64 protein-coding genes and 1 riboswitch (2 of these 65 cut by a window edge) are annotated in these 56,142 nt (G+C 70.2%); of the genes, 54 read left to right on the forward strand and 10 right to left on the reverse strand.

Annotated elements, in window-relative coordinates:
• The 38 genes from fusA to glmS form a co-directional block, all read left to right on the forward strand.
• A protein-coding gene (gene fusA, locus ALLO2_RS03190; protein WP_035729560.1) for an elongation factor G crosses the window boundary here: on the forward strand, nt 1–68 show its 3' portion. The gene continues 2,029 nt to the left of window position 1, outside the view; only the last 68 of its 2,097 coding nucleotides appear in the window; its start codon lies beyond the left edge, outside the window; it ends in the stop codon at nt 66–68.
• Nucleotides 69–141: 73 nt separating this feature from the next.
• Entirely contained in the window at nt 142–1,335 is a 1,194-nt protein-coding gene (gene tuf, locus ALLO2_RS03195; RefSeq protein WP_011435038.1) for an elongation factor Tu, read from the forward strand.
• Nucleotides 1,336–1,633: 298 nt separating this feature from the next.
• Nucleotides 1,634–1,942, forward strand: coding sequence for a 30S ribosomal protein S10 (gene rpsJ, locus ALLO2_RS03200; protein ID WP_007514815.1), 309 nt, complete (start codon nt 1,634–1,636; stop codon nt 1,940–1,942).
• 17 nt (nt 1,943–1,959) lie between these two features.
• Nucleotides 1,960–2,667, forward strand: a complete 708-nt coding sequence (rplC, locus tag ALLO2_RS03205; protein WP_011435039.1) for a 50S ribosomal protein L3 — start codon at nt 1,960–1,962, stop codon at nt 2,665–2,667.
• Nucleotides 2,664–3,401, forward strand: coding sequence for a 50S ribosomal protein L4 (gene rplD, locus ALLO2_RS03210; RefSeq protein WP_011435040.1), 738 nt, complete (start codon nt 2,664–2,666; stop codon nt 3,399–3,401). The genes rplC and rplD overlap by 4 nt, the downstream gene beginning before the upstream one ends.
• Nucleotides 3,398–3,694, forward strand: a complete 297-nt coding sequence (rplW, locus tag ALLO2_RS03215; protein ID WP_011435041.1) for a 50S ribosomal protein L23 — start codon at nt 3,398–3,400, stop codon at nt 3,692–3,694. Before rplD ends, rplW begins: the two co-directional genes overlap by 4 nt.
• A 46-nt stretch (nt 3,695–3,740) precedes the next feature.
• Nucleotides 3,741–4,574, forward strand: a complete 834-nt coding sequence (rplB, locus tag ALLO2_RS03220; RefSeq protein WP_035729564.1) for a 50S ribosomal protein L2 — start codon at nt 3,741–3,743, stop codon at nt 4,572–4,574.
• 93 nt (nt 4,575–4,667) lie between these two features.
• On the forward strand, nt 4,668–4,949 hold the full coding sequence (rpsS, locus tag ALLO2_RS03225) for a 30S ribosomal protein S19 (protein WP_011435043.1): 282 nt from the start codon (nt 4,668–4,670) through the stop codon (nt 4,947–4,949).
• Nucleotides 4,942–5,367 (forward strand): 50S ribosomal protein L22, encoded by a 426-nt coding sequence (gene rplV, locus ALLO2_RS03230; RefSeq protein WP_011435044.1) that lies wholly within the window; start codon nt 4,942–4,944, stop codon nt 5,365–5,367. The genes rpsS and rplV overlap by 8 nt, the downstream gene beginning before the upstream one ends.
• Complete coding sequence (gene rpsC / locus ALLO2_RS03235) at nt 5,367–6,314, forward strand: 30S ribosomal protein S3 (protein ID WP_011435045.1); 948 nt, start codon at nt 5,367–5,369, stop codon at nt 6,312–6,314. The genes rplV and rpsC overlap by 1 nt, the downstream gene beginning before the upstream one ends.
• 2 nt (nt 6,315–6,316) lie before the next feature.
• Entirely contained in the window at nt 6,317–6,733 is a 417-nt protein-coding gene (rplP, locus tag ALLO2_RS03240) for a 50S ribosomal protein L16 (RefSeq protein ID WP_009740521.1), read from the forward strand.
• The gene (gene rpmC, locus ALLO2_RS03245; RefSeq protein WP_011435046.1) at nt 6,733–6,999 is read left to right on the forward strand and encodes a 50S ribosomal protein L29; all 267 of its coding nucleotides are present in this window, start codon (nt 6,733–6,735) and stop codon (nt 6,997–6,999) included. Before rplP ends, rpmC begins: the two co-directional genes overlap by 1 nt.
• A gap of 5 nt (nt 7,000–7,004) precedes the next feature.
• Nucleotides 7,005–7,313 carry a 30S ribosomal protein S17 gene (gene rpsQ, locus ALLO2_RS03250; protein WP_011435047.1) on the forward strand — a complete coding sequence of 103 codons (309 nt, stop codon included), beginning with the start codon at nt 7,005–7,007 and terminating at the stop codon, nt 7,311–7,313.
• Nucleotides 7,314–7,389: 76 nt separating this feature from the next.
• Nucleotides 7,390–7,758, forward strand: a complete 369-nt coding sequence (rplN, locus tag ALLO2_RS03255) for a 50S ribosomal protein L14 (RefSeq protein WP_009740518.1) — start codon at nt 7,390–7,392, stop codon at nt 7,756–7,758.
• Between the two features lie 2 nt (nt 7,759–7,760).
• Entirely contained in the window at nt 7,761–8,087 is a 327-nt protein-coding gene (rplX, locus tag ALLO2_RS03260) for a 50S ribosomal protein L24 (RefSeq protein WP_011435048.1), read from the forward strand.
• Between the two features lie 41 nt (nt 8,088–8,128).
• A complete protein-coding gene (gene rplE, locus ALLO2_RS03265) occupies nt 8,129–8,728 on the forward strand; it encodes a 50S ribosomal protein L5 (protein WP_011435049.1) in 600 nt (199 codons plus the stop codon).
• Nucleotides 8,729–8,732: 4 nt separating this feature from the next.
• Nucleotides 8,733–8,918, forward strand: a complete 186-nt coding sequence (locus ALLO2_RS03270) for a type Z 30S ribosomal protein S14 (protein ID WP_035729567.1) — start codon at nt 8,733–8,735, stop codon at nt 8,916–8,918.
• A gap of 153 nt (nt 8,919–9,071) precedes the next feature.
• Nucleotides 9,072–9,482 carry a 30S ribosomal protein S8 gene (gene rpsH / locus ALLO2_RS03275; RefSeq protein ID WP_035729570.1) on the forward strand — a complete coding sequence of 137 codons (411 nt, stop codon included), beginning with the start codon at nt 9,072–9,074 and terminating at the stop codon, nt 9,480–9,482.
• A 12-nt stretch (nt 9,483–9,494) separates the two neighbouring features.
• On the forward strand, nt 9,495–10,031 hold the full coding sequence (rplF, locus tag ALLO2_RS03280; RefSeq protein WP_011435052.1) for a 50S ribosomal protein L6: 537 nt from the start codon (nt 9,495–9,497) through the stop codon (nt 10,029–10,031).
• 10 nt (nt 10,032–10,041) lie between these two features.
• Nucleotides 10,042–10,416 carry a 50S ribosomal protein L18 gene (gene rplR / locus ALLO2_RS03285; protein WP_035729573.1) on the forward strand — a complete coding sequence of 125 codons (375 nt, stop codon included), beginning with the start codon at nt 10,042–10,044 and terminating at the stop codon, nt 10,414–10,416.
• Between the two features lie 71 nt (nt 10,417–10,487).
• Nucleotides 10,488–11,096, forward strand: coding sequence for a 30S ribosomal protein S5 (gene rpsE, locus ALLO2_RS03290; RefSeq protein WP_035729576.1), 609 nt, complete (start codon nt 10,488–10,490; stop codon nt 11,094–11,096).
• Entirely contained in the window at nt 11,096–11,281 is a 186-nt protein-coding gene (gene rpmD / locus ALLO2_RS03295) for a 50S ribosomal protein L30 (RefSeq protein ID WP_011435055.1), read from the forward strand. The genes rpsE and rpmD overlap by 1 nt, the downstream gene beginning before the upstream one ends.
• 2 nt (nt 11,282–11,283) lie before the next feature.
• Nucleotides 11,284–11,814: a 50S ribosomal protein L15 gene (rplO, locus tag ALLO2_RS03300; protein WP_232234852.1), complete on the forward strand. Its 531-nt coding sequence runs from the start codon at nt 11,284–11,286 to the stop codon at nt 11,812–11,814.
• Between the two features lie 261 nt (nt 11,815–12,075).
• Complete coding sequence (secY, locus tag ALLO2_RS03305; RefSeq protein ID WP_035729579.1) at nt 12,076–13,368, forward strand: preprotein translocase subunit SecY; 1,293 nt, start codon at nt 12,076–12,078, stop codon at nt 13,366–13,368.
• Nucleotides 13,368–14,021: an adenylate kinase gene (locus ALLO2_RS03310; RefSeq protein ID WP_011435058.1), complete on the forward strand. Its 654-nt coding sequence runs from the start codon at nt 13,368–13,370 to the stop codon at nt 14,019–14,021. Before secY ends, ALLO2_RS03310 begins: the two co-directional genes overlap by 1 nt.
• 141 nt (nt 14,022–14,162) lie before the next feature.
• On the forward strand, nt 14,163–14,999 hold the full coding sequence (gene map / locus ALLO2_RS03315) for a type I methionyl aminopeptidase (protein ID WP_011435059.1): 837 nt from the start codon (nt 14,163–14,165) through the stop codon (nt 14,997–14,999).
• 300 nt (nt 15,000–15,299) lie between these two features.
• The gene (gene infA / locus ALLO2_RS03320) at nt 15,300–15,521 is read left to right on the forward strand and encodes a translation initiation factor IF-1 (protein ID WP_006541558.1); all 222 of its coding nucleotides are present in this window, start codon (nt 15,300–15,302) and stop codon (nt 15,519–15,521) included.
• A 79-nt stretch (nt 15,522–15,600) separates the two neighbouring features.
• Nucleotides 15,601–15,714, forward strand: coding sequence for a 50S ribosomal protein L36 (gene rpmJ, locus ALLO2_RS23895; protein WP_003956441.1), 114 nt, complete (start codon nt 15,601–15,603; stop codon nt 15,712–15,714).
• Between the two features lie 200 nt (nt 15,715–15,914).
• On the forward strand, nt 15,915–16,295 hold the full coding sequence (gene rpsM, locus ALLO2_RS03325; protein WP_011435060.1) for a 30S ribosomal protein S13: 381 nt from the start codon (nt 15,915–15,917) through the stop codon (nt 16,293–16,295).
• A 78-nt stretch (nt 16,296–16,373) separates the two neighbouring features.
• Nucleotides 16,374–16,778, forward strand: coding sequence for a 30S ribosomal protein S11 (rpsK, locus tag ALLO2_RS03330; RefSeq protein ID WP_035729585.1), 405 nt, complete (start codon nt 16,374–16,376; stop codon nt 16,776–16,778).
• Between the two features lie 95 nt (nt 16,779–16,873).
• On the forward strand, nt 16,874–17,503 hold the full coding sequence (gene rpsD / locus ALLO2_RS03335; protein ID WP_011435062.1) for a 30S ribosomal protein S4: 630 nt from the start codon (nt 16,874–16,876) through the stop codon (nt 17,501–17,503).
• A gap of 175 nt (nt 17,504–17,678) precedes the next feature.
• Nucleotides 17,679–18,728, forward strand: coding sequence for a DNA-directed RNA polymerase subunit alpha (locus ALLO2_RS03340; RefSeq protein ID WP_011435063.1), 1,050 nt, complete (start codon nt 17,679–17,681; stop codon nt 18,726–18,728).
• 132 nt (nt 18,729–18,860) lie between these two features.
• Nucleotides 18,861–19,481 carry a 50S ribosomal protein L17 gene (gene rplQ, locus ALLO2_RS03345; protein ID WP_011435064.1) on the forward strand — a complete coding sequence of 207 codons (621 nt, stop codon included), beginning with the start codon at nt 18,861–18,863 and terminating at the stop codon, nt 19,479–19,481.
• Between the two features lie 214 nt (nt 19,482–19,695).
• Nucleotides 19,696–20,520 carry a tRNA pseudouridine(38-40) synthase TruA gene (gene truA, locus ALLO2_RS03350; protein WP_198030935.1) on the forward strand — a complete coding sequence of 275 codons (825 nt, stop codon included), beginning with the start codon at nt 19,696–19,698 and terminating at the stop codon, nt 20,518–20,520.
• A gap of 1,830 nt (nt 20,521–22,350) precedes the next feature.
• Nucleotides 22,351–22,794 (forward strand): 50S ribosomal protein L13, encoded by a 444-nt coding sequence (rplM, locus tag ALLO2_RS03360; RefSeq protein WP_011435067.1) that lies wholly within the window; start codon nt 22,351–22,353, stop codon nt 22,792–22,794.
• 93 nt (nt 22,795–22,887) lie between these two features.
• A complete protein-coding gene (gene rpsI / locus ALLO2_RS03365) occupies nt 22,888–23,295 on the forward strand; it encodes a 30S ribosomal protein S9 (RefSeq protein ID WP_011435068.1) in 408 nt (135 codons plus the stop codon).
• 109 nt (nt 23,296–23,404) lie between these two features.
• Nucleotides 23,405–24,772: a phosphoglucosamine mutase gene (gene glmM, locus ALLO2_RS03370; protein WP_011435069.1), complete on the forward strand. Its 1,368-nt coding sequence runs from the start codon at nt 23,405–23,407 to the stop codon at nt 24,770–24,772.
• Between the two features lie 137 nt (nt 24,773–24,909).
• On the forward strand, nt 24,910–26,832 hold the full coding sequence (gene glmS / locus ALLO2_RS03375) for a glutamine--fructose-6-phosphate transaminase (isomerizing) (RefSeq protein ID WP_035729591.1): 1,923 nt from the start codon (nt 24,910–24,912) through the stop codon (nt 26,830–26,832).
• Between the two features lie 214 nt (nt 26,833–27,046).
• Here glmS and ALLO2_RS03380 read toward each other — a convergent pair whose 3' ends face one another.
• Nucleotides 27,047–27,607, reverse strand: a complete 561-nt coding sequence (locus tag ALLO2_RS03380; RefSeq protein WP_011435071.1) for an SWIM zinc finger domain-containing protein — start codon at nt 27,605–27,607, stop codon at nt 27,047–27,049.
• 142 nt (nt 27,608–27,749) lie between these two features.
• Between ALLO2_RS03380 and ALLO2_RS03385 the strand changes: the two genes are divergently transcribed.
• From ALLO2_RS03385 to alr, 4 genes are all read left to right on the forward strand, one after another.
• Nucleotides 27,750–28,661: a PadR family transcriptional regulator gene (locus ALLO2_RS03385; protein ID WP_023839785.1), complete on the forward strand. Its 912-nt coding sequence runs from the start codon at nt 27,750–27,752 to the stop codon at nt 28,659–28,661.
• 177 nt (nt 28,662–28,838) lie between these two features.
• The gene (locus tag ALLO2_RS03390; RefSeq protein ID WP_011435073.1) at nt 28,839–29,195 is read left to right on the forward strand and encodes a holo-ACP synthase; all 357 of its coding nucleotides are present in this window, start codon (nt 28,839–28,841) and stop codon (nt 29,193–29,195) included.
• Between the two features lie 81 nt (nt 29,196–29,276).
• Entirely contained in the window at nt 29,277–30,881 is a 1,605-nt protein-coding gene (locus tag ALLO2_RS03395) for an NAD(P)H-hydrate dehydratase (protein WP_011435074.1), read from the forward strand.
• A 4-nt stretch (nt 30,882–30,885) separates the two neighbouring features.
• On the forward strand, nt 30,886–32,040 hold the full coding sequence (gene alr, locus ALLO2_RS03400) for an alanine racemase (protein WP_035729594.1): 1,155 nt from the start codon (nt 30,886–30,888) through the stop codon (nt 32,038–32,040).
• Between the two features lie 61 nt (nt 32,041–32,101).
• Here alr and ALLO2_RS03405 read toward each other — a convergent pair whose 3' ends face one another.
• Entirely contained in the window at nt 32,102–32,425 is a 324-nt protein-coding gene (locus ALLO2_RS03405) for a hypothetical protein (RefSeq protein WP_035729718.1), read from the reverse strand.
• A 278-nt stretch (nt 32,426–32,703) separates the two neighbouring features.
• Nucleotides 32,704–32,790, forward strand: a riboswitch (ZMP/ZTP riboswitch).
• Nucleotides 32,791–32,817: 27 nt separating this feature from the next.
• Here ALLO2_RS03405 and glyA point away from each other — a divergent pair.
• The 5 genes from glyA (at nt 32,818) to rimI (ending at nt 37,443) form a co-directional block, all read left to right on the forward strand.
• On the forward strand, nt 32,818–34,080 hold the full coding sequence (glyA, locus tag ALLO2_RS03410; RefSeq protein ID WP_011435077.1) for a serine hydroxymethyltransferase: 1,263 nt from the start codon (nt 32,818–32,820) through the stop codon (nt 34,078–34,080).
• A gap of 160 nt (nt 34,081–34,240) precedes the next feature.
• The gene (locus tag ALLO2_RS03415) at nt 34,241–35,512 is read left to right on the forward strand and encodes an alpha/beta fold hydrolase (RefSeq protein WP_011435078.1); all 1,272 of its coding nucleotides are present in this window, start codon (nt 34,241–34,243) and stop codon (nt 35,510–35,512) included.
• On the forward strand, nt 35,509–35,982 hold the full coding sequence (tsaE, locus tag ALLO2_RS03420; protein ID WP_011435079.1) for a tRNA (adenosine(37)-N6)-threonylcarbamoyltransferase complex ATPase subunit type 1 TsaE: 474 nt from the start codon (nt 35,509–35,511) through the stop codon (nt 35,980–35,982). The genes ALLO2_RS03415 and tsaE overlap by 4 nt, the downstream gene beginning before the upstream one ends.
• A gap of 112 nt (nt 35,983–36,094) precedes the next feature.
• The gene (gene tsaB, locus ALLO2_RS03425; RefSeq protein WP_011435080.1) at nt 36,095–36,859 is read left to right on the forward strand and encodes a tRNA (adenosine(37)-N6)-threonylcarbamoyltransferase complex dimerization subunit type 1 TsaB; all 765 of its coding nucleotides are present in this window, start codon (nt 36,095–36,097) and stop codon (nt 36,857–36,859) included.
• Entirely contained in the window at nt 36,856–37,443 is a 588-nt protein-coding gene (gene rimI / locus ALLO2_RS03430; RefSeq protein ID WP_035729599.1) for a ribosomal protein S18-alanine N-acetyltransferase, read from the forward strand. The genes tsaB and rimI overlap by 4 nt, the downstream gene beginning before the upstream one ends.
• 117 nt (nt 37,444–37,560) lie before the next feature.
• Here the strand turns inward: rimI and ALLO2_RS03435 are convergent, their stop codons facing one another.
• Entirely contained in the window at nt 37,561–38,196 is a 636-nt protein-coding gene (locus ALLO2_RS03435; protein WP_011435082.1) for an FMN-dependent NADH-azoreductase, read from the reverse strand.
• A 151-nt stretch (nt 38,197–38,347) separates the two neighbouring features.
• Between ALLO2_RS03435 and ALLO2_RS03440 the strand changes: the two genes are divergently transcribed.
• Complete coding sequence (locus ALLO2_RS03440; RefSeq protein WP_035729602.1) at nt 38,348–38,947, forward strand: MarR family winged helix-turn-helix transcriptional regulator; 600 nt, start codon at nt 38,348–38,350, stop codon at nt 38,945–38,947.
• A gap of 110 nt (nt 38,948–39,057) precedes the next feature.
• On the opposite strand, the gene ALLO2_RS03445 is transcribed toward ALLO2_RS03440, so the two are convergent.
• Nucleotides 39,058–39,333, reverse strand: a complete 276-nt coding sequence (locus ALLO2_RS03445; RefSeq protein ID WP_011435084.1) for a hypothetical protein — start codon at nt 39,331–39,333, stop codon at nt 39,058–39,060.
• A gap of 307 nt (nt 39,334–39,640) precedes the next feature.
• Here ALLO2_RS03445 and groES point away from each other — a divergent pair, with 307 nt between their 5' ends.
• Nucleotides 39,641–39,949, forward strand: a complete 309-nt coding sequence (gene groES, locus ALLO2_RS03450; RefSeq protein ID WP_035729604.1) for a co-chaperone GroES — start codon at nt 39,641–39,643, stop codon at nt 39,947–39,949.
• A gap of 124 nt (nt 39,950–40,073) precedes the next feature.
• Nucleotides 40,074–41,714, forward strand: coding sequence for a chaperonin GroEL (gene groL / locus ALLO2_RS03455; protein ID WP_011435086.1), 1,641 nt, complete (start codon nt 40,074–40,076; stop codon nt 41,712–41,714).
• 216 nt (nt 41,715–41,930) lie between these two features.
• On the opposite strand, the gene ALLO2_RS03460 is transcribed toward groL, so the two are convergent.
• Nucleotides 41,931–42,263 (reverse strand): WhiB family transcriptional regulator, encoded by a 333-nt coding sequence (locus ALLO2_RS03460; RefSeq protein ID WP_011435087.1) that lies wholly within the window; start codon nt 42,261–42,263, stop codon nt 41,931–41,933.
• Nucleotides 42,264–42,705: 442 nt separating this feature from the next.
• A complete protein-coding gene (locus ALLO2_RS03465) occupies nt 42,706–43,122 on the reverse strand; it encodes a DUF5319 domain-containing protein (protein WP_023839779.1) in 417 nt (138 codons plus the stop codon).
• Nucleotides 43,123–43,516: 394 nt separating this feature from the next.
• On the opposite strand from ALLO2_RS03465, the gene guaB reads away from it, so the two are divergent.
• From guaB to ALLO2_RS03495, 4 genes are all read left to right on the forward strand, one after another.
• Entirely contained in the window at nt 43,517–45,118 is a 1,602-nt protein-coding gene (gene guaB / locus ALLO2_RS03470; protein ID WP_023839778.1) for an IMP dehydrogenase, read from the forward strand.
• A gap of 212 nt (nt 45,119–45,330) precedes the next feature.
• The gene (locus ALLO2_RS03475; RefSeq protein WP_011435090.1) at nt 45,331–46,461 is read left to right on the forward strand and encodes a GuaB3 family IMP dehydrogenase-related protein; all 1,131 of its coding nucleotides are present in this window, start codon (nt 45,331–45,333) and stop codon (nt 46,459–46,461) included.
• Between the two features lie 193 nt (nt 46,462–46,654).
• On the forward strand, nt 46,655–47,872 hold the full coding sequence (locus ALLO2_RS03480) for a hypothetical protein (protein WP_023839777.1): 1,218 nt from the start codon (nt 46,655–46,657) through the stop codon (nt 47,870–47,872).
• Between the two features lie 3,478 nt (nt 47,873–51,350).
• Entirely contained in the window at nt 51,351–52,772 is a 1,422-nt protein-coding gene (locus tag ALLO2_RS03495) for an ABC transporter substrate-binding protein (protein ID WP_035729610.1), read from the forward strand.
• Nucleotides 52,773–52,831: 59 nt separating this feature from the next.
• On the opposite strand, the gene ALLO2_RS03500 is transcribed toward ALLO2_RS03495, so the two are convergent.
• The 4 genes from ALLO2_RS03500 to ALLO2_RS03515 all read right to left on the reverse strand — a co-directional run.
• Nucleotides 52,832–53,428 carry an ATP/GTP-binding protein gene (locus ALLO2_RS03500; RefSeq protein ID WP_011435094.1) on the reverse strand — a complete coding sequence of 199 codons (597 nt, stop codon included), beginning with the start codon at nt 53,426–53,428 and terminating at the stop codon, nt 52,832–52,834.
• Nucleotides 53,409–53,768, reverse strand: a complete 360-nt coding sequence (locus ALLO2_RS03505; RefSeq protein WP_011435095.1) for a DUF742 domain-containing protein — start codon at nt 53,766–53,768, stop codon at nt 53,409–53,411. Before ALLO2_RS03505 ends, ALLO2_RS03500 begins: the two co-directional genes overlap by 20 nt.
• A 25-nt stretch (nt 53,769–53,793) precedes the next feature.
• Entirely contained in the window at nt 53,794–54,216 is a 423-nt protein-coding gene (locus tag ALLO2_RS03510) for a roadblock/LC7 domain-containing protein (RefSeq protein WP_084588336.1), read from the reverse strand.
• Nucleotides 54,213–56,142: the final stretch of a sensor histidine kinase gene (locus ALLO2_RS03515; RefSeq protein WP_232234854.1), read on the reverse strand. It continues 1,937 nt past the right edge of the window; 1,930 of the gene's 3,867 nt are visible here — the last part of the coding sequence; the start codon falls outside the window, past its right edge; the stop codon is at nt 54,213–54,215. The genes ALLO2_RS03510 and ALLO2_RS03515 overlap by 4 nt, the downstream gene beginning before the upstream one ends.

The raw sequence follows: 56,142 nt of genomic DNA on the forward strand, positions 1-56,142 counted from the left end.
TCGACTCCTACGCCGAGGTTCCCGCGAACGTCGCCAAGGAGATCATCGCCAAGGCCCGGGGAGAGTGAGCGCCCTCACGGCGTGAGCAATACCCCTACCTGACTACACAGCACGACACCACCCGTCCTTGGAGGGACACCCGTGGCGAAGCAGAAGTTCGAGCGGACGAAGCCGCACGTCAATATCGGCACCATTGGTCACATCGACCACGGCAAGACGACCCTGACCGCGGCGATCACCAAGGTCCTGCACGACGCCTACCCAGACCTCAACCCCTTCACGCCGTTCGACCAGATCGACAAGGCGCCGGAGGAGAAGGCCCGCGGCATCACGATCTCGATCGCCCACGTCGAGTACCAGACCGACACCCGGCACTATGCGCACGTCGACTGCCCGGGACACGCTGACTACATCAAGAACATGATCACCGGTGCCGCTCAGATGGACGGCGCGATCCTGGTCGTGTCCGCCACCGACGGCCCGATGCCGCAGACGAAGGAGCACGTGCTCCTCGCCCGCCAGGTCGGCGTGCCCTACATTGTCGTCGCCCTGAACAAGGCCGACATGGTCGACGACGAGGAGATCCTCGAGCTCGTCGAGCTGGAGGTCCGGGAGCTGCTGAGCTCGTACGAGTTCCCGGGCGACGACGTTCCGGTCGTCCGGGTCTCCGCGCTCAAGGCGCTGGAGGGCGACAAGGAGTGGGGCGCCAAGCTCCTCGAGCTCATGGCGGCGGTCGACGAGTCGATCCCCGAGCCGCAGCGTGACATCGACCGGCCGTTCCTCATGCCGATCGAGGACGTCTTCACGATCACCGGTCGTGGCACCGTGGTCACCGGTCGCGTCGAGCGCGGAATCGTCAAGGTCAACGAGACCGTGGAGATCGTCGGTATCAAGCCGGAGACCACCTCCACCACCGTGACCGGTGTCGAGATGTTCCGCAAGCTGCTCGACGAGGGGCGTGCCGGCGACAACGTCGGTCTGCTCCTGCGCGGTATCAAGCGGGAGGACGTCGAGCGCGGCCAGGTCATCGTCAAGCCGAAGTCGATCACCCCGCACACGGTGTTCGAGGCTCGCGTCTACATCCTCAACAAGGATGAGGGCGGACGGCACACGCCGTTCTTCAAGAACTACCGCCCGCAGTTTTACTTCCGCACCACCGACGTGACCGGCGTCGTGACCCTCCCCGAGGGCACGGAGATGGTCATGCCGGGGGACAACACCGAGATGACGGTCGAGCTGATCCAGCCGATCGCCATGGAGGAGGGTCTGCGCTTCGCCATCCGCGAGGGTGGCCGGACCGTCGGCGCGGGCCAGGTTACGAAGGTTCTCAAGTAGTAGCCGTGGGCGGTGGGTCCGGGCGTGTGTACGGACCCACCGCCCACTGCGCTGCCTGACCAGGCAAGGCTCTCGCGAGACTCGGCTGCCGAGGACAACCGGCCGCCGGCAAGGGACGCAGCCCGGTCCCGGTCGACACGTCGAGCGGGACCGGCACGAGACAGCGGTACAACCGGCAGGTTCTTTCCGCCGGCGGCGGGGCGCCAGGCTCGCCGCGCGGCCGGCGGTGAGGATCTACGGGCGGTGACCCGGTAGCGATACCGGCCGGACGAGACAGACAGGACAGGCGAAGCCCACCATGGCGGCACAGAAGATCCGCATCCGGCTCAAGGCCTATGACCACGAGGTCATCGACAGCTCGGCGCGGAAGATCGTCGAGACGGTGACGCGGACGGGCGCGCAGGTCGCGGGACCGGTGCCGCTGCCGACGGAGAAGAACATCTACTGCGTCATCCGGTCGCCGCACAAGTACAAGGACAGCCGCGAGCACTTCGAGATGCGGACGCACAAGCGGCTGATCGACATTCTTGACCCGACGCCCAAGACGGTCGACTCGCTTATGCGCCTCGACCTGCCCGCCGGCGTCGATATCGAGATCAAGCTGTAAGAGGGGCCGGCGCAGTCATGCTCATCCGCAACTACAGAGGGCTCCTGGGCACCAAGCTCGGGATGACCCAGGTATGGGACGCGAACAACCGCGTCGTGCCGGTCACCGTCATCAAGGCCGGACCCAACGTCGTCACGCAGGTCAAGACGCCTGACTCGGACGGCTACTCGGCCGTTCAGCTCGGTTACGGCGAGGTCGACCCGCGTAAGATCAACAAACCCGCCCGCGGCCACTTCGCCACCAGCGGGGTGACGCCCCGGCGCCACCTCGTCGAGCTGCGGACCGCCGATGCCGGCAACTACCGGCCCGGCCAGGAGCTGACCGGCGAGGTGTTCTCCGCCGGGACCGTCGTTGACGTCACCGGCACCTCGAAGGGCAAGGGGTTCGCCGGTGTCATGAAGCGTCACGGGTTCAAGGGTCTGGGCGCGGGGCACGGCGTCGAGCGCAAGCACCGCTCGCCGGGGTCGGTCGGCGGCTGCGCCACGCCCGGTCGCGTGTTCAAGGGCCTGCGCATGGCCGGCCGGATGGGTCACGTGCGCACCACGACCTCGGGGCTGACGATCCACGCCGTCGACACCGAGCGTGGCTATCTGCTGGTCAGGGGTGCGGTGCCCGGCCCGGATGGTGGTCTGGTCCTCGTGCGCAGCGCGGCCAAGCGCCCGGCGCCCGAGGCCATCGCCCCGGCGGCCGAGCTGGCCGGTACCGGTGAGGAGGTCTCGGCATGAGCCGGGTGGCCACATCCGACCCGAGCGTCACCGCGCGCACCGTCGCGGTGCACGCGCCGAACGGGGGCGAAGGCGGCAGCGTCGAGCTGCCCGGTGGCGTGTTCGACGTGCCGCTCAACATCCCGCTGATCCACCAGGTCGTGGTGGCGCAGCTCGCGGCGGCCCGCCAGGGCACGCACGACACGAAGACCCGCGGCGAGGTCCGCGGCGGTGGCCGCAAGCCGTATCGGCAGAAGGGCACCGGCCGGGCCCGGCAGGGATCGCTGCGGGCTCCGCAGTTCACCGGCGGTGGCACCGTGCACGGCCCCACACCGCGCAGATACGACCAGCGGACCCCGAAGAAGATGAAGGCCGCCGCGCTGCGCGGCGCGCTGTCCGACCGGGCCCGCAACAACCGGGTGCACGTGGTGTCCTCGCTGGTCTCCGGCGAGACGCCGTCGACGAAGAGCGCGGTCACCGCGCTGCGGACGATCGCCGACACCCGCCGGGTGCTGGTGGTGGCGAGCCGTTCGGACGAGCTGACCTGGAAGAGCCTGCGCAACGTCGCGGCGGTGCACCTGCTCGACCCGGGCCAGCTCAATACCTATGACGTGCTGGTGAGCGACGACGTGGTCTTCATCGAGGATGCGCTGGCCGCGTTCCTTGCTCGTGACACCCGTCCGGCAACCTCCACCGCCGGGACCGAGGCTGCCGCGGGCACCGAAGGTGTGGCCGGGGCGGAGGAGAACAAGTGATTCCCGACCCGCGTGACGTGATCCTGCGGCCGGTCGTCTCCGAGAAGAGCTACGGCCTGCTCGACGAGAACGTCTACACCTTCATCGTGCGTCCGGACGCGAACAAGACCCAGATCAAGCTCGCGGTCCAGCAGATCTTCAATGTGCGGGTCCTGCGGGTGAACACCATCAACCGGCAGGGCAAGCGCAAGCGGACCAAGCACGGCTGGGGACACCGGTCCGCCTCCAAGCGGGCCCTGGTGAGCCTGGCTCCCGGTGACACGATCGAGATCTTCGGAGGCCCCGGTGCCTGAGCGCGTGCGCTCCGCGGCGGCGGTGGGTCCAGGACGGTAGGAAGCCATGGGTATTCGTAGGTACAAGCCGACGACGCCGGGGCGTCGTGGTGCGAGCGTGGCCGACTTCGTCGAGATCACTCGTGACCACCCGGAGAAGTCGCTGGTCCGCCCGCTGCACTCCAAGGGCGGGCGCAACGTCCACGGCCGGATCACCACCCGGCACCAGGGCGGCGGGCACAAGCGGGCGTACCGGGTCATCGACTTCCGGCGGGACAAGGACGGGGTGCCGGCCAAGGTCGCGCACATCGAGTACGACCCCAACCGCACCGCCCGGATCGCGCTGCTGCACTACCTCGACGGCGAGAAGCGCTACATCCTCGCGCCGGTCAAGCTCAGGCAGGGCGACACGGTCAGTTCCGGCGTGGGCGCCGACATCAAGCCCGGCAACGCGCTGCCGCTGCGCAACATCCCGACCGGCACGGTGGTGCACGCCATCGAGCTGCGTCCCGGCGGTGGTGCGAAGATCGCCCGTAGCGCCGGCACGAGTGNGCAGCTCGTCGCGAAGGACGGCCCCTACGCTCAGCTGCGGATGCCCTCCGGTGAGATCCGCAACGTGGATGTGCGCTGCCGCGCGACGGTCGGCGAGGTCGGCAACGCGGAGCAGAGCAACATCAACTGGGGTAAGGCCGGCCGGATGCGCTGGAAGGGTCGCAGACCCACCGTGCGCGGTGTCGCGATGAACCCGGTCGACCACCCGCACGGTGGTGGTGAGGGTAAGACCTCCGGCGGTCGTCACCCCGTCAATCCCAAGGGCCGTCCGGAGGGGCGGACCCGGGCGACCCGCAAGTCGTCCGACGCGCTCATTGTGCGTCGTCGCAAGCAGAACAGGCGGCGGTAATGGTGATCTCCAGGCCCCGGGCCGCGTCGGCCACCAGCGCGCCGCCGACCAGCCGTACCCATCGGATCTGAGCAGGAAGGAGGAGACACAGCCATGCCACGCAGTCTGAAAAAGGGCCCGTTCGTCGACGACCACCTGCTCAAGAAGGTGGATCTGCAGAACTCCAAGGGCACCAAGCACGTCATCAAGACCTGGTCGCGCCGGTCGACCGTGATCCCCGACATGCTGGGGCACACGATCGCCGTGCACGACGGCCGCAAGCACGTCCCGGTCTTCATCACCGAGGGCATGGTCGGGCACAAGCTCGGCGAGTTCGCCCCGACCCGGACCTTCCGTGGCCACGTCAAGGAGGACCGGAGGTCACGCCGTGGCTGACGATCTCGTTGACGGCCTGACCCGGGCCGGTCTTCCCGGGGCGAAGGCCTCGGCCCGCTATGTCCGGGTCTCGCCGACGAAGGCCCGCCGGGTCGTCGACCTGGTGCGCGGGCGCTCGGTCGGCGAGGCGCTGGACATCCTCCGGTTCGCTCCGCAGGCGGCCAGCGAGGACGTGTACAAGGTTGTCGCCAGCGCTGCGGCGAACGCCGAGAACAACCACAGCCTCGATCCGGCCACCCTGTGGGTCGGCGAGGTCTACGTGGACGAGGGGCCGACGCTCAAGCGCATCCGGCCCCGAGCTCAGGGCCGGGCCTACCGGATCCGCAAGCGCACCAGCCACATCACCGTCGTGGTGGAGAGCCGGGAGCCGGTCTCCGCGGCCGGCCGGGGCGCGAAGACGACAAGGAGGGCCCGGTAGTGGGGCAGAAGGTCAACCCGCACGGGTTCCGGCTTGGCATCACCTCGGAGTTCACCTCCCGTTGGTACGCCGACAAGCAGTACAAGGCGTACGTCGGCGAGGACGTGAAGATCCGTAAGATGATGTCGCGGGGCATGGAGCGGGCCGGCATCAGCCGGGTCGACATCGAGCGGACCCAGGGGCGGCTGCGGGTGGACATCCACACCGCGCGCCCGGGCATCGTCATCGGTCGCCGTGGCGCCGAGGCCGACCGCATCCGTGGCGACCTGGAAAAGCTCACCGGCAAGCAGGTGCAGCTCAACATCCTCGAGGTGAAGAACCCCGAGGTCGACGCCCAACTCGTCGCCCAAGGGGTGGCCGAGCAGCTCTCCAGCCGGGTCAGCTTCCGCCGGGCGATGCGCAAGGCCATGCAGACCGCGATGAAGGGCGGCGCGAAGGGGATCCGGGTGCAGTGCTCGGGTCGTCTCGGCGGCGCCGAGATGAGCCGGTCGGAGTTCTACCGCGAGGGTCGGGTGCCGTTGCACACCCTTCGCGCGGACATCGACTACGGCTTCTATGAGGCTCGGACGAACTTCGGCCGCATCGGCGTGAAGGTCTGGATCTACAAGGGCGACATCGTCCAGAGCCGGGCCGAGCGTGAGGCGCAGGAGGCGCTGCAGCGCCAGACCCGCCGGGAGCGCCCGCGCCGCGGGCCGCGTTCCGGCTCGTCCGGCACGACCCAGGGCGGGACCGAAGCGGGCCGGGCGGCGGCCCGCGGCGAGCGCCGGGGCCGTGGTGGTGGCGGCGGGAACGCCCCGGCTGAGACTCCGGCGGGCGAGGCCGCGGCGACCGAGCCGACGGCACCCGTCGCGGAGCCCGCCACCGCGGCGGCGAGTGCGCCGGCCGAGGCGGCGAGTGCGCCGGCCGAGGCGGCCGTGGCGAACACTCCGGAGAAGGCGGAGGAATAGACATGCTGATTCCCCGGAAGGTCGCGCACCGCAAGCAGCACCACCCCGGGCGGACCGGTGCCGCCAAGGGCGGAACCCGGGTCACGTTCGGTGAGTACGGGATCCAGGCCTTGGAGTCGGCCTACGTGACGAACCGGCAGATCGAGTCGGCCCGTATCGCGATGACCCGGCACATCCGTCGTGGTGGAAAGGTCTGGATCAACATCTACCCGGACCGTCCGCTGACCAAGAAGCCGGCCGAGACCCGGATGGGTTCTGGTAAGGGCTCGCCCGAGTGGTGGGTCGCGAACGTCAAGCCGGGCCGGGTCCTGTTCGAGCTGTCCGGGGTCGCGGAGCCGGTGGCCCGCGAGGCGATGCGGCGGGCTATCCACAAGCTGCCGATGAAGTGCCGTTTCGTGGTCCGTGAAGGTGGTGCGTAATGGCTATCGCTACCGCGGACGAGCTGCGGAGCCTGTCGGGCGAGGAGCTCGTCGACAAGCTTCGGGAGGCCAAGGAGGAGCTGTTCAACCTCCGGTTCCAGGCGGCGACCGGGCAGCTGTCGAACAACCGCCGGCTGCAGGCCGTGCGGCGCGACATCGCCCGGATCTACACCGTCATGCGCGAACGGGAGCTGGGTATCACCGACGATCCGGCGGTGGCGGCCGGCGCGGCGGACGATGACGCGACGCAGTCGGAACGGGCGTGAGGACAGTGACAGACGAGACGGCCTCCCAGGAGGCTTCGCAGAGCACGGACGCGGCGGCTCCCGCCCGCGGATTCCGCAAGGTCCGCGAGGGCCTCGTGGTCAGCGACAAGATGACCAAGACCGTCGTGGTCGCGGTCGAGGACCGGGTGCAGCACCCGCTGTACGGCAAGACGATCCGTCGTACCAAGAAGGTCAAGGCGCACGACGAGAGCGGCACCACCGGTGTCGGCGACCGCGTCCTGCTGATGGAAACGCGGCCGTTGTCGGCGACCAAGCGGTGGCGGATCGTTCAGGTCTTGGAGAAGGCGAAGTAGTGAAGTAGTTCTGGCCCGGACGCCGGGGCCGGGCAGGACCGGGTGATCAGTAGTACCGGGTGATCAGGAGCGGAAAGTGATTCAGCAGGAGTCGCGACTTCGGGTCGCCGACAACACCGGAGCGCGGGAGATTCTCTGCATCCGGGTGCTCGGCGGCTCTGGGCGTCGTTACGCGGGGATCGGCGACATCATCGTCGGCACGGTGAAGGACGCCCTGCCCGGCGCCGGCGTGAAGCGCGGCGACGTGGTCAAGGCGGTCGTGGTGCGTACCACCAAGGAGCGCCGGCGGCCGGACGGCTCCTACATCCGCTTCGACGAGAACGCGGCGGTGCTCATCCGGGACGGTGGTGACCCTCGGGGCACCCGCATCTTCGGGCCGGTCGGCCGGGAGCTGCGTGACAAGAAGTTCATGAAGATCATCTCGCTGGCGCCGGAGGTGCTGTGACCGTGGCCACTTTGAAGATCAAGAAAGGCGACACGGTCCAGATCATCACCGGCAAGGACCGTGGGCTCAAGGGTAAGGTCATCCGCGCCTATCCGGAGCAGAACAAGGTCCTCGTCGAGGGCGCGAACCGGATCACCCGGCACACCCGCGTCCAGCAGGGCACACGCGGCTCGCAGTCCGGGGGCATCATCACCCAGGAGGCGCCGATCCACGTGAGCAACGTGATGATCGTCGACCCGTCTGACGGGAAGCCGACCCGGATCGGTTACCGCATCAACGACGACGGCACCAAGGTGCGTGTCTCGCGGCGCACCGGTACCGAGCTGTAGGCCGAGCGAGCAGTCGAGCAGTTGGGAAACGAGATTAGACCATGACTGTGACCACCGAGGGCCGGACCATCGAAGGCCGGCCTATTGGCGCTCGCCCGGTCCCACGGCTCAAGCAGCGGTACCGCGACGAGATCGCCCCGGCGCTGCGGGAGCAGTTCTCCTACCGCAACGTCATGCAGATCCCCGGCGTCGTCAAGGTCGTCGTCAACATGGGGGTCGGAGACGCCGCCCGGGACGCGAAGCTGATCGATGGCGCTGTGCGGGATCTTGCGGCCATCACCGGCCAGAAGCCCGCGGTCCGGCGCGCGAAGAAGTCCATCGCCCAGTTCAAGCTGCGCGAAGGGATGCCGATCGGCGCCAAGGTGACGTTGCGTGGTGACCGGATGTGGGAGTTCCTCGACCGCCTCGTCACCATCGCGCTGCCGCGTATCCGTGACTTCCGCGGGCTGTCGCCGAAGCAGTTCGACGGTGCCGGCAACTACACCTTCGGGGTGACCGAGCAGTCGATCTTCCACGAGATCGACATCGACCGGATCGATCGGGTTCGGGGCATGGACATCACGGTCGTCACCACCGCGACCACCGACGACGAGGGCCGGGCGCTCCTGCGGGCGCTGGGCTTCCCCTTCCGGGAGAACTAGAGAGATGGCCAAGAAAGCACTGATCGAGAAGTCGAACCGTAAGCCGAAGTACGCGGTCCGGGGTTACACCCGATGCCAGCGCNGCGGCCGCTCCCGCTCGGTGTACCGGGGCTTCGGGCTCTGCCGGGTATGCCTGCGGCAGATGGCGCACCGCGGCGAGCTGCCCGGCGTCACCAAGAGCTCCTGGTAGGCCGGTACCGCGCCCCGGACCGGGGCCGGAACGGCGGCACCGGCAGCACGGTTCCACCGCACCACCACCGCACCTCCACCCGATCGCGGTAGGCCCGGCGGCCGAGGACGACCTCGGCACTGGCGGGAANCGCCGTGAGAAAGGCGTCAAGCCATGACGATGACCGATCCGATTGCGGACATGCTCACGCGTGTCCGTAACGCCAGCCGGGCGTACCACGACCGCGTGGTGATGCCCCACAGCAAGATCAAGACGCACATCGCCGAGATCCTCCAGCAGGAGGGATACATCTCCGGCTGGCACGTCGAGGACGCGACCTCGGCTGGCGGCGTCGGCCACACCCTGGTCNTCGATCTGAAGTACGGCCCCAACCGGGAACGCTCGATCGCCGGGATCAAGCGCATCAGCAAGCCGGGTCTGCGGGTCTATGCCAAGGCGACGAACCTCCCGAAGGTCCTCGGGGGCCTGGGCGTCGCCATCATCTCCACCTCGTCGGGTTTGCTGACCGACAAGCAGGCGGGCAAGCGGGGCGTGGGCGGGGAAGTCCTCGCCTACATCTGGTAAGGAGGGCGAGCGATGTCACGGATCGGGCGCCTGCCCATTCCCGTCCCCAGCGGTGTCGATATCACCGTCGAGGGAGCCACCATCACCGTCAAGGGGCCCAAAGGGACCCTGAGCCACGTCGTGGCCGAGCCGATCGTGGTGAACACGGAGGACGGTCGGCTCCTCGTGACCCGGCCCGACGATGAGCGTCGCTCCCGGTCGCTGCACGGCCTGACTCGCACCCTGGTCTCCAACATGGTCACCGGCGTCACCGCCGGATACTCGAAGACCCTGGAGATCGTCGGCGTCGGTTACCGTGTCCAGGCCAAGGGCTCCGACCTGGAGTTCGCCCTCGGGTACAGCCACCCGGTGCCGGTCAAGGCCCCGGAGGGCATCCGCTTCGAGGTGCAGACCCCGACCCGCTTCGTGGTCCACGGGATCGACAAGCAGCTGGTCGGTGAGGTCTCCGCGAAGATCCGCGGGCTGCGCAAGCCTGACCCGTACAAGGGCAAGGGCGTGCGCTACCAGGGCGAGGTCGTCCGCCGCAAGGTCGGGAAGACCGGGAAGTAGGAGATAGATCATGGCAGTGAGCCTCGGCGCCAGCTCGCGTCGACGGACCGCGAAGCTCCGTCGGCACGTCCGGGTGCGCAAGAAGGTGGCGGGCACCCCGTCTCGCCCACGGCTCGTCGTCACCCGGTCCTCGCGGCACATCTACGCCCAGGTCATCGACGACGTCGCCGGCCACACGCTGGCGTCGGCGTCCACCCTGGACGTGTCGCTGCGCGGCGGCGAGGGGGACAAGACCGAGCAGGCCCGCAAGGTCGGCGCCCTGGTCGCCGAGCGCGCGAAGGCGGCCGGGATCGCCGCGGTCGTGNTTGACCGCGGCGGGCGGACCTACTCCGGCCGCATCGCCGCGCTCGCGGACGCGGCGCGGGGGAACGGGCTGGACTTCTGATGACTNCCCCCAGCNTTTACAGTCAGTCCAGCNTTTACCGCCAGTACAGCCAGAACAGGGAGATGTTGTAGATGCCAGGCCAGCAGCGCCGCGGCGGCGGCTCCGGCGGCTCGGACCGTCGGGAACGCCGGGACCGGTCGGGCAGCGGCCCGGCGCAGGAGAAGAACGCCTACGTCGAGCGGGTTGTCGCGATCAACCGCGTGGCGAAGGTTGTCAAGGGCGGACGCCGGTTCAGCTTCACGGCGCTCGTTGTGGTCGGTGACGCGGACGGGACCGTGGGCGTCGGCTATGGCAAGGCCAAGGAGGTTCCGGCCGCCATCGCCAAGGGCGTCGAAGAAGCCAAGAAGCACTTCTTCAAGGTGCCCCGGATCGGTTCGACGATTCCGCACCCGGTGCAGGGCGAGGAGGCGGCCGGCGTCGTGCTGCTCAAGCCCGCCTCGCCCGGTACCGGGGTCATCGCCGGTGGTCCGGTCCGTNCCGTGCTGGAGTGCGCCGGTGTGCACGACGTGCTCTCGAAGTCGCTCGGCTCATCGAATCCGATCAACATCGTGCACGCGACGGTCGCCGCTCTGCGTGGCCTGATGCGTCCCGAGGAGATTGCCGCCCGTCGCGGCCTGCCGCTGGAGGATGTCGCTCCGCCGGCCATGCTGCGCGCCCGTGCGGCGGGNGCCAGCGTCTGATGGCCAAGCTGCGCATCACGCAGATCCGGTCGGGGATCGGTGGTACCTCGAACCAGCGGGCCACGCTGCGTACCCTTGGTCTGCGGAAGATCAACGCGACGACCGTCCGTGATGATCGTCCCGAGATTCGCGGGATGATTAGAACTGTGACCCATCTTGTCCGGGTCGAGGAGGTGGACTCCTAGCCATGGCCGAACTGACGAAGACCGACGCCGGTGACGACACCGGCGCCACCGGCGTGGGCACCGAGGCCGGCTCGGCGCCGGTCGTCCGTGGCCGCGGNCTGAAGGNGCACCACCTCCGGCCAGCCCCCGGCGCCCATAAGTCCAAGATCCGCGTCGGTCGCGGTGAGGGTTCCAAGGGCAAGACCGCCGGACGGGGCACCAAGGGCTCGAAGGCCCGCAAGCAGGTGCCCGCCCGGTTCGAGGGTGGCCAGATGCCCCTGCACATGCGCCTGCCCAAGCTGAAGGGCTTCCGCAACCGGTTCCGCGTCGAGTACCAGGTCGTGAACGTCGCCACCCTCGCGGAACTGTTCCCGCAGGGTGGTGAGGTCACCAAGGCCGACCTCGCGGCCAGGGGCGCGGTGCGGGGCAAGTCGCCGGTGAAGGTGCTGGGCAACGGTGACATCAACGTCGCGCTGCACGTGAGCGCGGACGCGTTTTCGGCCTCCGCGAAGGAGAAGATCGCCGCTGCCGGCGGGAGCGTCACACAGAGCTGAGAGCATGGGTGGGGGTGTGGGCCATGTCACCCCGCTCCCACCCCGGCCCCGCCCGTCCGGACCCCTCGCCAGACGGCCGTGCGCCTCGGCGTCAGCCGTCTCTTGCCGTCCACCATCGCTTACCCATGGTGATGTCGGGACGAGTGGGCCGGGTGTCCTGTTACAGTCGCCTAACCGACCTCGGCGACCGGCCGGGGGAGGCGATCCGCACCGGGCAGGATGTCCACTTCCCGTCGGTCCGCAATCCCAGCAGGAGGAGCCGTGCTCACCGCCTTCACGCGGGCATTCCGCACGCCTGACCTGCGCAAGAAGCTGCTGTTCACCGTCGGTATCGTGATGCTGTTCCGGTTCGGCAGCGTCATGCCGTCGCCGGGTGTCTCGACGTCCGCAGTGAACACCTGCCTGGACTCGGCGAGTGCCGACAGCAGCAACGTCTACTCGCTGATCAACCTGTTCAGTGGTGGGGCTCTGCTGCAGCTGTCCATCTTCGCGCTTGGCATCATGCCGTACATCACATCGAGTATCATCATTCAGTTGCTCGTTGTGGTGATCCCTCGGCTGGAGCAGCTGAAGAAGGAGGGCAGCTCGGGCGAGCAGAAGCTTACGCAGTACACCCGGTACCTGACGATCGCCCTCGGTCTTCTGCAGGCCACCGGCATCGTGGCGCTGGCCCGCAGCGGCCGGCTGTTCCCCAGCTGTTCGGCCGCCATCATCCCGGACACGAGCCTGTTCCGGATCGCGACGATTGTCATCACGATGACGGCGGGTACCTCGGTCATCATGTGGATGGGTGAGTTGATCACCACCCGGGGGGNCGGTAACGGCATGTCGCTGCTGATCTTCACCTCGATCGCGGCAAGGCTTCCCTCCGAGGGCGGACGCATCCTCCAGGTCGCCGGCGGTGTGGTGTTTAGCCTGGTGCTCCTGCTCGGTCTCGCGATCGTCGTGTTCGTCGTGTTCGTCGAGCAGTCTCAGCGTCGCATCCCGGTCCAGTACGCCAAACGCCTGATCGGGCGGCGGATGTACGGCGGGACGTCGACCTACCTGCCGATCAAGGTCAACCAGGCCGGGATCATCCCCGTCATCTTCGCGTCCTCGCTGCTGCAGCTCCCTCAACTCGCCGGGCAGGTATGGAGCAACCGGAGCTTCCAGGACTTCGAGCAAAGATATCTCTCCAGGGGAGACCATCCACTCTATCTGGTGACATACTTCGCACTCATCATCTTCTTCACCTATTTTTATGTTGCGATCACCTTCAACCCAACGGAGGTCGCGGACAACATGAAGAAGNATGGTGGGTTCATCCCCGGGATCAGGCCGGGGAACCCGACGGCGGAGTACCTCAAACATGTACTCGACCGGATCACGCTCCCGGGATCGCTGTTCCTTGGCGTGATCACGGTCCTTCCGTTGGCACTGTTGAACCTGACCAAGGACCAGCCGTTCCCCTTCGCGGGCACGTCGGTCCTGATCATGGTGGGGGTTGGGCTGGAAACCGTGAAGCAGATCGAAAGCCAGCTCATGCTCCGCAATTACGAAGGTTTCCTCCGGTAGTGCGCCTCGTACTGGTCGGGCCGCCCGGTGCCGGAAAGGGCACCCAGGCCGCGTTCATTGCCCAGGCGCGGTCGATCCCTAAGATCTCCACCGGGGACATCTTCCGGGCGAACGTGCGACAGGGAACCGAACTGGGCGTCAAGGCCAAGACCTTCATGGATGCCGGTGATCTCGTACCGGACGAGATCACCATCGGTATGGTCCGCAACCGCTTGGCCGAGGACGACGCGGTCAAGGGATTCCTGCTCGATGGTTTTCCTCGTAACGTCCCGCAGGCCGAGGTGCTCGGGCAGATGCTCGATGGCATGGGGACCCGTCTGGACGTGGTGCTCGAGCTCGTCGTCGACGACGACGAGGTGGTGCGCCGGCTGTCCGGTCGGCGCACCTGTCGGAACTGCGGTCACATCTGGCACATCGACTTCGACCCGCCGTCGGTCGAAGGCGTCTGTGACCGGTGTGGTGGCGAGCTGTTCCAGCGCGACGACGATCGGTCGGAGACGGTCCGCCATCGGCTCGAGGTCTACGCGGACCAGACGGCGCCGCTGGTGGCCTACTACGCCGAAAAGGGCATCCTGATCGGTATCGACGCCACCGGACCGGTGGATAACGTCACCGACCGCGCGCTCGACGCCCTGCGGCACTACGGCGACTGAACCCGTCGGCCTGGTCCGGGCGCGGACCAGGCCGAACGTGACTCCCGTGCTTTTCGCGGAAGATCGTTGGAGCACGTCCTGCGGGGTCGGCGGCTAGCATCGGAAACGGACACAACACGAACACGGACCGGGGCGACGAGCGTGGCGCGACGAGAGCACGTCCAGATCAAGACGGCGGCAGAGATTGCCAAGATGCGGGTTGCTGGCCTGCTCGTCGCGAAGACGCTGGCGCGGCTGCGTGAGGCGGTCGTCCCCGGGGTCACCACGGCCGAGCTGGACGCCCTTGCCGAGAAGACGATCCGGGACGACGGCGGTATCCCGTCCTTCAAGGGCTATGCCCAGCCGCCGTATCCGGCCTCGATCTGCAGCTCGGTCAACAACGAGGTAGTGCACGCCATCCCCACCCGCAAGCGGGTGCTGCGCGAGGGCGATATCATCTCGATCGACTGCGGGGCGATCGTGGACGGCTGGCACGGGGACGCCGCGATCACCGTGCCGGTCGGTGAGGTCGCCCCGGAGGTTCTCGCGATGATCGACACGTGCGAGGGCGCGCTGTGGGCGGGCCTCGCCGCAGCCCAGCTCGGCGGAAAGCTCACCGACATCAGCGCCGCCGTCGAGCGGCATGTCCGTCCACATGGCTACGGGATCGTCGACCACTACGGCGGCCACGGCATCGGCAGCGAGATGCACCAGCCCCCCCACGTGCTCAACCACGGCCGGCCTGGCCGTGGCATCCGGCTGATCGAGGGCCTTGCGCTGGCCATCGAGCCTATGATCACTATGGGGTCGCCGGACACGGCCGTGCTCCCCGACGACTGGACCGTCGTGACCCGCGACGGCAGCCTCGCCGCCCACACCGAGCACTCGGTGGCAATCACTCCCCGTGGGCCGTGGGTGCTAACGGCGCCGGACGGCGGAGCGGCGAAACTCGCCGAGCTCGGGGTCGTCTGCGGGCAGCCGGCTGACGCCCCGTCCTGAACCGGCTGAACCGGCTGAGGTCGCGTCGGTCGCGTCGGCCCTTGACGGGGGTCGTGTTGACCCTTGACGGGGGTCGCAGCGTACACTCTTTAGCTGGCGGTCTTCTCACGCCGGTGTGCTCCACCGTGTCGATAGCAGTCCTGTCCATGGCAGTTGCGGTCGGTGGCAGTGTGGTTGGTGGGTTCGGGCTCCTCTCGGGGTAGTTCAAGCCTCTGACCTGGGCTTTTCCGGACATTTCGGGGGGCCGACCGGTCGCGGCCGAGCCGCCGTCCCATAGTCGACGTCAGGACAGCGGAGGACATGCCGAAGAAGGACGGGGCCATCGAGATCGAAGGCCGTGTGGTGGAGCCGCTCCCGAACGCGATGTTCCGGGTGGAGCTCCAGAACGGTCATCGTGTTCTCGCCCACATCAGCGGGAAGATGCGCCAGCACTACATCCGGATCCTGCCGGAGGACCGCGTCGTGGTCGAGCTCTCGCCCTACGACCTGTCCCGCGGCCGCATCGTCTACCGCTACAAGTAGTCGATCTTTTCTCACTCGCCCGTAGCTCCACTCAATCGCCACGCGCGGCCCGCGGCTGCGCAGGAGGTCCGCAACAGCCGTGAAGGTCAAGCCCAGCGTCAAGAAGATCTGCGACAAGTGCAAGGTGATCCGTCGCCACGGGCGAGTCATGGTCATCTGCGACAACCTTCGTCACAAGCAGCGTCAGGGCTGATGTCCTGACGGGTGCGCCTCGTCCCGGCGGGTGGCACAGCACGTGCCGCCCGCCGAGATGCGGCCCACCGCATCCAAGCGATGCCAGGCGTCCTCTTCGGGACGACCCACCCCCGGTCGGAGGCCGGGGCCCGCCCGGCCCGGCGCCGGCCGGGACGGCATCGCCCGAGACCTCCGGCCGCAGGAAGGAAACATCCGTTCATGGCACGCCTCTCCGGCGTCGACCTTCCCCGCGAGAAGCGGGTTGAGATCGCTCTGACCTACATCTTCGGAATCGGCCGCAGCCGCTCCCGAGACACCCTCGCCGCCACCGCGGTCAACCCGGACACGCGTGTTCGTGATCTGAGCGAGGAAGAGATCGTCAGGCTGCGCGACTGGATCGACGCGAACTACCGGGTCGAGGGTGACCTCAACCGGGAGATCAAGCAGGACATCCGCCGCAAGATGGAGATCGGGTGCTACCAGGGGCTCCGTCACCGGCGTAACCTGCCCGTCCACGGCCAGCGCACGCACACCAACGCGCGCACCCGCAAGGGCCCGCGCCGCGCCATCGCCGGCAAGAAGAAGGCTGGCAAGAAGTAGTCAGGGTCCCCGGCGGACCGTTCGGGTCCGCCGCCGACCACTGATCGACGACCTCGTACACGGAGACCACACGCGAATATGCCTCCCAAGACGCGCGCAGCCGGCGCCAAGAAGGTCCGGCGCAAGGAAAAGAAGAACGTCGCCCACGGACACGCTCACATCAAGAGCACGTTCAACAACACGATCGTCTCCATCACCGACCCGTCCGGGAACGTGATCTCCTGGGCTTCGGCGGGTCATGTCGGCTTCAAGGGCTCCCGCAAGTCCACGCCCTTCGCCGCCCAGATGGCGGCCGAGAACGCGGCCCGCAAGGCGCAGGAGCACGGGATGCGCAAGGTCGACGTCTTCGTGAAGGGCCCGGGTTCCGGCCGGGAGACCGCGATCCNTTCCCTGCAGGCCGCGGGGCTCGAGGTCGGTGCGATCCAGGACGTCACCCCGACCCCGCACAACGGTTGCCGCCCGCCCAAGCGGCGCAGGGTGTGACCATGCGGCGAGGCGGCCGTGGCCGGGGCTCCACGCCGGCCGGTGTCGTGGCGTCGTGTTCGAGTTCGCGCCAGGAAACGAGAGAGAAGGATTAGATGGCCCGTTACACCGGCGCGGACTGCAAGCGTTGCCGCCGCGAGAAGACCAAGCTGTTCCTCAAGGGCAGCAAGTGCGACACCCCGAAGTGCCCGATCGAGATCCGGCCCTACCCGCCGGGCGAGCACGGCCGTGGCCGCACCAAGGACTCCGAGTACCTGCTGCAGAAGCGCGAGAAGCAGAAGTGCGCCCGGATCTACGGCGTGCTGGAGAAGCAGTTCCGGGGCTACTACGACGAGGCGAATCGCCGGGCCGGCAAGACCGGTGACGAGCTGCTGAAGATCCTTGAGTCGCGGCTCGACAACGTCGTGTACCGGGGTGGCTTCGCACCCTCGCGGGACGCCGCCCGTCAGGCTGTCCGGCACGGCCACGTCCAGGTGAACGGCCGCAAGGTCGACATCCCCAGCTATCGGATCAGCGAGAACGACATCGTCGAGATCGCGCCGAAGGCCCGGGAGCTCACCCCGTTCATCGTGGCCCGGGAGACCGCGGGTCAGGGTCGGGCCGTTCCAGCCTGGCTGGAGGTGATCCCGAGCCAGCTGCGGATCCTGGTGCACTCGCTGCCGGCGCGGCAGGTGATCGATACCCAGGTGCAGGAACAGCTGATCGTCGAGCTTTACTCCAAGTAAAATCTACCGGCGTCGTCCCCGCAGCCAGGGGCGGAGCACACTGGAGTCCGGGCGGGCCTCCGCCCGGACACCACCCGTGGGTGGAATGGACCGATGTTCCGCCCACCGGCTCCCGTCAGGGGGCCCGCACCACACGGCGTCATATGGCGGTCGCCGTGGTCGGAAGGACGTTCTCATGCTGATCGCTCAGCGTCCCACCCTCATCGAAGACCCGATCTCCGAGTTCCGTTCACGCTTCGTGATCGAGCCGCTGGAGCCGGGCTTCGGCTACACCCTCGGTAACTCGTTGCGCCGGACCCTGCTGTCCTCCATCCCAGGTGCCTCGGTCACCAGCATCCGCATCGACGGCGTGCTGCACGAGTTCTCCACCGTGCCCGGCGTCAAGGAGGACGTGACCGACCTGATCCTGAACCTCAAGGAACTGGTCGTCAGCTCCGACAACGACGAGCCGACCGTGATGTACCTGCGCAAGCAGGGCCCCGGCGAGGTCACGGCGGCGGACATCGCCCCGCCGGCGGGCGTCGAGGTGCACAACCCCGAGTTGCGGCTCGCCACTCTGAACGACAAGGGCAAGCTTGAGATCGAGCTGACCGTCGAGCGGGGGCGCGGGTATGTCAGCGCGGCCCAGAACAAGCAGGCCGGCCAGGAGATCGGGCGGATCCCGATCGACTCGATCTACTCGCCGGTGCTGAAGGTGACCTACAAGGTCGAGGCGACCCGCGTCGAGCAGCGGACCGACTTCGACCGGCTCATCGTTGACGTCGAGACCAAGCCGTCGATCTCCCCGCGAGATGCGATGGCCAGCGCCGGCAAGACCCTGGTCGGCCTGTTCGGGCTGGCTCAGGAGCTCAACGCCGAGGCGGAGGGCGTCGACATCGGCCCGTCCGCCGCGGACGCGGCGCTGGCGGCCGACCTTGCGCTGCCCATCGAGGAGATGGACCTGACCGTCCGCTCCTACAACTGCCTCAAGCGCGAGGGCATCCACACGATCGGCGAGCTGGTCTCCCGTAGCGAGGCCGACCTGCTCGACATCCGTAACTTCGGGCAGAAGTCGATCGATGAGGTCAAGACGAAGCTGGGCGCGATGGGCCTGCAGCTCAAGGACTCCCCGCCCGGGTTCGACCCGCGCCAGGCGGTGGACACCTACGGCACCGACGCGTACAGCCCGTCGTTCTCCGACCCGTCCGACGACGGCGCGGAGTTCATCGAGACCGAGCAGTACTGATCTCCACGAGGGCCTCCGCTTCCGGCGGGGGCCCTCGGCGACCCTCCGGTGGCGAGAGCCGCGTCCTTCGGGCGGGCAGCCTGGCTAGGCCGGTGACCAGCAGGACAGTGAAAGGAACGAGGAGCACTCATCATGCCCACGCCAACCAAGGGCGCCCGGCTCGGCGGCAGCCCCGCACATGAGCGGCTGCTGCTGGCCAACCTCGCCACCGCGCTGTTCGAGCACGGCGGCATCACCACCACCGAGGCGAAGGCCAAGCGGCTGCGTCCGTACGCCGAGCGTTTGGTGACCTTCGCCAAGCGGGGGGACCTGCACGCCCGCCGGCGTGTCATGCGCCAGGTACGCGACAACTCGGTCGTGCACACCCTGTTCACCGAGATCGGTCCGCGCTACGCGAACCGGAACGGTGGCTACACCCGGATCGTCAAGATCGGCAACCGGAAGGGTGACAACGCCCCGCTGGCCCGGATCGAGCTGGTCGAGGCGCTGACCGTCGGCCAGCAGGCCGTCAGTGAGGCCGAGCGGGCGCGGGGCACCCGTTTCGAGGCTCGTCGCAAGCCCACCGGTGCCACCGTGGAGGCTGCGGAGGAGCTGGCCCAGGAGTCGCCAACCGCGGCTGCTGTGGCAGTCGAGGCCGCGGAGCCGGCGGAGACCCCCGCCGAAGGGGCCGCCGGCAAGCCGACGACCGCGCAGACGGACGACTCCGGCATCGGGGACGACTCCGGCGCCGGGGAGCAGAACTCCGCAAACTGAGATCCGGGCCGAAGGCCGAAATCTTTGGCCGAATCTCGCGTCCTGGAGTAGATCCGCGCAGGCCCGCCGCCCATCATGGGCGGCGGGCTTTCGTTTTAGTGCCGCCGCACCGCCGCGTCGTCGCTTGCACGGGGGAGAGGCAGATGTCCGATCCGGGAGTTTCCGCGGGACGTCGTCCCGCGGGTCGCGAGGCGGCTGCCCGCCGGTGATGATGATGACCGACGGGCTGGTTCGGCTGCGGCTGGACCTCTCTTATGACGGGACGCCGTTCGCGGGATGGGCCCGCCAGCCCGGCCAACGCACCGTGCAGGGCGATGTGGAGGACGCCCTCATGCGGGTGGCGCGGTTGCCGGCGGTACGGCTCACCGTCGCCGGACGGACCGATTCGGGTGTCCACGCCGTCGGTCAGGTAGCGCACGTTGATCTCCCGGACGACGTGCCGCTCGGCGGCCTCGCGCGGCGGCTGAACGGTGTCCTGGACCGGGCCGTGCGGATCATCGGGCTCGCCCCGGCNCCNCCCGGCTTCGNCNCCAGNTTCNCCGCNCTCNCCCGCCGCTACGTCTATCGGATCACCGACGCTCCGTATGGAGCCGAACCCCTGCGGCGCTTCGACACCCTGGCCTGGCCTCGTCCGCTCGACGTGCCCGCGATGGCGGCGGCGGCGCTGTTCCTGGTCGGCGAGCATGACTTCGCCGCGTTCTGCCGGCGCCGGGAAGGCGCGACGACCGTCCGTACGCTGCTGCGCCTCGATGTGCTCCGCCGGCCTGAGGGGGTCGTCGTGGCCGACGTCGAGGCCGACGCCTTCTGCCACTCCATGGTCCGGGCGCTGGTCGGCGCCCTGCTCGCCGTCGGGGAGGGCCGCAAGCCGCCCCAATGGCCCGCGGCGGTGCTGCACCGAGGTGTCCGGGACCCCGCCGTCACCGTGGCGCCGGCACACGGCCTGACGCTGGTGGACGTGCGTTACCCGCCCGATCCTGAGCTGGCCGCCCGGGCCGAGGTCACCCGGGCCGTCCGGATTCCCCCCACGCCGTCCGGTTGAGGGGGCCCCGGTCGCCGGTGAGTCAGTGGTCGCCGGTGAGTCAGTGGTCGCCGGTGAGTCAGTGGTCGCCGGTGAGTCAGTGGCGCGGACCGTGGCCGAGTACTGCTCGGTCTCCGATGGGCTCGGTCGCGAGCGTGCTCAGATCGGTCTGGGCGTTCCGCAGCGCGGGATCGATCCCCGCACCCTGGGTGCCGTCGGTGTAGGCGACCTGCGTGTAGATGAGGTAGTGCCCGCGGGTGATCGCGCCCCGCCACGAGTTGTTCCCACCCGGGCCGGTGATCCGCGCGTTCGGAATCGAGTTGGCCGGGACGGGGAGGGGCACGATGCCACCGCGTCCCTGGTTGAGGATGTCCGCGGTGGCGGTGGCGGTGGCGAGCTTGTCGAGGACGAAGACGGTGACGCCGGCCAACACCTGGCGTTCGCCGTCCCTCGGGGTGCTGAGGAACAGCGTCCGCACCACCTGCCGGCAGCGCCGGTCCTTGAGCTGTGTGACCAGATCACCAGTGAGATCCGGGCAGCTGTTGTCCAGTTTGCGGGCGAGCCGTCGGTAGTTCCGTCCTTCGGCCTCGACCTGCTCGTCGGAGAAGNACTCGTTGGCGGTCACCGGATCGGAGTCGAGGGTCGCGCTGTCGAGGAAGCCTGCCGGGATCGGTGGGAGCGTCTGCCGGGTGGTGGGCGTCTTGTTCCCGTTGTCCCCGCTGCNCCCGTTGNCCCCGCTGCGCNCCGCCACGACCGCGACCGCCGCGATGAGGACGAGGACGGCCCCGGCGACGCCGGCCAGCAGCCGCCGAGCGCTGCGGACCCCACGGTCCCCGGCCTGGTCCTGAGTGCTCCGCCCCCACCTCGGCGGGTACGCGCCACGGGCGCTCGATGCGGCGGTGGCGGACGGTGCCGACCCGTTGATCGGATCGCCGTCGACCGGATCGCCGTCGCCGAATCCGCTGTCAGCCGCGGGGGGNGGGNGGGATTCGCCGGTTTCACCGATGAGGGTGGGACCGCCGGTAACGGCATCCGTGTCGGGGAAGACACCCGGGCGTGGGGAGACACCCGGATAGGCCGGCGTGTCCGAGTCCCGTGGACGGGATGCCGGGCGCTCATAGCGGGTCGGACCGGACGGCGGCACGGATGCGGCGCCGGTCCCGGCTGGCCCCGTGCTCAAGCTCGTGGTGGTCGGGGACGGTGTTACGTCGGGCGGCGTGGTGTCGGGCGGCGTGATCCGCAGGGAGGTCGGCTTCGGCGAGAACGAGTACGTCCGGGACCCCCCGAACAGGGGATCGTCGGCCGGGGGAGTCCAGCCGTCGAGGTCGGGGTGCGCGCCACCCGGGCGGGGAATCGTCGCCGCTGTCGGGCCCGTGGTGCCTCCCCGGCAGGCCGGACCGCCGCCCTCCGACGCGCCCTTCGACGCGCCGGCCGACCGACGGCCCTCGGCAGGCGCGGGAGACGCCCGATCATGGCAGGCGCCTCCGGACAGCGGGGTCGGCCCCTCGTGCCCGGGGGCCCCGGGCCCCTCGCGCCCGTCAGATCGCCCGCTGCCCATCTCCGTCATCCTGGTGAGAATAGCCAGGTTGTCGGCGGGATTCAGCGCGGTCAGGTGTCCATGGTCGGTGGCCGGACCGACTGCATGTCCGTACTCCCGGTGCTCTCCCGTACTCCCGTACTCCCGATACTCCAGCCTTCCGTGCCCCCCGGTGGACCGCTTCGATCGCCTGGTAACCTCAAAGACTGCTGCGCGTGACACGTCCCGTCTGCGCGCTCCACATTCTTGACGAGATCCGCGAGAGGCCCCTTGGGAGTCTCCTGGCGGGATCGTCCGAACGAGAAGGCAGACCTGTGCGCACGTACCAGCCCAAGCCCGCGGATGTCCAGCGTGTGTGGCACGTCATCGATGCCACCGACGTGGTGCTCGGTCGGCTGGCGACCCAGGCCGCCACGCTCCTGCGTGGAAAGCACAAGCCGTACTTCGCTCCGCATATCGACACCGGCGACTTCGTCGTCGTGATCAACGCGGGTAAGGTCGCCCTGAGCGGGAACAAGCGGGAGCAGGCCCAGTACCACCGGCACTCCGGCTTCCCGGGCGGTCTGCGCAGCACCTCCTACGGGGAGCTGCTNGACACCCGTCCGCAGATCATCGTCGAGAAGGCGATCAAGGGCATGCTGCCGAAGAACAAGCTCGGCCGAGCCCAGGGGACCAAGCTGAAGGTCTATGCGGGTCCGACTCACCCGCACCAGGCGCAGCAGCCCACCCCGTTCGAGATCATCCAGGTCGCGCAGTAGCCGCGGACCTCCTGAGCCGGTCGCCGGGCGGGCTCTTCCCGCCCGGCGGTATCGGCCCCGGGAACCACGCATCAACCGAGGAAGGAACGCGACGTGGCTGTCGTGACCGACGTACAGGGCAATCCCCGCGCCACCGGGCGGCGCAAGGAGGCGGTCGTCCGGGTGCGTCTGCTCCCGGGGACCGGGCAGTGGACGCTCAACGGGCGCACGCTTGAGCAGTATTTCCCGAACAAGGTGCACCAGCAGCTCGTCAACGAGCCGCTCAAGGCACTGGATCGGATGGAGTCGTACGACATCGTCGCCCGGCTGCACGGCGGCGGCGTCTCCGGGCAGGCCGGTGCGCTGCGGCTCGCCCTCGCCCGCGCGTTGACGCTGGCGGAGGAGGAGTCCCGGCCTACCCTGAAGAAGGCCGGCTTCCTGACCCGTGACGCTCGGGTCAAGGAGCGTAAGAAGTACGGGCTCAAGAAGGCCCGCAAGGCTCCGCAGTACAGCAAGCGCTGACCTTGGATCCCCTTCGCGGGCGTGCCCCCGGAGGCGTGCTCCCGGAGGGGATCGGTGCCACCGGTGCCCCCCTCGGTCTCCGCCACGATCTTCGACGAGGGAGACCTCAATGGTGAGGCTCTTTGGCACCGACGGCGTCCGAGGTGTCGCCAACATCGATCTGACCGCGGAGCAGGCGTTGTCGCTGGCTTCCGCGGCGGTCGAGGTCCTCGCTGGGCCGAACCGGACCAGCGGGCCCTCCGGCCGCGGTAAGCCGGTAGTGGTCGTCGGCCGGGACACGCGGCCCTCCGGGGAGTTCCTGGAGGCCGCGGTGGTCGCCGGGCTCGCGGCCTCCGGTGCCGACGTGGCCCGGATCGGGGTGGCACCCACGCCCGCGGTGGCTCACGCCGTCGCGGCCAGCGGCGCGATGTTCGGCGTCATGCTCTCCGCCAGCCATAACCCGATGCCGGACAACGGCATCAAGCTGTTCGCCGCCGGCGGCCTCAAACTGCCCGACGAGGTCGAGGATGCCATCGAGCGGCGGATGGCCCTACCTCCCAGCCGCCGTCCCGTCGGCGCCGACGTCGGTCGGGTCCGCGACGAACCGGTTCTCCTCGACCGGTATGCGGCGCATCTGCTGGCCACGCTGCCGGTGCCGCTCGACGGCCTGCGGGTCGTCGTCGACTGTGCCCAGGGCGCCGCCTCCACCTTGGCCCCTCGGGTGCTGCGGGCGGCCGGAGCCGACGTCGTCGCGCTGCACGCCGACGGCGACGGGATAGCGATCAACGACGGCAGCGGTGCCACCCATCTCGACAGCCTGCGTGCCGCGGTCGTGGCGCACGGCGCCGACGTCGGCATCGCCCATGACGGCGACGCGGACCGTTGCCTCGCCGTGGACGCGACCGGTGAGGTCGTCGACGGCGACCAGATCCTGGCGATGTGTGCTCTGGCGCTGGCCGAGCGGGGTGAGCTGGTCGACGACACGGTGGTGGTCACCGTGATGTCGAATCTGGGCTTTCACCACGCGATGCGGGAGGCCGGTATCACCGTCGTCACTACACCCGTCGGAGATCGGTACGTGCTGGAGACGATGCGCGCCGGAGGCTACGTGCTCGGCGGTGAGCAGAGCGGGCACGTGGTGTTCCTGGACCACGCGACGACCGGCGATGGGTTGTTGACGGCGTTGCGGATCCTGGGCCGGGTCGCCGAGACCGGACAACCGCTCGGCGAGCTCACCAAGGCGATGACCCGGCTGCCCCAGGTGTTGGTGAACGTGCGTGGCGTCGACCGGACACAGGTGGACACCAATGAGGAACTGCTGCGGGCCGTCGCCCTGGCCAAGGCGGAACTCGGTGACGAGGGTCGGGTGCTGCTGCGGTCGTCCGGCACCGAACCCCTCGTGCGGGTGATGGTCGAGGCGGGCACCGACGCCGCCGCGCGGGCGGTCGCACAGCGGCTCGCCGCCGTCGTGCGCACCGCGTTGCCGCCGGCGCGCTGACCGATCCCGCCGCTGACCGATCCCGCCGCTGACCGATCCCGCCGCTGACCGGTCCCGCCGCGGCCACAAGCGGACACCTTGCCCCGAGCCTCCCCCGGTACGCTCTCACCCCCGGGAACCTGCGTACGCTGAGCCGCATGTGCGGGATCATCGGTTACGTCGGCGACCAGGCGGCCCTGGATGTCGCGTTGAACGGTCTGCGGCGGTTGGAGNACCGCGGNTACGACTCGTCGGGNGTCGCCGTGGNCGGCGCCGGGGCACTGCGGACGGCGCGTCGTGCCGGCAAGCTGTCCAACCTCGAGAAGCTGCTCGCCGAGAATCCGGATTCCAGGCCGATGCCCGGCACCACAGGCATGGGGCATACCCGGTGGGCCACGCATGGTGGACCAACCGACGCGAATGCCCATCCGCACACCGACTGCACCGGCGCCATCGCCGTCATCCACAACGGGATCATCGAGAACTTCGCCGCGTTGCGGGTCGAGCTGGAGACGGTCGGCCACGAGCTCGCCAGTGAGACCGACACGGAGGTCGTCGCCCATCTCCTCGAAGTCGAGCTTGCCGGCACCGGCACCGGCACCGGCACCGGTGCTGGTGCTGGTGCTGGTGCCGACCGCGGGTACGACGGGGGCGCGCATCCGCTGACCGTCGCGCTGCGACGGGTCTGCCGGCGGCTGGAAGGCGCGTTCACCCTGGTCGTGCTGCACCGCGACTTCCCGGAGGTGGTTGTCGGGGCCCGGCGTAACAGCCCGCTGGTCGTGGGGCTCGGTCAGGGGGAGACCTTCCTCGCCAGCGACGTCTCGGCCTTCATCGCCCACACCCGGGAGGCGCTGGAGATCGGGCAGGATCAGGTGGTCGAGGCCCGCCGGGACGGTGCGACGGTGACCGACTTCGGCGGCCAGATCATCGAGGGTCGGCGCTACCACGTCGACTGGGATGCCAGCGCCGCCGAGAAGGGCGGCTACCCGTACTTCATGCTCAAGGAGATCAGCGAGCAGCCGACCGCCCTGGCAGACACGCTGCGCGGTCGGCTTTCCGCCGACGGTGCGATCGTGCTCGACGAGGAGCGGCTGTCTGGCCAGGATTTCCGGGACGTGGACAAGGTCTTCATCGTCGCCTGCGGCACCGCCTACCACGCCGGCCTCATCGCGAAGTACGCAATCGAGCACTGGACCAGGCTGCCCTGCGAGGTCGAGATGGCTTCGGAGTTTCGCTACCGCGACCCGGTGCTCGACCGGTCCACCCTCGTCATCGCGATCAGCCAGAGCGGCGAGACGCTGGACACGCTGATGGCGGTCAAACACGCGCGCGAGCAGAAGGCGCGGGTGCTGGCCATCTGCAACACCAACGGTTCTACGATCCCTCGGGAGTCCGATGCGGTGCTGTACACCCGCTGCGGCCCGGAGGTGGGGGTCGCGTCCACCAAGACCTTCCTCGGGCAGGTCGCCGCGTGCCTTCTCGTCGGCCTGTTCTTGGCCCAGGTGCGCGGCGTGCTCTACGGCGACGAGGTCGCCGCGTACGTCGAGCGGCTCCAGCGCATGCCCGAGCTGATCGAACGGACGCTGGGAACGGTCGAGCCGGTGCGGGAGCTCGCCCGCGCCCTGGCCGACGCGAAGGCGGTGCTATTCCTCGGTCGTCATGTGGGGTACCCGGTGGCCCTGGAAGGGGCCCTCAAGCTCAAGGANCTCGCCTACATGCACGCCGAGGGGTTCCCGGCGGGGGAGCTCAAGCACGGGCCGATCGCGCTCATCGAGCCCGGCCTGCCGGTGTTCGTCGTTGTGCCGTCCCCGCGGGGTCGTGCCAACCTGCACGGAAAGATCGTTTCCAACATCCAGGAGGTCCGGGCGCGTGGCGCCCGCACGATCGTGATCGCGGAAGAGAGCGACACCGCCGTCGAACCGTTCGCCGATCATCTCATCCGCGTGCCCGCGACCGCGTCGCTGTTCGCGCCCCTGGTCACGACGCTACCGCTGCAGGTCTTCGCGTGCGAGCTGGCGCTTGCGCGCGGCCTCGATGTCGATCAGCCGCGTAACCTGGCGAAGTCGGTGACAGTCGAGTAAGCCCTTCCCCACACGGCGCCTTCCCCACACGGCGCCTTCCCCACACGGCGCCTTCGGCGCAGTGTGGGGGCCCCTGGCATCGGGCGCCGTTCGGGGTTTCTGTCAGCTCGCCTTCGGCGAGCTTCCTGGGGTAGTCGACGGCGCCTTCGGCGCAGTGTGGGGCCCCTGGCATCGGGCTGCGGGGGCTCGGGCCTGCGGGTCAGGGGCCTGCCGGTCAGGTGGACGGCGTCGCTCCGTGCTGACGGCCGTGCCAGGCGACCGTCGCCTCCCACAGCGCATCGGCGACGGCGTCGTTGTCGTCGGCGGCGTCGAGCAGGGTCTCGACAAGTTCGGCGCGAGGGGCGCGGCTGAGGAAGACGCGCATCGCGGCGTGGACCGGGTCGTCGGTGAAGAGGGTCTCCTCGCCGAGGATCGTGCCGTCCTCCCCCTCGTCGTCCTCGGCGAGCCCCGCCGAGCCGGTGGCCACGAGGGCGACCGCGACCGCGTGCCGGCAGAACGAGCCGGTGGATCCCTCGGTGCAGGTACAGCCCGTCCGTGGCCCGTCGTCGGCCGCCTCCAGGCGGACCTCGTACGAACCGTCGTCGTCCACCGTGCCGGATGCGTTGGTGGGGCGGATACGGAGTTGTTCGACTCGACCGAGAAGAGCCAGATTCACCCCTTCCATGAAGACGTCGGTGCCGGCGTGCTGTGCGCAGGCGCGTTCCTCGAAGGCTGCCTCGAGCGGGGTGACGGCGTCTCCGCCGTGCCCGTTCTCCCCGGACCCCGAAATGATCACTGCTCAATCCTACGGAATTCGCGCGGTTCGGGGATGCCTAGCCGAGTAGGTCTTGTCATCGATTGCATCGCGATATATCGTGAGCCTACGTGATGGAGCGTGAGCGGATTGCTCCGGTCGCGCCGATTCGAAGGGAATGATCATGGTTTCACAGGTGATGCCGGGCCCATGGGGCCACTGGGGATGCGAGGCCGGGTTCGGCCCGTCCCGGCTGCGGGACTTCTTCGAGGCGATGAGCGCTTGGGGGCAGTGTGGTGGCCGGTCGGAGGCGGTGGCCGGCGAGCAGGACCACCCCGAGAGCGGTCGGGCCGGTCGCGTCGGCCGTGGCGGCCACGGTGGGCATCGTGAGCACGGTGGGCATCGTGAGCACGGTGGGCATCGTGAGCACGGTGGGCACGCGGGAGGCGGGCCGAGAGGCCGCCGGGGCGGACCGGGCTGGCCGTTCGGCGGCTTTCCCGGTCCGGGGTTCGGTCCGGGCTTCGGCGGCCCCGGCTTCGGTGGCCCCGGCAGCTTCGGCGGCCGTGGGCCGAAGGTGGGGCGGGGCGACGTCCGGGAGGCGCTGCTCGCGCTGCTGGCCGAGGAGCCCATGCACGGCTACCAGATGATCCGCGAGCTTGCGGAGCGCAGCGGTGGCATCTGGCGGCCGAGCCCGGGGTCGGTCTACCCGGTCCTGTCACTGCTGGCCGACGAGGGTCTCGTGCGCGCGGAGGAGGCGGAGGGCAAGCGAGTCTTCCATCTCACCGACGCCGGGCGGGCGCACGTCGAGGCACGCGCAGGGGAGCGCAAGCCGTGGGAGACTGCTGCGGCGGCGGTCGATGACGATCTCACCAGTTTGCGAACGCTGGCGTTCGCCGTCGGTGCGGCCATCGTCCAGGTGGCCCAGGCCGGAGACGAAGCGCAGATCGCCGCGGCGCGGTCCCTGCTCGCCGAGACCCGCCGTGGTCTCTACCGGATCCTCGCCGGGGACGACGTCGAGCCCCCGATGAGACCGGAGGGTGCCGCCACGGGCACCGGCGCGGACAAGGGCCGCACCGCTCCCGATGGCGACAGCTAAGGACGACGGCAACGGCGGATCGGCCCCAGGGCGGGCTGCGACGCACTGATCGACGAAGCGTTGATCAGCGGGGCGCGGGCGCCCTCGGCGAGATGGGCGTGAACCGGCTGGCGGGGACCTCACGGCCACCCCGGTGCCGACGGCGGCGCAACACCGCGTTTGTGGGAACCTTTCCGGGTGGCGGTGGTGGGCGTCGGAGTGGACGTGGTGGATGTCGACCGGTTCGCCGCGACGCTGGCGCGCACGCCGGGCATCGCGATGAGGCTGTTCACCGCGACCGAACGCGGCCTCGCCCGGCCTGAGCGGTTGGCTGCCCGGTTTGCGGCGAAGGAGGCGGTCGCCAAGGTTCTCGGCGCACCCCCCGGTCTCGAGTGGCACGACACCGAGGTTGTTCTCGGTACCGGGGGGCGACCGTCGTTACGGATCATCGGCACGGTGGCCGCCGCGGCGGCCCGGCTCGGCATCGCGTCCTGGCACCTCTCGCTCACCCACGACGGCGGCGTGGCCGTGGCGATGGTCGTCGCCGAGACCTGAGCACGGTCGGGTCCGGTGGGTCCGGTGGGTCCGTGCCGGCCTGTCGGGCGCCCGCGGATCGGAGCGGGGCAGCATGTCGGCATGCGCAATGCCCATACGGTCGAACAGGTTCGAGGTGCCGAGGCGCCGCTGCTCGCCTCGCTGCCCCCCGGCGCTCTGATGCAGCGGGCGGTGCACGGGCTCGTCGCGCACGCCGCACGACGCCTCGGGCGGGTCTACGGTGCCCGCGTCGTCGTGCTCGCCGGCGGTGGCGACAACGGTGGTGACGCCCTCTGGGCCGGAGCGCGGCTGGCCGCCCGAGGGGCGCGGATTGATGCGGTGGCACCCGGCCGCACCCACCCGGAAGGCACCGCAGCCCTGCTTGCGGCCGGTGGCCGACTGCACCATCCGGGTCCGGTGGTGGGCGCGGGCGGTCCGGCGGGTGCGGGGCAGCCGATCGACGATGAGCGGCTGCGTATCCTGTTCGCCGCCGCCGATCTGGTGCTGGACGGGTTGCTCGGCATCGGGGGCCGGGGCGGGCTGCGCGAGCCGTACGCCCGGCTCGCCGTTCTGGCACCCCCCGAACGGACGGTGGCGGTCGACGTCCCCAGCGGGGTGGACGCGGACACCGGGGCCGTCGCGGGGCCGGCGGTCCGGGCGAGCAGTACCGTCACCTTCGGTACCCGCAAACGCGGCCTGTGGCTCATGCCCGGTGCCGCCCACACCGGCCCCGTCGAGCTGGTCGACATCGGACTGGACCTGCCTGAACCCGACCTGTGCGCTCTCGACGACGCCGACGTCGCCGCGGCATTGCCCGTTCCCAGCCCGACGGCGTCCAAGTACAGTCGCGGGGTCCTCGGCCTCGTCGCCGGCAGCGACGCCTATCCGGGCGCCGCGGTGCTCGCGGTCGGCGGCGCGCTGCGTGGTGGCGCCGGGTACCTGCGGGTAGTGACCGCGGGGCACGCCGAGAAGGTCGCGGGCGAGGCCGTCGGCGCGGTCGTGAGCAGGGCCGGCGATTTCGTGCGGATGGCGCATCCCGAGGCCGTCGTGACCGTCATCGAGGCCGGTGACGCCGACACGATGCTGGCCGCCGGCCGGGTCCAGGCCTGGGCGATCGGCCCAGGCCTGGCGCCGGGACCCGCGGTCCGTACCCTGCTGACGGCGTTGCTGGCGACGGACCTTCCGGTCCTGGTCGACGCGGGGGGCCTCGACCCGCTTGCCGAGATCATCGCGGCGCGGCCCGCCGTCGCCGAGCGGGCGGCGCCGGTGCTGATCACACCGCATGAGGGCGAGTTCCAGCGGTTCGTCTCGGTCGCCCTTGGCCGGGACGCGCAGGCCACCGTCGCCGAACTCGCCGACGATCGGCTCGCTGTTCTCCGGCGGGCCGCGGCGGCGACGGGAGCGGTGATCCTGCTCAAGGGCGCCCGCACACTCGTCGTGCGGCCGGATGGATCGGCGCTGGTCAACACGACCGGATCGGCATGGCTGGGGACCGCCGGGACCGGTGACGTGCTGACCGGCCTGATCGGCTCGCTGCTCGCCGCCGGGCTCGCCCCCGCGACGGCCGGGGCGGTCGGCGCCTATCTGCACGGCCGGGCCGCCGAGCGGGCCCCGGCGCCGCTGGCAGCGAATGATCTGCCCGCCCTCCTGCCCCAGGTCATCGGCGACCTGCTTGACCGGCGACGGATGCCACGCGGAGTAGCGTGACGGCGTGACCGAACAGCGAGCCGGTTCTCCGGCCGGGAATGATCTTCGTTCCTGTGCCGTCATCGATCTCGACGCGGTCCGCACGTCGGTGACCGCCCTCGTCGCCCGGGCAGGCGACGCCGCCACCATGGCGGTCGTCAAGGCTGACGGCTACGGCCACGGCATGATCCCGTGCGCACGGGCGGCCCTGGAGGGCGGGGCCACCTGGCTCGGCACGGCGTTCCTTGAGGAGGCGCTCGCCCTGCGCGCGGCCGGGTTCACCGTCCCGGTGCTGTCCTGGCTCGCGGCGCCCGGTGAATCGTTCGCCGCCGCCATCGCCGCGGATGTCGACCTGTCCGCGTCCGCGGGCTGGGCGCTCGAGGAGGCCGCCGCCGCGGCCCGGCGGACCGGCCGTACCGCCCGGGTGCACCTCAAGGCGGACACGGGCCTCGGCCGGGCGGGAGCCACGGAGGCCGACTGGCCGGCGCTGTGCGACGCCGGGGCGGCACTCGAGGCCGAGGGCGTGATCGAGGTGATCGGTGTGTGGAGCCACTTCGCGTTCGCCGACGCCCCCGGGCATCCCACGGTGCAGGGTCAGATCGGGCGTTTCCGGGATGCGATCGACATCGCCACGAAGGCGGGGCTACACCCGTCCGTGCGGCATCTGGCGAACTCGGCGGCTACCCTGGTCAGCCCGGAGGCGCATTTCGACCTGGTTCGACCGGGAGTGTCCGTTTACGGACTGTCCCCGGGTCCGGAGATCGGGCCGCCGGCGGCCTTTGGCCTGCGCCCCGCGATGACGCTGACGACGCACGCCGCGTTGACCAAGCGGGTACCGGCGGGAANCGNCNTCTCCTACGCGCACCGGTACACGACAACACGCGAGACGACGCTCGCCGTGGTGCCGCTGGGCTACGCCGACGGCATCCCCAGGTCCGCGACGAACACCGCGGAGGTGCTGTTCGGCGGGCGGCGCCGACGCATCGCCGGCACGGTCTGCATGGATCAGTTCGTCCTCGACGTGGGTGACGACCAGGTGGCGGCCGGCGACGAGGTGCTGCTCTTCGGCCCCGGCGACCGCGGCGAACCGACCGCGGACGACTGGGCCGCGGCGCTGGGCACCATCAACTATGAGATCGTCAGCNGGGTNGGGGCTNGGGNCCCCCGCCGCTACGTCTGACGGCCCGCCGGGCGGCGCCGGACGAGTCGAAGATGCGGGATGCGGGATGCGGGATGCGGGCTCAGCCGCAGCCGCCGGGGCCGCAGGCACCGCCGGAACCGTGACCGCCGGTGGGCGACACGTGGCCGCCGAGCGAGCCGCGCTCCATCCGCCGACGCACGGGACGGGAGACGGCGGCCTCGCGCTCGGCCTCCTCGAGGCGGGAGCGGGNGGTCAGTGTCAGCATCACCGGCCCGGCCGGCACCGGAGCCGGAGCCGCGGCGCCGGGGCCCTCGGCCGGCTCGGTGTCGTCCGGCACCCCTAGTGCGGCGGCGCGCTCCGGGCCCGTCAGACGACGGCCTGCGCTCGCCGGGATGTCCTTGCTCCTGTGCCACCTCAGCCGCACGATCTCCGCCTCCGGTCCACACTCGCTGATCGATCTGATCCCACTGGATCCGTCCGCTCCCGGCTTCTCGATCCAGCCGATCCAGCCGATCCAGCCGGGGCGGCACTTCCACGGTAGTCGGCCCGCTCCCACCCGGTCCGGTGGACGTCGGTGCTGTGGCCTGCGCCCGGCTTGTCGTCTTCACGACATTTGTCGTCTTCGCGACGCCCGGTGCCGTCGCGACGCGTCGCACCGGCGTGGATCCGGTGCTGTGGGGCGGGGCTCATCCCCTAGACTCGGCCCGGAGTCGTGACTGGCGCATCGAGGTGGAACTGACCACCGGGGAGCGATCGAGCGGAACGGTGCCGCGCGCCTGGGCACCCCCGGCCGGATCAGACCTGCCGGAGGTCAAGGTGCATCAACCACCGATTCCCCACCTCGCCGTCGCCGATCCCGAACTCGCCGGTCTCGTCGAGGCCGAAGCCACGCGCCAGTTCTCGTCGATCAGGCTGATCGCGTCGGAGAACTACGTCTCTACCGCGGTGCTGGAGGCGTCCGGCTCCGTGCTGACCAACAAGTACTCCGAGGGCTACGTCGGTCGGCGTTACTACGAGGGCCAGCAGGTCATCGATCCGATCGAGACGCTTGCGGTCGACCGTGCCAAGGCGCTGTTCGGGGTCGAGCACGCCAACGTCCAGCCGTACTCGGGTTCCCCGGCGAACCTCGCCGTCTATCTGGCCTTCGCCGAGCCGGGGGACACCGTGATGGGCCTGTCGCTGCCGATGGGCGGCCATCTGACCCACGGCTGGAGCGTCTCCGCGACCGGCACGTGGTTCCGCAGTGTCCGGTACGGCGTGCGCGCCGACACCGGCCGCATCGACCTGGACGAGGTGCGCGACCTCGCTCTGGCCGAGCGTCCCAGGATTATTTTCTGCGGCGGTACGGCGATCCCTCGGACGATCGACTTCCCGGGGTTCGCCGCGATCGCGCGGGAGGTCGGGGCGGTGCTCGTCGCGGACATCGCGCACATCGCCGGGCTGATCGCGGGTGGGGCACACCCCTCGCCGGTGGGGCACGCCCCGGTGATCTCCACCACCACGCACAAGACGTTGCGCGGCCCGCGTGGGGCGATGCTCCTCTCCGACGCCGAGCACGCCACCGCGATCGACAAGGCGGTGTTCCCGGGCCTGCAGGGCGGGCCGCACAACCACACCACCGCGGCGATCGCCGTCGCACTGCGCGAGGCGGCGGCACCCGCGTTCCGCGACTACGCGCACGCGGTCGTGGCGAACGCCCGCGCGCTGGCCGAGGCCCTGGTGGAGCGGGGCTTCGACCTGGTCACCGGCGGTACCGACAACCATCTGATCCTGATCGACCTGACCAGCAGGGACATCGGTGGCAAGCCCGCGGCCCGGGCGCTCGACCAGGCCGGGATCGAGCTGAACTACAACGCGGTGCCCTTCGACCAGCGCAGGCCCTTCGACCCGTCCGGTATCCGGCTGGGAACCGCCGCCATCACCACCCGCGGTCTGGGGGTCGGTCACATGCCGGTGCTCGCCGGCTGGATCGACGATGTCGTCAAGGCCGCCGTGGTCGGCGACACCGCGACCATCACCCGGGTCCGGGAGCAGGTCACCGAGCTGACCGCAGCCTTCCCGATGCCGGGCTTCGCCTGAGCACGGGATCCGCGCACAGGACCGGTGATCTTCCCCGGCCGCGCATCCGACGTCCCCAGGTCCCGGCCGACGCCCCCCACGTCCCGGCCGGGGGGCCCGTCGGCCGGCGTGGCCGGGTGCATCATCGGTGCAGAAGAGGCACCGAGGAGAGGTGGCGCCGATGGCGAAGACCGTGGGTGCGATCGCGGGTTCCCGCACGGCTCGGGCCACGGGATCGCTCGGGGTGGTTGGTGCCGCCGCCGTCGCGGCGGGCCTGGTCGCCGAGCGGCGGATGATCCGCCGTCGGCGTGAGACGGCCGATCTCGCGTCCGACGCGCGGATGGGGCCGATCGGGGGCTGGGTCACCACCGTGATCGCGGGGGACGGTGTTCCGCTGTATATCGAGGAGACCGGCCCGTCGGACGCCCCGGTGACGCTGGTGTTCGTCCACGGGTTCTGCGTCACGGCCGATTCCTGGATCCTGCAGCAGCGGGCGCTGACAGACCTCGGCCGGATGGTCTTCTACGATCAGCGGGCGCATGGGCGTTCCGGGCCGTCCGAGGTCAAGAACTGCACTATCGACGCACTCGCCGACGACCTCTTCCGGGTGATCACCGAGCGGGTCCCCCGGGGGCCGATTATCCTGGTGGGCCATTCGATGGGCGGCATGACGGTGCTGGGCCTGGCCGACACCCACCCGGAACTGTTCGATGACCGCATCGTCGGGGTGGCCCTGCTCGCCACCAGCGCCGGTGAGCTGGCCCGGCTGACCTTCGGGCTGCCGGCGTCGGTGACCGGGGTGGTCCGCCGCGTTCTGCCGGGTTTCGCGGTTGGTATGCGGCACGCGCCGAGCCTGCTCGAACGTGCCCGGCGGCGGGGCAGCGACCTGTCGTGGGAGCTGACGCGGCGCATCGGGTTCGGATCGACCGAACTGCCGCCGTCGGTGGTCTCCTTCCTGGAGACCATGGTCGCGGACACCCCGATCCCGGTCATCGCGGCGTTCCTGCCCACCCTGCTCGACCACGATCGGCTCGCGGCGGCCGAGCGACTGGCGGAGATCCCGACCGTGCTCATCGTCGGGGACGTTGACCTGATGACCCCGCTCGCCCACAGCCGTACCCTGGCGGAGGCGTTGCCCCGGGCGGAGCTCATCGTCGAGGAGGGCGCCGGGCACGCCATCATGCTGGAACGCCCGGACGTGGTGAACGCCGCAATCCGGGAGATTGCGCGGCAGGCGACGGCGCCACGCGCCATGCCGCGCCCGCGGTCGGGGTCGGCACAGACAGGCCGGTCGGCGCCGGCACAGACAGGTCGGTCGGCGCCGGCACAGACAGGTCGGTCGGGACGGACCGGTCGGTCGGGGTCGGGACGGACCGGTCGGTCGGCGCGGTCCGAGACATTCTCCGTCTCCCCACGCGGGCCCCGGAGCGAGGCGACGACGGAAGGCGCATGAACACGGTCGAGGTGTCCACGGCGGAGCGCATGCGGGAGTTCGGGGCCTGGTTGGCTACCCTGCTGCGGCCCGGGGACCTGCTCGTGCTCTCCGGCCCGCTCGGCGCGGGCAAGACGGTTCTGGCCCAGGGGATCGCGGCCGGGCTGGGCGTGCGGGAAACGGTCACCTCGCCGACGTTCGTGCTTGCCCGGATCTACCCGGACGGGCGGATTCCCCTCGTGCACGTGGACGCCTACCGGCTCGGTGGGGTCGTCGAGGTCGACGATCTCGACCTCGACGCCGACGTCGACACCTCGGTCACCGTGGTCGAGTGGGGTGCCGGTCTCGCGGAACGTCTCACGCAGGATCATCTGGAGATCGTGATCTCCCGGCCACGTGCCGACGAGGTCGGGGAGACTCGGATAGTCCGCCTCGTCCCGTCCGGGGCCAGCTGGATCGAACGGCTGCGCGCACGTGCGCCGGTGAGTTGAGACTCCCCGCATCGACCCGCCGCGCGCGGCGTGACATCGGTGGCATCGTGGTGGTGGGGTGGGTGCCCGCCGTGGTCGGCGAGGCGATCCGTAGTCTGGACGAGTGCTGGTGATGGCTCTTGACACATCCACGGCAGCGTGCTCGGTTGCGCTCGCCGAGCTGACGTCGTCCGACCCCGCGCGGCCGGTGAGTGGGACGGGTGGTGAGCGCGCCGCGCCCGGGGTGCACGTGTGGCCGCGAGCGGTCATGGTCACCGTCGACGCCCGCCGCCACGGGGAGCTGCTGGCGCCGTCGATGCGCGCGGTGCTCGCCGAGGGGGGTGCCCGCCCTACCGATCTCGACGCCGTGGTCGTGGGCGCCGGTCCCGGGCCGTTCACCAGTTTGCGGGTCGGGATGGTGACCGCCGCCGCCTTCGCCGACGCACTAGGCGTGCCGGTGCACGGGGTGTGCTCGCTGGATGCCATCGGTGCCGCCACCGGCGGCTCCGTCGCCGTCGTGACGGATGCCCGTCGGCGCGAGGTCTTCTGGGCCTGTTACCGCGACGGGGTGCGGGTCGGCGATCCGGCCGTTGGCCGTCCGGCCGACGTCGTCCGGTTCCTGCGCGGCCTCGGTGTCGACCGCGTCGTCGGCCCGGGAACGGTGCTCTACCCGGAGATCTTCGCCGAACTCGCCGGTACCACGGCCGGTGCCACCGCCGGGGAGGTGCCCGCGCCCGGCGCAGGTCAGCCGGACGACGGCTATCCCCGGCCAGAGCTGCTCGTCGGTCTCGCCGGGGCCGACGTGCTGGCCGGGCGTGCTCCCCAGCCCCTCGTCCCGCTCTACCTGCGGCGGCCGGACGCGGCCGAACCGCACACACCGAAGCCGGTCACGGTTTGACGCAGCCGCGACCACNCCCCGCCGGTCCGGATGGGCCGGATCTGCTCCTGGCTCCGATGCGCTGGTGGCACGTGGCGATGGTCGCCGAGCTGGAGCAGACGGTATTCGACATCGATCCGTGGACGGCCGAGCTGTTCTGGTCCGAACTCGCGCAGGGCGAGCAGCGGCGGTACCTGACGGCGCTGTGGCGTCCACAGGGCGTCCCGACGCACGACACGTCCGCGATCGTCGGTTATGCGGGGCTGGCGCTCGCCGAGGACGGCGCCTACATCCAGACGATCGGCGTCGTGCCCCGGATGCGCGGGCGGGGGGTGGGCGCCCGTCTGATGATCGCCTTGCTGCGCGACGCCCGGCGGGCCGGTGCCCGCAACTGTGGGCTGGAGGTCCGCACCGACAACCAGGCGGCCCGTGCTCTCTACAGCCGGCTTGGCTTTGTCGACATTGGGCTGCGCCGCGGTTACTACCAGCCTTCCGGTGGAGATGCCTACGTGATGCGGGTCCGGAAGATCGACACCGTTGGTTACGCGGAGCTGCTCGACCGCGTCGAGGCGACGTTGCTCATCACCTCTCGGGTCGAGCCCTGACACCCGCCTGACCCCACCGTCACCAGGCGGTACAGCCCGGCCAGCCGTCCTCTCCTCGTATCCCGCCGGCGTCCCGGCCTGTCTACGGCCGGGCGCGCGACGGGTGGGGCGGACGGCTCAGACGGAGGCGCGTAGCCGAGCCGCGGCCGCCGCCTCCGCCTTGGAGCGCTGGAACAGGTCGATGAACTCGGCCAGCGCCGGATTCACCGGGGCGAGCGTCATCTCGACGCGGATGAACTCGATGTCCGTGGCGCCGAGTGCCGCCAGGATGTGTGCCACGTAGGGCTGCTGGTGATCCCAGCCCTCCTTGGGTGTGCCTGGCCCGTAGGACCCGCCCTGGGCGGTGACCACCGTCACCTTCTTGCCGGTGAGGGCGCTGTCGTCCGGAGCCTGCCGCACCGTGCGTCCCATGACGATGATCTGGTCGATCCACGCCTTGAACGTCGACGGCACCGCGTAGTTGTACATCGGTACCGACAGCAGGTACTCGTCTGCCGCCTCCACCTCGGCGATCAGCTCCTCTCCTTTCTTGACCGCCTCGGCTTGCTCCGCCGAGAGCTGCTCGGGCGGGGTGAACCTCGCCGACACGGTCGCCCAGTCCAGGTGCGGAGGAGGGGTGACAGACAGATCACGATAGGTGATGATCCCGTCTGGGTGCGCCTCGCGCCAGGCCTCGGCGAAGATGGTGGCGATCGATCGGGACGTCGAGCTCTCGGTGGCGAGGCTCGAGTCGACGTGCAGCAGGTGCGGCATCGGGGGAACCCTCCATCATTATTCGATCATCAATATGATCGATCTTCTTTGACGGGAAGATCGGATTCATGGAACATCTTAACAGTAGATTGTCTACTTAAGCACTTATATCGCGGTAGATTATTCCTCTGTGGGCCTGTACCTTGTGAGGGTGAGCGACGCGGCGGTGGCCGCCGGGCTTCCCCCGGGGCTGGAGAGCCTCCCCGACGGCCCGGGGAAGGACCTCGGCTGGCTATTGGGGCAGGTGCGGTACGGCTATGCGGCCGCTTCGGCCGCCGCCGTCGGCCGGGTGCCCGGCGGGCTGCGTGGGCTGCACGTTCTCGGTGCCGCGGTCGAGGGTGAGGCGCGCAACCAGATCGAGGTGGCCCGTCGGTTCGGCATCGACCGGACGGTGATGGTCCGCCTGGTCGATGATCTGGAGCGGGCCGGCCTGGTTGAGCGGCACCCCGATCCCGCGGACCGGCGGGCCCGGATCATCACCGCGACGGAGCACGGGGTCCAGTTGTACCGGGCCAGCCAGGAGGATCGGCTTCTCGTCGATCAGCACGTGCTCTCCCCGCTGACTGCGGCGGAACGGGCGACCTTCATCGATCTGNTGCGGCGTGTCGCTGCCCACATGCTTGCCGTGGACCCCACGCACGGAGCGGCCGCCTGCGACGCCGCCAGGCGGGAGATCGACGCGCGGGACATTGGGATGGCGTGCGCACCGGACGGGACGTGCCCCGGTCAGTCGGCCCCGTCCGACGGGTAGTCCTGTTCCGCTTGGCGGTCCCTTTCCGATGGGTGGTTCGGCCTCCGGGTGATCCGGCCCTGGCCGGGTGCCGGACACGGCCCGGACGCGGCAGTGCCGGACGCGGCCGATCAGTGCGGCGGGTGTACCTGCTCGAACTGCCAGGTATGCGGATCGCCGTTCGCCAGCTCGGCCGGTGGCTTCGGCAGCGGACAGCGGGTGTCCCCGGTGGTCTGTACGGACATGCCCGCATCGGGCGGCGTCCGTAGCATGATGACGACGAGATCCTCGCCCCGTTGGCTGCTGACGTAGACCTCGCCGTCCCGCCCCGCGAGCGCATCGATCGCCCAGTCCCGCAGGCCGCTCGCCCGGCCGGGCGCCGCCTTGGCCTCCCACATCCAGATCATGTCCTCATGGTGCCCCCCATGTCCCCGGGTGCTCATGTGCTCATGTGCTCATGGGGCCTCGTGGCGCCGGGCGCCGACCGGCGGGAACGGGCCGTCGCGAAGGAGAGCCGGGCCTTGGCCAGGCCGGCTCGGGNCGACCCGAATTCCCGCCGTCTTGACAGATCCGACCGTCTTGGTTGACGTCTGCGGCGCGGGTGCTAAGTTGGCACTCGGCACGTGAGAGTGCCAGCGACAACAGGCGCCTGTTCACCCGCGACGGCAGGCCGCCAGGGTCGCTCTCTCATCCAGCGCAGGAAGGGGGAGGTCGATCGTGACGACCGCCACCAAGGTTGCTATCAAGCCGCTCGAGGACCGCATCGTCGTGCAGCCCTCCGACGCGGAGCAGACCACCGCGTCCGGGATCGTGATTCCGGACACGGCGAAGGAGAAGCCCCAGGAGGGCATCGTTCTCGCGGTCGGCCCGGGTCGGTTCGAGGACGGCAAGCGCGTCCCGCTCGACGTCAAGGTCGGCGACGTGGTGCTTTACAGCAAGTACGGCGGCACCGAGGTCAAGTACTCGGGCGAGGAGTACCTCGTGCTCTCCGCTCGCGACGTCCTCGCGATCATCGAGAAGTAGGTCGCTCGCCGGTAGCACCAAGGGGCGCGTCCCGCTGGCGGCCGCCCGGTTTCCGCCGGGCTCGCCGGCGGGGCGCGCTCCTGCTGTTTTTCACCGGTATTCGGTGTCGGGAGGACAACCAGGTATGCCGAAGATTCTGACGTTCAACGAGGACGCCCGCCGCGCGCTCGAGCACGGGGTGAACGCCCTGGCCAACGCGGTCAAGGTGACGATCGGCCCGCGTGGTCGCAATGTCGTCATCGACAAGCACTACGGCGCCGCGACGATCACCAATGACGGGGTGACGATCGCGCGCGAGATCGAGCTGGAGGACCCCTACGAGAACCTGGGCGCCCAGCTCGCGAAGGAAGTCGCCACCAAGACCAACGACGTGGCTGGCGACGGCACCACGACGGCGACCGTGCTAGCCCAGGAGATGGTGCGCTTCGGTCTCAAGCAGGTGACCGCGGGGGCCGCCCCACTGACGCTGAAGCTGGGCATCGAGGCCGCCGTCGAGGCCGTCTCCGCGGCACTGCTGAAGCAGGCCATCGAGGTCAACTCGAAGGAGACCATCGCCCAGGTCGCCGCCATCTCCGCTCAGGACCCGCAGGTCGGGGAACTGATCGCCGAGGCGATCGACAAGATCGGCAAGGACGGCGTCATCACGGTCGAGGAGAGCCAGACCCTCGGGCTGGACCTTGAACTGACCGAGGGCATGCAGTTCGACAAGGGCTACATCTCGCCGTACTTCGTCACGGACGCCGAGGCCCAGGAGGCCGTGCTCGAGGACGCCTACGTCCTGCTCTACCCGGGCAAGATCTCGGCGCTGAACGAGATCCTGCCCGTGCTGGAGCAGGTCGTCCAGGAGCGCAAGCCGCTACTGATCATCGCCGAGGAGGTCGAGGGCGAGGCCCTGTCCACCCTGGTGGTGAACTCGATCCGCAAGACCTTCCAGGTCGTCGCGGTCAAGGCTCCCGGGTTTGGGGACCGCCGCAAGGCACTGCTGCAGGATATCGCCGTGCTCACCGGCGGCCAGGTGGTGGCCTCGGAGGTCGGTCTTTCCCTCGACGCGGTGACGTTGGCCGACCTGGGCCGGGCCCGGCGGGTCGTGGTGGACAAGGACAACACCACCATCGTTGACGGGGTTGGCGAGGCCTCCTCGATCGCCGATCGGGTGCGTCAGCTCAAGCAGGAGATCGAGGTCAGCGACTCCGACTGGGACCGCGAGAAGCTGCAGGAGCGGTTGGCCAAGCTCGCCGGTGGGGTCGCGGTCATCCGCGTCGGCGCCGCCACCGAGGTGGAGCTCAAGGAGAGGAAGCACCGCCTCGAGGACGCCGTGTCGGCTACCCGCGCGGCCATCGAGGAGGGCATCATCGCCGGCGGCGGTTCCGCGCTCACCCACGTGGCGTCCGTGCTCGATGACGGGCTCGGTCGCACCGGGGACGAGCTCGCCGGGGTGCGGATCGTGCGCCGCGCGCTCGACGCCCCGCTGTCGTGGATCGCGCGCAACGCTGGTCTGGAGGGCGCGGTCATCGTCTCCAAGGTCAAGGAGCTCGAGCCGGGTCGTGGGTACAACGCGGCCACCGGCGAGTACACCGATCTGATCGCGGCCGGCGTCATCGACCCGGTCAAGGTCACCCGGTCGGCGGTGGCGAACGCCGCCTCGATCGCGGCTCTGCTCATCACCACCGAGGGCCTGGTCGTCGAGAAGCCGGCGGAGCCCGCTCCCCAGGACGGCCACGGCCACGGCCACGGGCACAGCCACCCGCAGGGCCCGGGTTTCTGACCGGATTGGCGTCGTGGGGCCCCGCCGGGTGCGGCCCGGCCCCCGGGCCCCGGTACGTCCGGAGCCCGGTCGGTCCCAGAGGATCGACCGGGCTCCGGCGCGTTGGGCCGTCGGCGCGTTGGGTCGCTGCCGGGTCACTCACCCGTCGTGGGTGATCCAGGAGACCAGGACCGGATATCCCGACCCGTCCGCCTATCGGCACCCGGCGGCCCTCCTTCAGCAGGCCGGTGCGAGTCCGGGGCGGGCCGGGGTGCGTCTCGCGGCCCCCCGCCGGGAGCGGCCGGTGAGGATCGCATCCCGTTCGGACTCGCTCAGCCCGCCCCATACGCCATAGGGCTCCCGGGCGGTCAGCGCGTACTCACCGCAGTCGCGGATGACCGGGCAGCGGGCGCAGACCGCCTTGGCCGCGGCCTCACGGGCGGCTCTGGCCGGCCCCCGTTCGCCCTCCGGGTGGAAGAAGAGCTCCGTGCTCTCACCACGGCACGCCCCGTGCAGCTGCCATTCCCACTTTTCCGCGCCGGGGCCTGGAAGTCGTCGGACGTCGGTCATCGGTCTGAGCCCCCTTTCGACCTGAGCGGCAAGCGCCGCCGCTTCACCGTAGTACTGGGCCACCCTTTGGATGATCTTGAAATTTCACCCGGGTGAGCCTGCGTCACGGGTCGTTCCGCCCGGCCGTTACACGGTCGGGAAGTCCCTGGATGTCCAGGGATCTCAGGCGGATCAGGGTCCGAGTCGGCCGCGGGACTCCCGGCCGGCGCCGTGTTCCGTCATGGCCGACCGACCGCGCCGGATCCGCAGGTCCGGCGGAACTTCTGTTGACGGTCGAACGCCTACCCCGGTGGTCGGCCGGTCACACGGCCTGAGCGGGAATTAGCGTGGCCACCGCCGGCCGCGCTCTGCCGGCGCGCGGCATCCACCCCGGCCGGGGTCATCCCCGGCACGCGGGATCTACCCGGCCGGGTGTCCGGCCAGGCGGCGACGCGGGGCCGCCTCAGCGCGAGTCCGCCTCCGAGGCGGCGGACGCCTCGTAGATCCCGTCGGCGAAGCCGCGAGCGTACTCCCAGCTGACGTAGCACGACGGGTTCGGCGCGAACGCCGGCTCGTGGACTCTCGTCCGCCCCTCGTTGAGAAGGTTGCGCAGGTTGCCGACCAGCAGGTCCCAGTCGAAGAAGTGGGGCTCGGCGCAGCCCTCGCAGTCGACGACAAGGCCGCGGTAGCCGCGCGGCTCGAGCAGCGTGCGGAAGACGTCGAGGTCCCCCAGCTCGGCGAGGACTTCCTCCCGCTCGTGCAAGGACAGCGGTTCGAGCAGGTCGAGGTCGTCAACGGAGTCGAGGCGCGCGAGCTCGGCAGCCGGATCCTCGGGGTCGCCCGCGAAGGGGTCGACAGGCTCGTCGCTCACGACGACCACGCTACGCTTGCCCGGACTGCTTAGTGGTCCCGATCCGGAGTCTCGGCACCGATGTGCGGCCCTCCGGACATGGTCCGTCGTGGTCGGTCCGCTGTTCTGCCGGGCGCGTGGGTCCGGATCAGGCACGTTGGACGGCGCTGTGGTATAGGAAGATGTCATCCATGGCGATGTCGGTCACGCTGGAACCGCCGATAGGTGCCGGTGACCTCTACGATGGAGTCCGTGCCGCCGCTCGGTGCCCGATTCTGGTAGCCCAGTTCTGGTAACCCGGTTCTGGTAGTAGGTAGACTTTTTCGCCGTTGCGCGCGGCCCGTCACTCCAGGACGGCGGGCGGGCTCGTGCCGCGGCGTCGGTCTGGGTCCGCGGCCTCGGTCAACGCGGAATGGAAGGTGCCATGAACGGTCCCCTCGCCACCGATTTCACGTTGCCGGCCGGGGTGGGCACCCACGTCGGCGCGCGTCCCGACCTGCTGGGGGCCGAGGCCGCCGCGGTACCGCCGAAGCTGGCGATGCTCGGGCTGACCTTCGACGACGTGCTGCTGCTTCCGGCCGCCTCCGATCTGGTACCGGCGGAGGCGGACACGACGACCCGCCTGTCGCGGAGCATCGATCTCGCCGTGCCGTTGGTGTCGTCGGCCATGGACACGGTGACCGAGGCCCGCATGGCCATCGCGATGGCGCGCCAGGGCGGGGTCGGGGTGCTGCACCGCAACCTCTCGATCGACGAACAGGCGCAGCAGGTCGACATGGTGAAGCGTTCCGAGTCCGGGATGATCACCGCGCCGGTGACCTGCGGACCCGGCGCCACCCTGGAGGACGCGAACGTCCTCATGGCGCGGTACCGGATCTCGGGTGTCCCGGTGACGGAATCCGACGGCAGGCTGGTCGGCATCGTGACGAACCGGGACATCCGCTTCGAGCGGGACTACTCGCGTCGAGTGCAGGACGTCATGACTCCGATGCCGCTGATCACCGCACCGGTGGGCGTCTCGCCGGAGGACGCGCTCGCCCTGCTCCGCCGCCACAAGGTCGAGAAGCTGCCGATCGTGGACGAGCGTGACCGGTTGCGCGGTCTGATCACCGTCAAGGACTTCACCAAGCGGGAGCAGTACCCGCATGCCACCAAGGACACCGACGGCCGGCTGATGGTCGGCGCCGCCGTCGGCGTGGGGGAGGATGCCTACAAGCGCGCCCAGGTCCTCGTCGCCGCCGGGGTCGACTTCCTCGTCGTGGACACCGCGCACGGGCATCATCGAGCCGTGCCCGACGTGGTGCGCCGGATCAAGACCGACATGCCGACCGGGGTGGACGGTCGGCCGCTCGACGTGATCGGTGGCAACGTGGCGACCGGAGCCGGCGCGGCGGCGCTGATCGCGGCCGGGGCGGACGCCATCAAGGTCGGGGTCGGGCCCGGCTCGATCTGTACCACCCGGGTGGTGAGCGGCGTCGGCGTCCCCCAGGTCACGGCCATCTACGAGGCATCGCGCATCGCCCGGGAGCACGGTGTGCCGGTGATCGGCGACGGCGGCCTGCAGTACTCGGGTGACATCGCGAAGGCCATCGCCGTCGGCGCCGACACGGTCATGCTGGGCAGCCTGCTGGCCGGTGTCGACGAGAGCCCGGGAGAGTTGATCTTCATCAACGGCAAGCAGTACAAGGCTTACCGGGGTATGGGCTCACTCGGCGCCATGCGTAGCCGCGGCGGCGCGCGGTCGTACTCGAAGGATCGGTACTTCCAGGACGATGTGCTCTCCGATGACAAGCTGGTTCCCGAGGGCGTCGAGGGCCAGGTGCCCTACCGGGGTCCGCTGGCGGCCGTGGCCCATCAGCTGGTCGGCGGTCTGCGGGCGGCGATGGGCTACACCGGCTCGCCCACCATCCGGCGGATGCAGGACGAGGCGCAGCTGATCCGTATTACCTCGGCGGGGCTGATCGAGAGCCACCCCCATGACATCCAGATGACCGTCGAGGCGCCAAACTACAACTCCGCGCGCTGACGCCATCGCGTCGCGCGACCGACCAGGCCGTCGCCGGGCCGTCCCCAGGCCGGTGACGGCCGTCGTGTCTCGGGCGCGGTCACCTCGGCAGGGTGGGACGAGCCGGTGGCCACCCGATCGGATGGTCACCGGGATGTTCGGTCAGTCGTGGAGCAGATACGTCAGTTTTCCGGTCGGCACGAGCCCGCCGGCCCAATCAGGAGGCGCCAGCAGTGGCAGAGGTCGAGATCGGCATCGGCAAGAGCGCGCGGATCGCGTATGGTCTCGACGCCGTCGGCATCATTCCGTCCCGTCGGACCCGTGACCCGGCGGACGTCTCGCTCGCCTGGGAGATCGACGCCTACCGGTTCGACCTGCCGCTCGTGGCCGCTCCGGCCGACGCGGTGACCTCACCCGCGTCGGTGATCGCGCTCGGCCGGCTCGGTGGNCTCGGTGTTCTGCACATCGAGGGGCTGTGGACCCGGTACGAGGAGCCGGAGAACCACATCGCCGAGCTCAGCAAGATCGGGGCCGCCCAGGGCCCGGACGCGGCGACCGAGCGGCTGCGCGCGTTGTACTCCGCGCCGGTCCAGCCGGGGCTGATCGCGCAGCGTCTCACCGAGCTTCGGGACGCGGGGGTGGTCGTGGCCGCGGCGCTGCGTCCGCAGAAGGTCAAGGCCCTGTGCCCGCACGTGCTGGCCGCCGGGATCGATCTGCTCGTCATCCACGGTACGGCGGTCTCGGCGGAGCATCAGTCCCGCCGCAGCGAGCCGCTCAACCTCAAACGGTTCATCGGCCAGCTGGACATCCCGGTGCTGGTTGGCGGGTGCGCGTCGTTCTCCACCGCACTGCACCTCATGCGCACCGGGGCGGCCGGTGTCATCGTGGGCGTCGGGTCCGGCTTCGGTGACCGCACCCGGGACGAGCTCGGGGTCGGCGTGCCGCTTGCCACCGCGATCGCGGATGCGGCCGGTGCGCGCATGCGTTATCTCGACGAGTCGGGCGGCCGCTACGTCCACGTCGTCGTGCATGGTGATCTTCGGACTGGCGGCGACGTCGCGAAGGCGGTGGCCTGCGGCGCGGACGCGGTCATGGTGGACGCGGCGCTCGCGGCCGCACGGGAGGCCCCGGGCCAGGGCGGGGCCTGGCCGATGGACGTGCTGCACTCCGACCTGCCGCGGGGACGCTGGTCGCCGGTGACCCCGACCGGGACGCTCGCGCAGATCGTGACCGGTCCGGGCACGGCGACCAGAACCGGTGTCCTCAACCTGGCCGGCGGTCTGCGCACGGCAATGGCGACGACGGGATACGCAACTTTGAAGGAGTTCCAGAAGGCGGAGATCATGGTGACCGCCGGTCCGTGACCGACGACGCACGTCATGCGTGGTCGTCGGGCGTCCCGCGAGGCGGTAGCCGTCGCGTGAGGTGTCGCTCGCTGATGCGCGAGCTCGACGGATGTGCCCATGGTGTGTCACCACCGGCGGTACCCGGTCGATCCGGCCTCTTACCCGACATGGCACCCTGGAAGCGGTCCGTCTCCGGCATGAAGGACGACAGATGCGCCTCGACGAGCACGGCCGTTGGGTCAGCGACGACGGTGCCTACGTCTGGGACGAGGCTGCCCAGACCTGGCAGCCGTCATCGGCAGCGCCGCCGGCTGGTTCGTCGGCCTCGGCGCGATTCGGCAACCATCCCGGTGGGCCCGCCTTCGGTGCCGGTCCGGCCGGGGAGCCCGGGTCCGGTCGGGTCGGGTCCGAGGTAGGAGCGCAGGGCGGTTCGTTTGGTGGGCGGCCCGGTGCTGCCGGCTCGTCGCCCGGTGCCGGACCCGGTGCCGGACCCGGTGCCGTGGAAGCGGCTCCGGCACCGCCGAGTTGGGGCGGGGCGCTCACCGATCCACCCCGCACCATGGGCGGGGTGGTGGCCACGCCGTCAGAGCCGGACGCGCGGGGGCTGGCACCCTACGGCCCCACCGGCCAGCGCGGCCGGTGGGGGGAACCGGCCGCGGACGTCATTGCACCGCACGGGCCGTCGGAGCGGGGCGATCTGACCGGTCCGGCCCGCCGCGCGGGTGCGGCGGATCCCGTCGATCCGGTGGCTGCGTCCGCCGGGCCGGCCGCGGCGCAGACGACCTGGGGCGACGGCGACTCGACCGGCGAGATCCGGCGTGTCGGGGGCTTGGCGGCGACGTACGCCCCGTCCGCCGGCGGTGCGGCGGACGGCACATCGCGGTGGGACGACGATCCGGACGACGAGCCGGGGCCGTACGCCGGGTCGTTCGACGAGCACGACAGTGGATGGGCACCGTCCGGGCCCATCTCCCGGCGTGAATCGACGGCTCGGCGCGGGGCGACGGCTCGGCGCGGGGCGACGGCCCGGCGCGACGAGGCCGGCGGGCTGCCGGCACGGGTCACCGCGTTCGTCCAGCACGTGCGCGACCGTCCGCCGTTGCTGATCGGCGCCGCCGTCGTTCTCGTCTGCCTCGGGCTCGGCGTCATCGGATTCCTCGCCCTCGGCGGCGGTGGATCGGACTCCGGGACCGCGGCCGGCCCGGCCGCGGCGGAGAAGGGCCGTTACTCCCCGGAGGTCCGTCAGGCATATCTCAGCTCGTGCCTCGACGTCAGCAACGGTAACGAAGGCTATTGCACCTGCACGCTGGAGAAGTTGGAAGCCGGCTACACCCAGGAGGAGTACCAGCGGTTCAGTGACAACGTCCAGTCCGAGTCGTCGCAGCGCATCGTGCGGGAGATCTATGCCGCCTGCCGTGACAAGCGATGACGATTACCAGTGTACAGTGGGCTGATAGAACTATTGTCAGATGCCTGGATGAGCTACGGGACGACGGACGAGAGTGCTATTGCTTTTTCGTCGGTGATGTGATAGGACGTCCTTCGCGCATCGGTGGGCGGTCATGGCGGTGCGATTCTCCGGGACACATCCCNAGACCGCCCCNGCCGGAGCGAGGCTGCTCCACGTGCATTCGTCCGGCTGGGCGGGGGACCCGGCGGCGTGACCAGATCACACATTTACCCGACGCACGTCCACACGATGACTGCCCGCATCGTGCTGACCAGGGGGGGCAGGAGATGCCGCCCTATGATCAAATACAGCGGTTCAGCGGCCATGATGCCTGAAGCTGGGATAACGTCGCCGACGCCCGGCGCCCGCACCCGGAGGCGGGTGATAGTTCTGTGACGACCTATGACACCGACCGCAACGGTGCCACGGGGCGCCCGGCTGCCCCCCGTCGTGACGACGATTTCTTCGCGGTGGAGCGGGTGGGCGAGCAGGCAGCCCGTCCTGTCTCCCGTGAGCCCGCGCCCACATCCTGGGATCCGAACCCCCGGTCCCGGCGTGAGCCGGCGCCGGGNCCGCGACCAGCCATGCCGCCGGCNGGNGGCGGTGCGCGTCCCGCCGATCCCTTCGACGTGACCACCACCTGGGACGGTCCGGCGCCGGGACCCGCCGGTGGACGCCCGCCGGGCATCTCGGTGACCCCCCCCGCTCCCGCGGGCCCGTCCACCCCGGCGGTGTCATCCGCCGCTCCGGTGGCTTCTCCTGCTCCTCCTGTTCCCAGGGGTCCTCGGGTTTCCGCCGGTCCGCCGCCGGCTGCGTCCCGGCCGACGTCCTACCTCCCCTCGGCCTCCCCGCCACCGTCCGCGGCGTCCAGGACGGCTACGACGCCGTCCGACCCGCAGGTGGGCGGACCCGGTCAGGAGACCTACCCGGTCCCAACCGGTCCGCCGTCGGGACCGGTGCACATGGGCCGTTCCCCACGGGCCGGCGGGGCGGCGGGAACCACCTCCGGGGCGAGACCGGGGGGNGGGGCTTCCGCGGACCCGTTCACCGGTGGGTTTCCGATCTCCGCCCGACCGGTTCCCGCGCTGCCGTCCCGGGCCGTTCCCACGTCGCCGGCGGACCTCAGGGGAGTTCCGGGCCAGTCGGGCACCCCGAGCCGGGTCACCGGCCCGGCCTTCCCGGTGGTGCCCGAGAGCTTTGGCGTGACCGCCGCCGCGCCGCCGTCTGATGCCGGGCCCCAAACCGCATACTCCTCGACGGATCCCTGGAACGGGCACAGCTCGCCCCGTGTTCAACTGCCCCGTGTTCAACTGCCCGGTGTGGGCACGCCCGCAGTGGGCCCGGGCGCCCCGAACCGGGAGGCCGGCGAGGTCCGTCCCGGTGGCGGCGGATCCGCTGGTCCGGGCGCGACCTCATCAACTCCGCCCCGCGGATTCGGGGGCGCGGAAGCCTATCTGCCGGGATCGGCGTCGAGTCGTCCCGGCAGGGACCCGGGTCCGGGAAAAAGGGGCCCGAACGGCGGTTCCGGGGTCAATGGCGGTTCCGGGGTCAATGGCGGTTCCGGGGTCAATGGCGGTTCCGGGGTCAATGGCGGTTCCGGGGTCAATGGCGGTTCCGGGGTCAATGGCGGTTCCGGGGTCAACGGCGCCGGGGGCCTCAACGGCCTTCCCGTGGGTAAGGCCGCCGGCGGGAACGGCGCGTTCCCCGCCTCCGCCGACCTCACCGTCGGCCGGCAGGGCCCGGCCACCGGGGGCCTGCCCCCACACTTCCGCCAGGACCGTCTGCGCTCCCGCCAGGATCGTCCGCGGGACCCCCGCGACGGCGGAGCGGATCTTGCAGGCTGGCGGACTCCCCTGCCCGGCACCGGAGATGCCGTCCGTTCTCTCCCGCCCAACGGGCCCAACGGGATCGCCGGACTGGTCCCCGGCCGCCAGGACCCGCTCTCCGGACCGCTCCCGGTGGCCCGGCGACGATCGCCGGTGGAGGCTGCGACGGGGAGCGACTGGCGGGTGCCGGCGAATCGGGTGTCTGGACCGAGGGACTCGTTGGCCGGTCCGACCGACCGGCTGTCCGGCCAGAACGGGCCGTCCGCTCCGGCCCGCGGCCGGGCGCTCGCGGCCCCGGAGCGGCGGGCGGCTGCCGAGGTCGACGCCGATGCGTCGCGGGCCAGCGGCAGGCCCGGCGACCTGGCTGTACCTCGGGTCGAGGAGACGATGACGACCGCTCGTCCGCTGTACCGGCCAGACGCCTCCGCGTTGCCGGCCGGGACCGGTGCGCGTGGCCTGGTCGGAACTCCGTTGTCGCCGGTGGGGCGCCGACCCGAGTCTCCCTCGGAGAGGACGTCCCTGGTGCCCCGGCGGGGATCGGGAAAGGCCAGAGGTGCCGGCGCCGCGCCGGATGACGACAGCGGCTGGCAGCCCTCCCGGTCGGTGCGCAAACCGAGTGGTCGCAGTGTGCCTGCCGACCGCCGCCGCACCCCGAATCCGGTGACCGACACCAACAGTCTCCAACCGGTCTCGGCTCCCCAGCCCATCCGGTCATCAGGATCGACGCGATCGGGTGAGGGGGGTGCGGCGAGCGCCGGCGAGCGCCGGCGTGGCACCGCGGACNGGGCCGGTCGCGCGGGCGGAACCGGCGCCAGGAGCCGTGGACATGCTGGCCGGCATGAGGAGGGCGCCGGGGTCGGCGGCCATTCCGGGCCCGGGCGGCGGGCCTACGGACGTGATGCCCGCGCGGTGGGGCTGCGGGAACAGGGGGATGCCCGGGATGAGCCGGAGGGCGAGGACTTCTCCGGCGAGGATCGCCTCGCCTGGCTTCGTCAGGATTGGATCGGTCCTTTGGCCGTTGCGTTGGTCCTCGCGTTGCTCGCGGTCGGCGGCTATGCACTCCTGCGCGGCGATGGCGGCGGCAAGAGCGCGCCGTCGGTTTCGCCGGCTCCCCCCAGTGGCTCGCCGACGCCCACCACGACCAGCCCGGACGCGATCAATGGCAAGGCGATGATTGATGGCAGTTGGGAATGCCGGCTGGTTACCGGGACGAATCCCCTGAAGCTGTCCGACAATGTCGTCGGTGTGCTCGTGGTCGAACGGACCGCCGGTGCCTACAGCTGGGACGGCACCGCCGGTCAGTACACGATCACGCCGGTGGCCGGTAACGACGGCGGGAATGTGATCGGCAACGTGAAGTTCACCAGCGGGCCACTGAAGGATCTTTCGGGGGTGCACATCGCCAAGCCCGGGGCCGGAATCCGCGACAAGGCGCAGGGCACGCTGGAACTCACCGCGAGTGGCAGCGCACCGCACCGATACTGCGGGGTGAACTGAGGAGATCCATCCCCNCGCTGACGGTAAGTGAAACACCGATATGTCGGATCTAAGGCGCCTCTGGTAGCCCGGGATCTGCCGAGTTCCGACCCCCGTTGTCGGATTCAGGATGGCATGGGGCAGGATCAGGTGCCATGCTCAGGTCTGACCGTGGTGAGGGTGGCGGACGGTGTGCCGCCGCTGGCAGGACGGATGTGGCTGGCGGTGCGGACGGGGGCGTCCCCGTTCCCCGGGAGAGCGGCCGACGGACCGTTAACCGGCGTGGTCTGCTTCGCTGGGCCGGGACCGCGGCGGTCGCGGCACCGGCCGCCGGGCTGTTGGCCGCGTGTGGGGGCTCATCCTCCTCGGCCAGCGCGGCGCGCAAGGTACGTCTCGGCTATGTGACGTCCCGGACGGGGGCGTTCCGCAGCCACAGCGTGGTCGACTCGTATGTGGTGCAGACGATGCGCACGATCTTGGCCGATGGCGTGAAGGTGGGGNNCCGCACCTATCCCGTCGAGATCTTCGTCCGGGACTCCGAGTCGGACCGCCATGGCGCCGGGATTGCGACAACCGACCTGATCTTCAAGGACAAGGTCGACATCGTGCTGGTCGGTGGCACCTCCGACACTGCCGTTCCCGTCGCGGACCAGTGCGAGATCAACCAGGTTCCCTGTATCTCCACAATCGCCCCGTGGCAGGCCTGGTGGAATGGCCGGGGCGGCAACGTCGACATGCCCTTCCGCTGGACCTACCACTTTTTCTGGGGCATGGAGGACCTGGTGGCGACCTACGTCGCGATGTGGAGCCAGCTCGGGATCACCAAGGTGGGGCTCATGTATCCGGACGACGACGACGGCCGCGCGTTCGCCAACCCGGACTTCGGAATTCCCACCATCCGCAATTACAACAATCTCCGGCTGACGTCGCCGATGTCAGCCGGCTACGCAAGCGGGGCGCCCTCATTCAAGACCTATATCGATGAATTCGAGAAGAACGGGGTGCAGGCCGTCGTCGGCGTGTCCCGGGCCGCGGACTTCGCCACCTTCCGGAAGGAGACCAGGACCTTCGGTTACTCGCCGAACGCCCTGACGATCTCCAAGGCGATCTACTTCCAGGAGGATGTGCGTGGCCTCGGTACCGGTGGTGACGGTCTTACCACCGAGGTGGCGTGGTCACCGGCGCATCCCTTCCGCAGCTCGCTGACGAACAAGACGTCCCTGGAGCTGGCCAACGACTTCACCAGCGCCCGCGGCCAAGGGTGGACCCAGATCCTTGGATTCTCGTACGCCCTGTTCGAGGTCGCCGTCAAGGCGCTGAGCAACGTCGACTCCCTCGACAACCGAGAAGCCGTCGCCACGGCCATCCGCGACGTCGACGCCCAGACCATCGTCGGACCCGTGGCGTTCGGAGCTCAGCCCAACGTCCCGAAGAACGTGGCTCGTATCGCCCTCGTCGGTGGTCAGTGGAACCAGAACCAGCAGGCGAACGATTTCGACCTCAAGATTGTCAACAATACGGGTAATACCAAGGTCCCGCTGGATGCCGAACTCCGCAAGCTTCCCCCGCCCGTCTGAGCTCGGGTCGGCTCGCTTGCCCGGGGCGACTGGCACCGGCCGCCCCGGGGCGGATCACCTCAGGTCCCTGCGGTCGCCCGCGACATCGTGTGCTCGACCACCGCGATCAGCGCGCTCTTGGTGGAGTCGCGGTTGCGGGCGTCGCAGGTGATGACGGGAACGGCCGGGCTGACCTGCAGTGCTTCCCGGACGTCCTCGATCGAGTGCCGCAGGATCCCGTCGAAGCAGTTGACGCCAATCACGAAGGGCAACTGCCGCTGCTCGAAGTAGTCGACCGCGGCGAAGCAATCGGCCAGTCGGCGGGTGTCGGCGAGCACGATCGCACCGATGGCTCCCCGCACGATATCGTCCCACATGAACCAGAAGCGGTACTGCCCGGGGGTGCCGAACAGATACAGGATCAGATCTTCGTCCAGCGAGACTCGGCCGAAGTCCATGGCGACCGTGGTGGTGGTCTTGTCCATCAGGTGGGTGAGGTCGTCGATGTGGGCTCCCGCCTCGGTCATGACGGCCTCGGTGCGCAGCGGGACGATCTCGGACACCGAACCCACGAATGTGGTTTTCCCGGCGCCGAATCCGCCCGCTACCACGATCTTCACCGAGGTCGTGGCGACGGCGGAGTTGACCCGCCTGTTGTCAGAGCTTTCGAAGGCCACTGAGAACCCTTTCGAGCAACGCGAGATCCGGTGCCTCGTCGCGGTCAGGCTGCTGGTGGACGCGGACGAAGCCTTCGTCCGCCATATCGCCTACCAGCACGCGGGCCACCCCGAGGGGCACCCGGAGGCCGGCTGCGATCTCCGCGATGGATCGCACCTGCCGGCACATGGCGGCGATGGTCTGTTGCTCCAGGTTGAGGCCGATCGCTCGTTCCTCGCCGAGAGGCGTCGTGAAGACGAGTGCCTCGATGGCGAGTTCATAGCGCGACCGAGTGCGCCCACCGGTCATCGCATACGGACGGACGACCGGCCCGGGCGTGCCCTCGGGATCGATACTCACCNTGACTCCCTGTGTTGCCGTCCGGTCACCGCGGAAGGGTTCCCTGCAGTTCGGCGCGCAACGCCGGGGTCAGGACGTCCTTCGCCCGGCTGACCAGCAGTGCCATCTCATAGCCGACCAGACCGATGTCGCAGGACGGTGCCGCGAGCACTGCCATGCTCGCGCCGTCACTGATTGCCATGATGAAGAGAAAGCCGTGCTCCATCNCCACGNCCGTCTGGGTGACGCCGCCCGCCTCGAAGACGCGGGCGGCGCCCTGGGTCAGGCTCACCAGTCCCGAGGCCACCGCGGCGAGCTGGTCGGCGCGATCCCGGGGGAAACCGTCGGAGACGGCGAGTAGCAGGCCGTCTGCGGACACCACAACGGTGTGGGCGACACCCGGGACGCGATCGACAAAATTGTTGATCAACCAATTGAGGTTCTGGGCTTCAGAACTCACGGGTGTCACCGTTCCTCCTGCGCGTCACGTCGAGGATTCCTCGCGGTGTCGACTCCGACATCACGTCCCTGCCGTACGCCCTGGTAGAAGCTGGCAAGCCGGCCTCCTACAGCCTCAGGAGATCTGGCCGAGGTGTCGGTGGGACGCCGGCGGGGCGCGGGTTCGGCGCTGCCGGGCACGAGATGGGTCATGGGAACTCGCACCGGTAGGCCCGACCGCGTCACGCCGCCTGTGCTCGGCTGACGCAACAACTCGGCCGCCTGCCAGCCGGCGTCCCCGGGAGATGTCCAGTTCTCCCGGGACGGGGGCTGCTGGGGCGTTGCCTGGTGCTGTGCTGGCTGGTATTGCCCTGCTGGTTGATGGTGTGGGGCCGTCTGATGCTGGGCCGCGAAGGCCGGGACGGGCGGAGCCGCTGACGGCGCGTCCGTCGCGGGCTCCTCCCGTGCCGGTGTCCGGGTAGCCGTGAGCGGATCGACTCCGGAGCGGGCGGGGCCGCGTTGCCCGAAGGCCCCACCGAGCCCCGGACGGACCGGGGAACGGGGCGGTGGCGCCGCCCCNCCGGCNCCCGGCCCGGTGGGGCGGGCCGCCGCGGCCGCCGTCGAATGCTGGGCGGGCGCCCGATCGGACGGAGAACGTCGCTGGAACCACGCCGACACGGAGTCGAAGATCGGCGACGTCTCGATGTCGTCGGTGTCCCGGTCTGCCGTGGTCTGTTCGCCGGTGTCCTCGCCGGAGACCGCCTCTGTCGTCCCGGTGTCGCGCAACCGCCGGGACGCGAGCGCCGACGCCAGCCGGTCGCGGGGACCGGTGGACTCCGTGGACTCCGTGGACTCCGATCGTTCCTGCGGAACGGGCCGGTTCTCGGAGCGGGCGAACACGCTGCCGGCCCCGGGGGGCGGCTCCTCGGCCGACCGGGGCCGCTCACCGGCATCGGGCCGGCTCTGGCCGGGCGGTGTCGGGCCGGGCGGTGTCGGGCCGGGCGGTGTCGGGCCGGGCGGTGTCGGGCCGGGCGGTGTCGGGCCGGGCGGTGTCGGGCCGGGCGGTGTCGGGCCGGGCGGTGTCGGGGTGGTGTCGGGCTGCCCGGTCCGACCGGGCCCGGTGGCGCCGCCGGAACGTGGTTTGGTCCCCCAGCGGTTGTCCCCGAACGACACCGGTCTCGTCTCGTCCGTGACCGGATCGTCCCGTCGTCCGAATCCGCGCCGGTCGATGGTCTGGGTGTCCGGTACGACGTCGGGGGGCGGTTCGAGCCGGCCACCGGGAGCGGTGCGGCCGCGGCCGCGAAGGGCATCGAGGTCGAGCCCCCGGTCGTCGAGCTGCCGTGGGTCACGGGGATCGTCCTGCCCACTGGAGCCGGGCCGCTCCCGGGCTCCCGGGACCGGGTGGTCCTCGTCGTTTCCTCCCCGCCCGAGTAGATCGTGCGGCAGGGTCGGCGGAGCGGCGCTGATGCCATCCGTCTCGCTGTCGCGCTCGGTGCCGCCGTCGAGGCCGGGAGCGAAGTCGTCCGGCCCGAAGTCGCGATCATCCGCGGTGGGCGGCGAACCCGTCCGGTCGGATCCGAGCTGAGCGGCGGCCAGCGGCCCGGTGAGAGGGAACGGCCCGGTGCTGGGGAACCGCCGGGGCCCGCTGGAGTCGTCGAAGAGGCTTTCTGGTCCGTCGGATTCACTCGCGGTCCGGTGCCCGTTGGCCCCGGTGCCGTTCGTCGACGCGACCCTGCCGTCCACCGGTTCGGGAGTTCCCGAGCCGGTGCGTTCCGGCCGCTGCGGGGCACGCGGTCCGGTCGGGGAACCGGGGATGGCCGGCGAGTCGCCGACGCGGGTTCCCAACGCCGGCGCGGCGGGCCGGGCCGGTCCCGTGCCGGCCCCGCCGTCTCCGGTCACCAGCTTGGCAGGCAGCCGGACGACAGCGGTGATACCTCCGGAGGCGGACTCACGCAGC

Origin of the sequence: Frankia sp. Allo2 (genome assembly GCF_000733325.1) — a bacterium.
GTDB classification, from domain to species: Bacteria; Actinomycetota; Actinomycetes; order Frankiales; family Frankiaceae; genus Frankia; species Frankia casuarinae.

Excerpts from the sequence above, each read along its gene's own strand:
- rpsJ (WP_007514815.1), top strand. The coding sequence starts at position 1,634 with ATGGCGGCACAGAAGATCCGCATCCGGCTCAAGGCCTATGACCACGAG.
- rplC (WP_011435039.1), top strand. The coding sequence starts at position 1,960 with ATGCTCATCCGCAACTACAGAGGGCTCCTGGGCACCAAGCTCGGGATG.
- rplD (WP_011435040.1), top strand. The coding sequence starts at position 2,664 with ATGAGCCGGGTGGCCACATCCGACCCGAGCGTCACCGCGCGCACCGTC.
- rpsS (WP_011435043.1), top strand. The coding sequence starts at position 4,668 with ATGCCACGCAGTCTGAAAAAGGGCCCGTTCGTCGACGACCACCTGCTC.
- rplP (WP_009740521.1), top strand. The coding sequence starts at position 6,317 with ATGCTGATTCCCCGGAAGGTCGCGCACCGCAAGCAGCACCACCCCGGG.
- rpmC (WP_011435046.1), top strand. The coding sequence starts at position 6,733 with ATGGCTATCGCTACCGCGGACGAGCTGCGGAGCCTGTCGGGCGAGGAG.
- rplE (WP_011435049.1), top strand. The coding sequence starts at position 8,129 with ATGACTGTGACCACCGAGGGCCGGACCATCGAAGGCCGGCCTATTGGC.
- rplF (WP_011435052.1), top strand. The coding sequence starts at position 9,495 with ATGTCACGGATCGGGCGCCTGCCCATTCCCGTCCCCAGCGGTGTCGAT.
- rpmD (WP_011435055.1), top strand. The coding sequence starts at position 11,096 with ATGGCCAAGCTGCGCATCACGCAGATCCGGTCGGGGATCGGTGGTACC.
- infA (WP_006541558.1), top strand. The coding sequence starts at position 15,300 with ATGCCGAAGAAGGACGGGGCCATCGAGATCGAAGGCCGTGTGGTGGAG.
- rpsM (WP_011435060.1), top strand. The coding sequence starts at position 15,915 with ATGGCACGCCTCTCCGGCGTCGACCTTCCCCGCGAGAAGCGGGTTGAG.
- rpsD (WP_011435062.1), top strand. The coding sequence starts at position 16,874 with ATGGCCCGTTACACCGGCGCGGACTGCAAGCGTTGCCGCCGCGAGAAG.
- ALLO2_RS03340 (WP_011435063.1), top strand. The coding sequence starts at position 17,679 with ATGCTGATCGCTCAGCGTCCCACCCTCATCGAAGACCCGATCTCCGAG.
- rplQ (WP_011435064.1), top strand. The coding sequence starts at position 18,861 with ATGCCCACGCCAACCAAGGGCGCCCGGCTCGGCGGCAGCCCCGCACAT.
- glmM (WP_011435069.1), top strand. The coding sequence starts at position 23,405 with ATGGTGAGGCTCTTTGGCACCGACGGCGTCCGAGGTGTCGCCAACATC.
- ALLO2_RS03385 (WP_023839785.1), top strand. The coding sequence starts at position 27,750 with ATGGTTTCACAGGTGATGCCGGGCCCATGGGGCCACTGGGGATGCGAG.
- ALLO2_RS03395 (WP_011435074.1), top strand. The coding sequence starts at position 29,277 with ATGCGCAATGCCCATACGGTCGAACAGGTTCGAGGTGCCGAGGCGCCG.
- ALLO2_RS03415 (WP_011435078.1), top strand. The coding sequence starts at position 34,241 with ATGGCGAAGACCGTGGGTGCGATCGCGGGTTCCCGCACGGCTCGGGCC.
- tsaE (WP_011435079.1), top strand. The coding sequence starts at position 35,509 with ATGAACACGGTCGAGGTGTCCACGGCGGAGCGCATGCGGGAGTTCGGG.
- tsaB (WP_011435080.1), top strand. The coding sequence starts at position 36,095 with ATGGCTCTTGACACATCCACGGCAGCGTGCTCGGTTGCGCTCGCCGAG.
- ALLO2_RS03435 (WP_011435082.1), bottom strand. The coding sequence starts at position 38,196 with ATGCCGCACCTGCTGCACGTCGACTCGAGCCTCGCCACCGAGAGCTCG.
- ALLO2_RS03445 (WP_011435084.1), bottom strand. The coding sequence starts at position 39,333 with ATGATCTGGATGTGGGAGGCCAAGGCGGCGCCCGGCCGGGCGAGCGGC.
- groL (WP_011435086.1), top strand. The coding sequence starts at position 40,074 with ATGCCGAAGATTCTGACGTTCAACGAGGACGCCCGCCGCGCGCTCGAG.
- ALLO2_RS03460 (WP_011435087.1), bottom strand. The coding sequence starts at position 42,263 with ATGACCGACGTCCGACGACTTCCAGGCCCCGGCGCGGAAAAGTGGGAA.
- guaB (WP_023839778.1), top strand. The coding sequence starts at position 43,517 with ATGAACGGTCCCCTCGCCACCGATTTCACGTTGCCGGCCGGGGTGGGC.
- ALLO2_RS03480 (WP_023839777.1), top strand. The coding sequence starts at position 46,655 with ATGCGCCTCGACGAGCACGGCCGTTGGGTCAGCGACGACGGTGCCTAC.